The sequence below is a fragment of the Maribacter sedimenticola genome, assembly GCF_900188415.1.
Taxonomy (GTDB): Bacteria; Bacteroidota; Bacteroidia; order Flavobacteriales; family Flavobacteriaceae; genus Maribacter; species Maribacter sedimenticola.
This window is the reverse complement of record NZ_FZNV01000002.1, coordinates 1-42933: the sequence shown is the minus strand read 5'-3', so window position 1 is coordinate 42933 and position 42933 is coordinate 1. Positions and strand designations below refer to the sequence as shown.

At 37.9% G+C, this 42933-nt stretch carries 39 protein-coding genes and 1 other RNA gene; 8 read left to right on the top strand and 32 right to left on the bottom strand.

Annotation, left to right across the window (positions count from 1 at the left end; genetic code table 11):
• The 9 genes from CHB68_RS05225 to CHB68_RS05185 all read right to left on the bottom strand — a co-directional run.
• A partial coding sequence (locus CHB68_RS05225; protein WP_179213143.1) for an HYR domain-containing protein occupies positions 1-4997 on the bottom strand: 4997 nt, incomplete at its 3' end.
• 38 nt (positions 4998-5035) lie between these two features.
• Entirely contained in the window at positions 5036-5548 is a 513-nt protein-coding gene (locus CHB68_RS05220) for a phage tail protein (protein ID WP_179213142.1), read from the bottom strand.
• 12 nt (positions 5549-5560) lie between these two features.
• Positions 5561-6121 carry a peptidase associated/transthyretin-like domain-containing protein gene (locus tag CHB68_RS05215; protein WP_089259828.1) on the bottom strand — a complete coding sequence of 187 codons (561 nt, stop codon included), beginning with the start codon at positions 6119-6121 and terminating at the stop codon, positions 5561-5563.
• Positions 6122-6741: 620 nt separating this feature from the next.
• Entirely contained in the window at positions 6742-7275 is a 534-nt protein-coding gene (locus tag CHB68_RS05210) for a 1-acyl-sn-glycerol-3-phosphate acyltransferase (RefSeq protein WP_089259827.1), read from the bottom strand.
• A 63-nt stretch (positions 7276-7338) separates the two neighbouring features.
• Positions 7339-8466, bottom strand: a complete 1128-nt coding sequence (locus tag CHB68_RS05205; protein ID WP_245838831.1) for an iron-containing alcohol dehydrogenase family protein — start codon at positions 8464-8466, stop codon at positions 7339-7341.
• A gap of 2 nt (positions 8467-8468) precedes the next feature.
• Positions 8469-9167, bottom strand: coding sequence for an HAD family hydrolase (locus CHB68_RS05200; protein ID WP_089259826.1), 699 nt, complete (start codon positions 9165-9167; stop codon positions 8469-8471).
• Positions 9158-9871, bottom strand: a complete 714-nt coding sequence (kdsB, locus tag CHB68_RS05195) for a 3-deoxy-manno-octulosonate cytidylyltransferase (protein WP_179213172.1) — start codon at positions 9869-9871, stop codon at positions 9158-9160. Before kdsB ends, CHB68_RS05200 begins: the two co-directional genes overlap by 10 nt.
• 26 nt (positions 9872-9897) lie before the next feature.
• Positions 9898-10467, bottom strand: a complete 570-nt coding sequence (locus CHB68_RS05190; RefSeq protein ID WP_089259824.1) for a DUF4126 domain-containing protein — start codon at positions 10465-10467, stop codon at positions 9898-9900.
• A gap of 59 nt (positions 10468-10526) precedes the next feature.
• Positions 10527-11960 (bottom strand): ATP-dependent DNA helicase, encoded by a 1434-nt coding sequence (locus CHB68_RS05185; protein WP_089259823.1) that lies wholly within the window; start codon positions 11958-11960, stop codon positions 10527-10529.
• 101 nt (positions 11961-12061) lie between these two features.
• Here CHB68_RS05185 and CHB68_RS05180 point away from each other — a divergent pair, with 101 nt between their 5' ends.
• The 3 genes from CHB68_RS05180 to CHB68_RS05170 are packed head-to-tail and all read left to right on the top strand — an operon-like array spanning position 12062 to position 14065.
• Positions 12062-12712, top strand: a complete 651-nt coding sequence (locus CHB68_RS05180; protein ID WP_089259822.1) for a hypothetical protein — start codon at positions 12062-12064, stop codon at positions 12710-12712.
• Entirely contained in the window at positions 12690-13526 is an 837-nt protein-coding gene (locus tag CHB68_RS05175; protein WP_089259821.1) for a DUF3822 family protein, read from the top strand. Before CHB68_RS05180 ends, CHB68_RS05175 begins: the two co-directional genes overlap by 23 nt.
• Positions 13526-14065 (top strand): RsmD family RNA methyltransferase, encoded by a 540-nt coding sequence (locus CHB68_RS05170; protein ID WP_089259820.1) that lies wholly within the window; start codon positions 13526-13528, stop codon positions 14063-14065. The genes CHB68_RS05175 and CHB68_RS05170 overlap by 1 nt, the downstream gene beginning before the upstream one ends.
• An 85-nt stretch (positions 14066-14150) precedes the next feature.
• Here the strand turns inward: CHB68_RS05170 and rnpB are convergent.
• Positions 14151-14478: RNase P RNA component class A (rnpB, locus tag CHB68_RS05165), an RNA gene on the bottom strand.
• A gap of 109 nt (positions 14479-14587) precedes the next feature.
• Between rnpB and CHB68_RS05160 the strand changes: the two genes are divergently transcribed.
• Positions 14588-16507, top strand: coding sequence for a DNA polymerase III subunit gamma/tau (locus CHB68_RS05160; RefSeq protein WP_089259819.1), 1920 nt, complete (start codon positions 14588-14590; stop codon positions 16505-16507).
• On the opposite strand, the gene CHB68_RS05155 is transcribed toward CHB68_RS05160, so the two are convergent.
• From CHB68_RS05155 to CHB68_RS05125, 7 genes are read right to left on the bottom strand one after another with little or no spacing between them, the layout of a single operon-like run.
• Positions 16502-16849 (bottom strand): transmembrane 220 family protein, encoded by a 348-nt coding sequence (locus CHB68_RS05155; protein ID WP_089259818.1) that lies wholly within the window; start codon positions 16847-16849, stop codon positions 16502-16504. The genes CHB68_RS05160 and CHB68_RS05155 overlap by 6 nt on opposite strands.
• Before the next feature lie 6 nt (positions 16850-16855).
• On the bottom strand, positions 16856-18229 hold the full coding sequence (locus CHB68_RS05150; RefSeq protein WP_089259817.1) for an alkaline phosphatase family protein: 1374 nt from the start codon (positions 18227-18229) through the stop codon (positions 16856-16858).
• A gap of 1 nt (position 18230) precedes the next feature.
• Positions 18231-19424 (bottom strand): metabolite traffic protein EboE, encoded by a 1194-nt coding sequence (eboE, locus tag CHB68_RS05145; RefSeq protein ID WP_089259816.1) that lies wholly within the window; start codon positions 19422-19424, stop codon positions 18231-18233.
• A gap of 4 nt (positions 19425-19428) precedes the next feature.
• Positions 19429-20589 (bottom strand): 3-dehydroquinate synthase, encoded by a 1161-nt coding sequence (locus tag CHB68_RS05140; protein ID WP_089259815.1) that lies wholly within the window; start codon positions 20587-20589, stop codon positions 19429-19431.
• Between the two features lie 7 nt (positions 20590-20596).
• Entirely contained in the window at positions 20597-21496 is a 900-nt protein-coding gene (eboC, locus tag CHB68_RS05135) for a UbiA-like protein EboC (protein ID WP_089259814.1), read from the bottom strand.
• Positions 21496-22407: a TatD family hydrolase gene (locus CHB68_RS05130; protein WP_089259813.1), complete on the bottom strand. Its 912-nt coding sequence runs from the start codon at positions 22405-22407 to the stop codon at positions 21496-21498. Before CHB68_RS05130 ends, eboC begins: the two co-directional genes overlap by 1 nt.
• A 6-nt stretch (positions 22408-22413) precedes the next feature.
• Positions 22414-23262: an EboA domain-containing protein gene (locus CHB68_RS05125; protein WP_089259812.1), complete on the bottom strand. Its 849-nt coding sequence runs from the start codon at positions 23260-23262 to the stop codon at positions 22414-22416.
• A 120-nt stretch (positions 23263-23382) separates the two neighbouring features.
• Between CHB68_RS05125 and miaE the strand changes: the two genes are divergently transcribed.
• Positions 23383-23964, top strand: a complete 582-nt coding sequence (miaE, locus tag CHB68_RS05120; protein WP_089259811.1) for a tRNA-(ms[2]io[6]A)-hydroxylase — start codon at positions 23383-23385, stop codon at positions 23962-23964.
• Between the two features lie 2 nt (positions 23965-23966).
• Here the strand turns inward: miaE and ppk1 are convergent, their stop codons facing one another.
• From ppk1 to CHB68_RS05065, 11 genes are all read right to left on the bottom strand, one after another.
• On the bottom strand, positions 23967-26042 hold the full coding sequence (ppk1, locus tag CHB68_RS05115; protein ID WP_089259810.1) for a polyphosphate kinase 1: 2076 nt from the start codon (positions 26040-26042) through the stop codon (positions 23967-23969).
• A complete protein-coding gene (locus CHB68_RS05110) occupies positions 26036-26527 on the bottom strand; it encodes a SixA phosphatase family protein (protein WP_089259809.1) in 492 nt (163 codons plus the stop codon). The genes ppk1 and CHB68_RS05110 overlap by 7 nt, the downstream gene beginning before the upstream one ends.
• Positions 26528-26543: 16 nt before the next feature.
• Entirely contained in the window at positions 26544-27191 is a 648-nt protein-coding gene (gene pdxH / locus CHB68_RS05105) for a pyridoxamine 5'-phosphate oxidase (RefSeq protein ID WP_089259808.1), read from the bottom strand.
• A 77-nt stretch (positions 27192-27268) separates the two neighbouring features.
• Positions 27269-28174, bottom strand: a complete 906-nt coding sequence (locus tag CHB68_RS05100) for a ribonuclease Z (RefSeq protein ID WP_089259807.1) — start codon at positions 28172-28174, stop codon at positions 27269-27271.
• A 95-nt stretch (positions 28175-28269) separates the two neighbouring features.
• Entirely contained in the window at positions 28270-28602 is a 333-nt protein-coding gene (locus CHB68_RS05095; protein WP_089259806.1) for a ribonuclease Z, read from the bottom strand.
• Between the two features lies 1 nt (position 28603).
• Positions 28604-29530, bottom strand: a complete 927-nt coding sequence (locus CHB68_RS05090; RefSeq protein WP_089259805.1) for an aspartate carbamoyltransferase catalytic subunit — start codon at positions 29528-29530, stop codon at positions 28604-28606.
• A 4-nt stretch (positions 29531-29534) separates the two neighbouring features.
• Complete coding sequence (gene pyrR, locus CHB68_RS05085; protein ID WP_089259804.1) at positions 29535-30074, bottom strand: bifunctional pyr operon transcriptional regulator/uracil phosphoribosyltransferase PyrR; 540 nt, start codon at positions 30072-30074, stop codon at positions 29535-29537.
• A gap of 116 nt (positions 30075-30190) precedes the next feature.
• Positions 30191-30919 carry a LytR/AlgR family response regulator transcription factor gene (locus CHB68_RS05080; RefSeq protein ID WP_089259803.1) on the bottom strand — a complete coding sequence of 243 codons (729 nt, stop codon included), beginning with the start codon at positions 30917-30919 and terminating at the stop codon, positions 30191-30193.
• On the bottom strand, positions 30916-31941 hold the full coding sequence (locus CHB68_RS05075; protein ID WP_245838829.1) for a sensor histidine kinase: 1026 nt from the start codon (positions 31939-31941) through the stop codon (positions 30916-30918). Before CHB68_RS05075 ends, CHB68_RS05080 begins: the two co-directional genes overlap by 4 nt.
• Before the next feature lie 25 nt (positions 31942-31966).
• On the bottom strand, positions 31967-32296 hold the full coding sequence (locus tag CHB68_RS05070) for a DUF4907 domain-containing protein (RefSeq protein ID WP_089259801.1): 330 nt from the start codon (positions 32294-32296) through the stop codon (positions 31967-31969).
• 75 nt (positions 32297-32371) lie between these two features.
• Complete coding sequence (locus CHB68_RS05065) at positions 32372-33364, bottom strand: Kelch repeat-containing protein (protein WP_089260559.1); 993 nt, start codon at positions 33362-33364, stop codon at positions 32372-32374.
• A 237-nt stretch (positions 33365-33601) separates the two neighbouring features.
• Here CHB68_RS05065 and CHB68_RS05060 point away from each other — a divergent pair, with 237 nt between their 5' ends.
• Positions 33602-34954 carry a DUF4270 family protein gene (locus tag CHB68_RS05060; protein ID WP_089259800.1) on the top strand — a complete coding sequence of 451 codons (1353 nt, stop codon included), beginning with the start codon at positions 33602-33604 and terminating at the stop codon, positions 34952-34954.
• Entirely contained in the window at positions 34938-36194 is a 1257-nt protein-coding gene (locus tag CHB68_RS05055) for an OmpP1/FadL family transporter (RefSeq protein WP_245838827.1), read from the top strand. The genes CHB68_RS05060 and CHB68_RS05055 overlap by 17 nt, the downstream gene beginning before the upstream one ends.
• 151 nt (positions 36195-36345) lie before the next feature.
• On the opposite strand, the gene rpsA is transcribed toward CHB68_RS05055, so the two are convergent.
• Complete coding sequence (gene rpsA, locus CHB68_RS05050) at positions 36346-38184, bottom strand: 30S ribosomal protein S1 (RefSeq protein WP_089259798.1); 1839 nt, start codon at positions 38182-38184, stop codon at positions 36346-36348.
• A 264-nt stretch (positions 38185-38448) separates the two neighbouring features.
• Here rpsA and CHB68_RS05045 point away from each other — a divergent pair, with 264 nt between their 5' ends.
• Positions 38449-38829, top strand: coding sequence for a LysM peptidoglycan-binding domain-containing protein (locus tag CHB68_RS05045; RefSeq protein WP_089259797.1), 381 nt, complete (start codon positions 38449-38451; stop codon positions 38827-38829).
• A gap of 60 nt (positions 38830-38889) precedes the next feature.
• Here the strand turns inward: CHB68_RS05045 and cmk are convergent, their stop codons facing one another.
• The 3 genes from cmk to CHB68_RS05030 form a co-directional block, all read right to left on the bottom strand.
• Positions 38890-39579, bottom strand: coding sequence for a (d)CMP kinase (cmk, locus tag CHB68_RS05040; RefSeq protein WP_089259796.1), 690 nt, complete (start codon positions 39577-39579; stop codon positions 38890-38892).
• Between the two features lie 27 nt (positions 39580-39606).
• A complete protein-coding gene (gene lon, locus CHB68_RS05035; RefSeq protein ID WP_089259795.1) occupies positions 39607-42057 on the bottom strand; it encodes an endopeptidase La in 2451 nt (816 codons plus the stop codon).
• A 202-nt stretch (positions 42058-42259) separates the two neighbouring features.
• Positions 42260-42933, bottom strand: a 674-nt coding sequence (locus CHB68_RS05030; RefSeq protein ID WP_143815173.1) for a T9SS type A sorting domain-containing protein, incomplete at its 5' end; no start/stop codon positions are given.

The following is a 42933-nucleotide window of genomic DNA, read 5'->3' as shown; positions in this document are numbered from 1 at the left end:
AAAATGTCCCATGTACAAGTGGCATTGTTCCATACTGCAGTTTGATAACATTCTGTCATTGGCATCTCCGGTTGTTCACCAGTAATATCCCAACTACATGTTTGTATGTTCCATACCGCAGTCTGGTAACATTCTGTCTTTGGTTTTTCTCCTTTAACACAGATATTATCATCACAAGCATCTGGAATTCCATCATAATCCATGTCCACATGATCATCGCCTTGACTACAGATATCAAAACAGTCAGCAATTCCATCACCATCTTGGTCAAATCCTTCATCTATTTTACCATCGCCATCGTTATCTATACCATCACAGATTTCTTGATTAGGCCCTTCAATAATTACACTACATCTCGACGTTGCTCCAGTAGCATCGGTTATTGTTACATAATGTGTTCCTGCACCGAGACTACTATTTAATTCTTCGCTAGAACCATCGTCCCATTTAAAAGTATAAGGCCTGTAACCACCATTTCCACGCACTTGTGCAGCACCATCATTTGATCCATAGCTACTTTCATTCTTAATTAAATTGGTCCAACAATACAATTCTTTTGCGATATCTATTTGACTACTTGCTTCACATCCATTAGCATCTGTTACCGTTACACTATGCACACCATATGTTAACTTAGAAGCGGTTTGAGTTCTTTCTCCATTATCCCATAAATAAGTGTATTGAGCCGCGCCTCCTTTTGGATGTACGGTAGCTACCCCATCGGCAGTTAAATGATCCGTTGAAAGTTTGTCTTGTTCAACGTTTAGTATAAACGTATCGCAATCTCCACCTGTTGGTTCTGTAATAATTACGCTGCATTGTGAAGTAGCTCCTGATGCATCTGTAATTGTTACATAATGTGTGCCGGGTGTCAGTGTTGAATTTACCTCATTAGTAGAGCCATCTTCCCATTTATATGTATAAGGTCTATACCCTCCGTTACCTTTTACTCGGGCAGCACCATCATTGCCTCCGCGAATACTTACATTTTGTACCAGATTTGTCCAACAGTACAGTTCTTTAGCGATATCTATTTGGCAGGTGGTCTCGCATCCATTAGAATCGGTGACCGTTACACTGTGCATGCCATAGGTTAATGTGGTTGCTGTCTGTGTTGTTTCTCCATTATCCCATAGATACATATAATGGCCCGTGCCCCCTGTTATATTTACAGTTGCAACCCCATCATTAGTCAAATGGTCGGTGGCCAGCACATCTTGAAGAATGTTACAGTCCAACGGTTGGTTATTGGTTACCATGAAGGCTTCCGAGGTTTTGATACAGCCAAATTCGTAGGTTACTTCTACGGTATAACTGCCTTCTAAAGCGGTAATAGTCTGGGTGGTCTCGCCGCCCGGTGACCATAGGTAACTGGAATGTCCCGCCCCGGCATCAAGAACGACACCGTTGCCGTTATTACAATAACTGTCCTTACCGGTAATCTCGACCACAGGTAAAGGGTTTACGGTCAATGTAGCCGTTTCACTGGTTGTTGTACAATCGTCCGTAGCATCGTTCGGCGTACCGTTGTCCGAGGTCACTCTGACACGAAATAGCCAACCATCGGCATGAATGACCGCCCCTTGTGCAGGGATATCAAGAACATTTTCGGTAGCATTAGGATAAGTATCCCATGATGCGTCAACAGCAAATAAATATTCCCATTGATAGGAGAGCATACCATTACCGGTGGCCTCTACCCTAAAACTATAAGGTTCTTTTTCACAAACTACAACATCCATTGGTTGTGCTTCGATTACAACCTCGCATGCAGATTTTACAGTGACCGTTGAAGTACAGATGGCCGTATTGCCTGCAGCATCCACAACAATCAATTCTACTAGATTAGTTCCAATATCTGCATTGGTAAAGTCGATGCTCTGTGGCAACAATCCAGGTGCGCCTCCATTACCTACAATTACGGTAATCTTGGTTTCGCCAACCTTGGCACCGCTGCCATCGAATGCTTTTAAATATACCTCATAGGTACCATCAACCGTTGGGTCGAAGGTCTTACCCGCCAATTCATTGAAGAAATCAAGGTTCCATGAGTTTTGCGCTACATTGTTCGCTGCCAATAATCCTGCATAGGATGCTGGATCCGTAGCCTCCACACCGCCACCATTGGCCGTCATATTAGTACCGATGGCATGGTCCGCAAAGGGCTGATTAATAGGGTCGAATACATAATAATCGGTGCCTGTACTGGCATCGAAATCAATACCCATTTCATAGGTAAGACCGCTAAGTTTATCGCCTGCCGTGCCCGAAGGGTCGGTGTTTACGCTCCACTCAAAATTCCAACCTGCCCTGCTCGCAGGTGATCCCGCGATGGCTAAATGTTGGTACGTTCCGTCACCATTGCTGTTAAAGGTGTTCATTGGAGTCGGGTAGCGAACCTTTGCCCGAAGGCCTAGCTCTACACTACCTGTTTGGTTATTGGTGAAACTTCCGTTTGCGTTCCCAGATCCAAAAATGGCATCGGGTGTTGCGTTCTGGTCGAACATTCTTGCAACACTCCGCCGCACACCGTACGAAACGATAGCTCCATTGTCGGTTGAACCGTTATCGATATCTGTGACGCTGACCGTAGTGTTGCCGTTAGGGTCCAATTGAACCATAACGTCTTGGCAAACGGCTACTGGGGGGTCGTTATCAATGGGAGTTACCGTTTCGGCATCGCCATCGTCTTCATCTTCTGGATCATCTATTACGTTACCATCTCCATCAGTATCCACGCCGTTACCTGGGGTAGAATCTATATCAGTTTCATTTTGGGCAATTACTTCCGCGAGTGTCATATAATCACCGTTTCCGTTTACATTTCCAGATATAACCAAAGTCCTAGTGATTCCTGCAGCCAAAGATGGTATTGACCAAATTTTTGTTGTAAAATTAAAAAAAGTGCCACCTGGAAAACCACTACTGATAAAATTTATTCCAGTCGGAAATATTACTTCAACCTCTATTCCTGTAGCTGTAGAGGATCCTTTATTAGTTAAGGTATAAAGATAATTCACTATCGCGCCTGACACTACCGGTGTAGGATTTAAAGTTGTAACGTCTAGTTCTAGATCTACAATTAAAGGCGCTGGACACATAAACTGACTTTTGTCCACTAGAATATAAGTTTCACAAAAGTCGCTGTTTCCATTTTTATCTTCTGCCCATACCCTAATCAAAGTAGTTTCTTCATCATCACAGTTTAGGATCAGACTAGATGATCTAACATCAGAATTCGGATCCACAGTTGCACGAGATATGGTGTATGTTACTGGACCACATGCATCAGTAATAGGTGAAGCAATAAAATCCGTTGCAGCAATTGTTTGAAGACCGGTTGTAGCATCCAAAGTTACTGTAAGACCGTTAATACATATCGGCGTAGGAGCCTTCGCATCATTTACTGTTACCATGAATTTACATTCCGCTTGGTTACCTGCAGCGTCCGTTGCCGTATAAACAACCTCTGTTGTACCAATAGGAAACAGATCACCTGAATTAAAATTCGAAGTAACTGTTACCCCAGGAAAATTATCCGTAACAATGGGCGCGTCCCAATTTACAATATCACCACATTCTACACTAGAAAAGGAATCGAATACAATATCTCCTGGGCACGTTATAACTGGTGGGGTATTGTCAACTGGCACAGCCGTCGTGAATACCCAGCCGGTAGTGGGATCAATACCTCGAAAATCATTACCGGCCAAATCTTTTAACCCACCATCAGGGATACCAACCGAAATACTGGCATTGGATGGCAAATCTGCTATTGGAATTATGGTCAAAGTGCTTCCACCGATGGTCACCTGAGAATCATCAATAGGGATAGTGACCACAGGTACTAGATTCGCTAAAATTATAATATTATTCCCCGAGACCGCCTGTACTTCCTCATTGAATTCTACCACCAAATTGGCATCAACGGCAACATCGGTTGCTCCGCTAAAAGGTGTAAGGGATGAAATCGTTGGTGAGGTATCATCAACATTCGTTACAGTAATGCTGATATCTTGCATTGAGGCTAATCCCCCGCTATCGGTTACGGTTACCTGAAATTCATATATATTATTACCACCTTCATCTTCTGGGTTTTCAAAATCTGGTGCGTTCATAAACGATACTTCACCTGTTACCTCATTGATATTGAAAAGTAGTTGGTCTACACCATCTCCGGTAAGACTGTACGTTAAACCTGGTCCTTCAATATCTATATCATCAGAAGCCTCTACATGTATAGCTATTGTTTGATTTTCTTCTACATTTGCTGTACTTGAACTTGTAATTGTTGGTGGTGTATTTACAGGACCTACAGTTATAGTACCGAGGTTTACATTTACAGTACCCGGAAAAACATTGGTATTATCATTTATCCAATTCGCCGGATTATGAAGTATGGCACGAATTTCTTCTGCAGTACCTGATAACGGACATAAGCCTGTTGAGCAACTAAACTGCCAATTATCTTGCTCTATTGGAAAGCGTATTGCGGTATCGCCGGTAGTAAGCGCATCTGGTAATGCTGAAGTTGTATTGCTGGTTGCAGCGCCGTCCCAATTGGCATCATCGCTTCCTACACCTATATTTAGTTGCATACCGGCTATAAAAATTGGGCTCGAAATGGTACCTTGAATGGCAAACAATTGATCACCTAAAACCGTGAAAACCGCAGCTCCAGGACTTAAATTTGCAAAGTTAAGTATTACTACTTCACCTACACTTAGTGCCGTTGTAGATGTCCATATCAACTCACCGTCACCAATTGCCAAAGGCTCGACAAAACCAGTACCATCATTCCAACCTCTATCTGTAAAGGTTATAGTTGTGTTTGCTTCAACATCCTTTAATAATACAAATGCGAAAGAATCGTCTGCATCTGTGACACCATCGGTATTGACACCTAGAAATGCGATATCACCCGCAGTTAAAGAGGTCTGTGCAAATGCAAGAAATGTAGTAAGGAAAAATACCAATAATAAAGTAAAGTTTTTCATATTGTCCGGTTTTGGTTGGTGAGTTTTTATACTATTAATTAACTTCTAGATGGGAATATTCCAACAAGAGCTATGACGTGATAAATTCCTAATGAAGGCTGCATGTTAGTAACCGGTACATTACCCCCAGTATTACTTACAGGCAGTGTTGCCATAGTTGTATCACTGGTTGTACCAAAACCATCAAAACCTGCACCCGCTATAAAATTTCCAGTAGGAACTTCAGCATTAGCTTCTTCCTTTGCCGGTAAATTAACTGTATGTGTATGAGAAGGTAAATTAGCTTCAGTTAAAGAATTATTTTCAACTCCGAATCTCTGACCCCATGCTCTATTTTGCAAACCTGGGCCTTGACCTACATGTACTGCCAATCTACCGCGTAAATCGGGTAGACCAAAGGTGGTTCTTCCATCGCCACCGTATGTGGTTCCGAGTAATGAAAATAATGCAGAATTTGATGCAATAGATAAAAGTTGACCATTACATAATGCCCATCCTCGCGGTGCAAAATTAAAGCCTACCATCATTATTTGTCCTATAAATGGTTCCATAATTATTTACGTTTAGTTGTTAATTGAAATATTGAAATCGATTGTTGATTTATTTAGAAAAGTAGAGAAAGAAGGAAAAAGTATATTTTCAGCTAATTGCTGATTTTGTTCCCAATGTTTATCTGTAATATGTGCTCCTAAATCACTGAACAATAGTTCTGTAAAAATGGTTTTACCTTCATTTGAAACTTTAAAATAAATACGGTGTTGTTTACCAGGCTCACGGTTTGGCCAGTCTGTTATAAACTGATATGCACCATCATCATTGGTGAACATTTTACCGCGATGCTTGTAAACATTTTTTTCTGGAGATAAATGCCATACCTCAACTAAGGCATTTGGTATTGTAGTTTTACCTGTAGCATTATATATTTTACCGGATACTGACACTTCTTTACCTAAAAAAGAAGTTCGTAAATCGGTTTTAACATCTGTGTAAGAAGTATATCCTTTAAATGGTGAATTGTTAGCACCTATATCTTTTGCAATTGCTCCGGTAGGAACACAAATAAGACCTGCTGCTCCCAACAAGGACTTACCAAGAAAAAGGCGTCTTGGGTAATTTTTTTCCATTCTAGTTATTTTAGGTTAATAGATAACTAGACCAATTTCAAGGTTGATATGGGTTGAAATAAACTATTTTCAAACAAGTCCATCGAATTATGGAAGGGGGGGGAAAACCAGTTGGGTATAATCCAATTCAATTGTAATCTAAGATTTTATGAATATAGTTTACATCATGTAGGTTACTTTTTTCGATAAACTGTACAATAAGCACGACATAAAACTATTTTCCTCCACAATAAAAAACTAAACAGCTTATTATCAATGGGTTTAAAAGTAGACCTTATTACTTTTAAAATTATTTATTTTTAAAGATTGCTTTATTACAATTTCGAATAATGTAAAAAATCAATATCTATTCTTAATCACTAGCGTCATAATTATAAAACATAAAAAGGCCCGCCTCCCAAAAGCGGACCTTCTCCCAATTAAAATAACCTAAAACCTATTTTAAAATCTTGATGTTCTAATATTACGGCGCTCTTCCCAGTCATTAGCTGAACGCTTTATACCTTACCTACGAGAAGATTTTCTATAGGTTTTATTACAATTGTTAAAAAAATATTCCTTTTGTCGAACTTAATACACTGTGAAGTTTTAAAAGGAGTGCTTATTTAATGAGCCTAAAATTAGTTTTTGTGCTTACCCTCTACCCCATCAAAAAAAGCATGGTATTTTTTAAAATCCAAAACCTGATCATCTGTTGGGTATTCCGGTTTTGATAACCTGATTTCTTTCTTGCCATAATCAAACGCCACCAAAACTATAGGCACATTTGCTGTTTTGGCTATAAAATAGAACCCTGTCTTCCATTTCTCCACTTTTTTTCTAGTACCCTCTGGAGATAACGATAATCTAAACTTTTCGCGTTCGTTAAAAATTTGAGCCGTGGCCTTTACCGTGTCATTCGTTTTAGAACGATCTATGGGGGCGCCTCCTGTCCACCTAAAAAACCACCCAAAAGGTGAATCAAAAAGACTTTTCTTACCTATATAATTTATTTCCTCATCCCAGACTTTGCGTACCAATAGCCCCAAAAGAAAATCCCACCAACTGGTATGTGGCACTACGATAAGAACAAATTTCTTCAGTTCAGATGGAAATCTTCCCTTTATTTTCCATCCTAAAAGTCTAAAGTATATGAATTTGGCGAATTGCTGCATCGAGCTGGTTTATAAACAAAGTAAGTTTTCTCGACTTAGCTTGAACGGAGTACGTTTTTAAGATTATATTTTTTTATAAATAGATGCCAATTTTTTGGGCGTAACGATAGTTTTCCAGTTTTCCCCCAAGGCATTTTCCCATAGTGGCGCCATGCCCATAGCCACGGTAATCATGGTGTTCATTTCTGCATCCGATAAATTTGCACAAATTCCCACAGGAAGTTCAATGGCATGTTTTTGCAACATTTTCTTGAACATTGATACACCCTCTGGATAAAACTCCTCCAAATATTGAAACACCAGACAATTGCCAATTCCGTGCTTTACACCCAAAACATAGCCAAGACCGTAACTCATGGCGTGGGCTACACCTACTTGGGAGTATGCAATGCTCATACCTCCATGCCAAGAGGCCATCATTAATTTTTCCCTACTATCCGTAGCTGAATTTGTACCCAAAAAAACTTCCTTACAGAGGTCCAAGGATTTTTCCCCATAGCTTTTGCTAAAAGCATTTAAAAACGTACCATTGAGCGACTCAATACAGTGAATAAAACAATCCATACCGGTATAAAACCATTGATCTTTGGGTACACCTTCTGTTAAATCGGGATCCAGTACTACTTGATCAAATGTTGTATAATCAGAATTAATGCCCAGCTTTTTATCCGGACCCATTAAAACCGTTGTTCTGGAAACCTCTGCACCTGTTCCGCTAATGGTAGGAACACCTACATGATAAACCGCAGGGGTATTTACAAGGTCCCACCCTTGATAATCCGATGCGGAACCTTTATTAGTCAACAACAATGCCACGGCCTTGGCCAAATCTAACAATGTACCACCGCCTATTCCTATTATGCCTGAAGGTAAATCACCAAAATCAGCCAAAATCTTTTTCACGAGCGCATCTACCTGCTCTGTTTTTGGTTCCTCATTGGAGGATATCAAAATAATTTGATCACAAAAAATTGTTGGTATCCTTTCTAAGAGTGGCTTATTCTCAAAAACATCATCGACCAAAAAAATCATAGGTGCTTCCGAATGCCTTCGCTTAGGCATTAAAATGTCTCCTAACTGATCAAAACTTCCCTTACCATATACCACCCGAGGTACCATTGGGAAATTCCTATATTGTTCTGAAGCTCTTGTAGGTATGTTCTTCAATGCAATTTCTTTTTTCTCCTCCATTATTATACGTATTCCAGAATATCGGTCAAGGTAGAAATGGTTATATATCCATTATTCTCCACTGGTTCCAAAACTTCTTCATGCTGCCAAGTAGTATGAAAGGGTACATGCACGGCTCTGGCACCAATACCTACCAAGGGCAATACATCTGACTTTAAGGAATTTCCTATCATTAAAAATTCACTTGGCGATATTTGTAGATGATCCAAAAGATCTCTATAATTCTTTTCCTTTTTATCGCTCAAAACCTCTACATGATGAAAATATTGCGATAATCCAGACCGTTCAATTTTTCGCTCTTGATCCAACAAATCGCCTTTGGTCAAAACTATTAACCTATACTTGTCCTTTAATTGCTCTAAAACCTCAGTTACGCCATTTAGTAATTCTACCGGCCTGGATATCATCTCCTTACCTAGGTTCAAGCATTCCAAAATTGTTTTTTGGGATACTTGATTGTTTGAAAGTTCCAAGGCGCATTCTATCATGGACAGCACAAACCCTTTTATACCATAGCCGTATAAATCTAGGTTTCGTATTTCCGTGCTAAATAGTTCTTGGTCTATCTTATTTTTGGTCTCATACTTTTCCAATAGTGATGTGAATTTTTCTTCCGCATCCCTAAAATAGGTTTCGTTGACCCATAAGGTATCATCGGCATCAAAACCAATAACGCGTACTCCTTCAAAATTTATTTCCATGCTGCTTGCGCTTTCTTTAAATCGTCTGGCGTATCTATCTCTATACCTTGTACATTGGTCTCCACCATTTTAATTTTCTTGCCGTATTCCAAATACCTGATTGCCTCTATTTTTTCCGTGGCTTCTAAAGGTAACATGGGTAATCGCTGAAAATCCATCAATGCACTTTTTCTAAATGCATAGATGCCTTTGTGTTTATAATATACCGTATGATCATTTTTAGCCCTTGGATAAGGAATGGGCGACCTGGAAAAGTAGAGTGCAAAATTTCTGTTGTCCACAATGACCTTAACCGTATTTGGATTATTGATTTCCTCTTCATCGGTTATCCTTACCATTAACGAAGCCAAATCTATTTCCTTATGGATATCCGCTTGAAAAACTTTCATTACCCCTTCTAAGCTTTCCCTATCGGTAAAGGGTTCATCTCCTTGCACGTTGACAATAATATCCACGTCCATCTGCATTACCGCTTCGGCAATGCGGTCACTACCACAATCATGTTCTTTCTTGCTCATTATGGCCAGCCCACCTTCCTTGATAATGGTATCATAAATAAGATCATTATCTGTAACTACATACACATCATCAAACAACTTGGTCTTTACTGCCGCTTCATATGTTCTTACGATAACGGGCTTACCGGCCAAATCCTGCATTAATTTTGCCGGAAACCTAGATGCCGCATACCGGGCAGGAATCATTGCTATTATCTTCAATTCTTATGATTTTATGATTTTGTCCTTGGTCTAATACTTCTATAGATCCTAAATATGATGACCAAGATTATAATGACCAAAACTGCGGCCAAAATAGGTGCAAATATAGATGCTGCGGAAACTACTACGGCCGTACCGGTCTCAACCGTTGCCAATACCGGGTTTGCAACACCACCCGTGGTGACCGAAGATGCCAACCGGCCCGTTGCCCCGGCAGATTTAATTGCCGTTGCTGTACCGCCGCCTGCTATTATTGCCAAGGACCACGTAATGACAGGGTCCAAGTCCGCCACTGTTGAAACCATGACCGCAGTACCTGCTATGGCGGCCAAGGGTACCGCTATACTGTCCAATAAATTATCGAACCACGGTATGAAATATGCGAAAATCTCCAATAAAGTAGCACTCCCTAACGTCATAACGGCTACTAAACTTCCAATCCATTCCCAATTATCGTTCAATTCCCAAACACCAAAAAAAGAAGCCAAACTTAAAGCGAACAAAGGTAAAAAGACCCTAAAACCAACCGATGCCGCCAGGCCAACCCCTAAAAATATACTTAAAATAGTTTCCGATGTCATTTTCCTTTTTTAATTGTGGGCAACAGTAAACTTACCATAATCACTAAAATAAACTTTTATTAATCAACAAAAAAATCATCTTTAAAACCTATAAGATATAATTTATGCTTTGCCCTTGTTACCGCGGTATACAACCACCTTAAATATTCTTTGTCCATACCATTTGGCAAATAGGGCTGTTCTACAAAAACAGTGTTCCATTGGCCGCCTTGAGATTTATGACAAGTTATTGCATAGGAAAACTTTACCTGTAGTCCATTAAAATATTTATTGTTCTTTACCCCTAAAAATTTTTTATACTTGGAGGATTCGTGCGCATAGTCCTTCATTACCTCTTGGTATAGCCTATTTCCGTCCTCATAACTTAAAGAGGGAGATTCTGCCGTAATGGTATCTAAAAGCAGTACCGTTTCAAAAGGTGCCATGTTGGGATAATCCACCATTTTTACCTTGACCTCGGCAAATTTAAAAGTATAAATCTCCTTTATAGTATAAATTTCCAATACTTCAATTATATCGCCATTGGCAATAAAACCGGCCTCTGAATTTGGCTTTAACCAATAGTAATTATTTTTGACCACCATCATAAAATCTCCCACTGCCAAATCATTTTCCAAGAACAGAATACGTTCACGTATGTTCTGGTTGTATAAATTGGCGCGCTTATTGGAACGCACAATGAACGCAGTCTCTTCCTTACCGTTTTCAGAATAAGAACTATCTATAGCTTCTTGGATTTCATTGCCATCTATTAACCTTACAATATCCGTAAAGGGGTGTACATCAAATTTAAAGTCATCAAAAAAATCTCCCTGCAATTGTTCCCTTAATAAAGTTGCGTTGGCCAAAATACCGGAATCCCCAGCCTGTCTTACCACTTCATTCAACTCCAATCTAACGACCTCTTTGTTATAGGCCATGGAAATCTTATCGGCATCCAAAGCGGGACTCAGCACCAAATGCACCGGTGGTAATTGTGCCGTATCTCCTATAAGCAACAGCTTGCACTTATGACCGGAATAAACGTACATCATAAGATCATCTAAAAGGGAACCGTTCTCAAAAAGCTTGGAATCTGCCGCAACATCAGGTATCATTGATGCCTCATCAACGATAAACAATGTGTCCCTATGTTTATTTGGGGCCAATACAAATTGCACTCCGCCCCCACCTTGCTTTTTAGGAAAATAAATTTTTCTATGAATTGTATAGGACTGTGTCTGTGAATAATTGGACATCACTTTTGCGGCCCTACCCGTGGGTGCCATTAGCACCGCTTTCTTCTGTACTTTCCATAAACTATTTACTAAAGTACCGATCAAAGTGGTTTTACCAGTACCTGCATACCCCTTTAACAAAAAAACTTCATTCTTTTCGTCGGAGAGCGTAAATGCTGCCAATTTTTGCAAAGCCACTGATTGTGTGGCAGTTGGTGTATGCGGAAATTTAGATTCCAGGATACTATAGAAAGATGCGGGAGTTATTGGTTTCATGAGCCATCAAAGATAAAGATGATTTTTAGGCCAAAAACTTTTACCATTAAAAAAAAATTGTAGATTTGTGAAGACCACTAAATTAAATTAACATATACGAAATGAAGACCATTATACAGATTGTACTTTGGGTTGGGTGTATCGCTTTAGGATACCTAATTTATAACTCCATTACTGGACCAATTAAGTTTAAGGAGGTAAAACAAGAACGTTATGCCCAGGTAGTAGCTAAATTAAAAGATATTAGAAATTCTCAAGAAGCGTACAAAACCGTTAATGGTAAATATGCGAATGACTTTAATAGTCTTATCCGTTTTATCGATACCGGTAAATATATAATTACACAGCAGAGAGATTCTTCCTTTATGGAATTTGATAAAACTTATCAAATTGACTTACTTAAAGAAGTAAAAATAATCGACACCTTAGGTTTTGTATCCGTTAAAGATTCTCTTTTTAAGACCGATAATAGATATAAGAGCTTAATGGATGTACCAACGGCACCAAACGGTGAAAAGTTTGAAATGAAAGCTGGCTACGTTGAAAAGAGTGGATACAAAGCTCCTGTATTTGAAGCTAAGGTTGACAAAGACGTAATTCTTTATGATCAACCAAAAGATCTTTTGACTCGTGAAAAAGCCGCAATTAGTGTTGAAGAGGTAAACGGACCATCTATTAAAGTTGGATCAATGGAAGAAGTAAGTACGAGCGGAAACTGGCCTCCTGTTTATGACAAGAAAAACGATCAATAACCGTACAGACATCGCGGATAAACATTTTAAGAAATTGTCCATTCAGGTTAGCTTGAATGGACTTTCTTTTTGTGTGGCAGACACTGTTACGCAGCATTTAATAATTTCCGATGCCGTCGTGTTTTCTGAAGAGATGAACCCTATGACCCTACAGGCAGAATTGGTGAAGCTTTTTAAAAAACACAATTTAGAGCAAATGGCGTTCGATGAAGTGATAACAGTACATAGAAATACGCTGTTTGGCTTGGTACCCAAATCACTGTTCAACGAAGATAACCTATTGGAATATTTAAAATTTAACACCAAGGTATTGGCCAATGACGTTCTTGCATATGATGAAGTTGAAAACCAAGACCTTATCATTGTTTACGTTCCTTACATGAATGTCAATAACTACATTTATGATCTATTTGGCGAATTTACCTATATGCACAACAGTACCGTTCTTTTACAATCCTTAATGAACAATCTTAACCAAGACCAAGAGCCCGTTTGCTATATTCATGTCAAAGAAGTACAGATGGATGTTACCATACTGAACCAACGTAAGCTGATTCTTTATAACAGCTTTACCTATTCCACAAAAGAAGATTTTATTTATTATGTGCTTTTTGTACTGGAACAATTAAATCTAGACCCCAAAACTACCAATGTCAAGGTTTTTGGAACAATTGACCAAGATGACCCAATTTTTCAACTTTGCCATACCTATATTAAACATTTAAGCATCTTTACGCCAACTATACCATCATCTATAAATATGGAGAGCCCATTTACATCTACAATGGACTTCACTCTTATCAATACCTTATAATGCGCATCATCTCAGGAAAACATAAAGGGCGAAATTTGATCGCCCCAAAAAAGTTACCGGTAAGACCTACAAAGGATATGGCCAAAGAAAGCCTGTTCAACATTTTACATAATTCCTATTATTTTCCAGACCTTAAGGTGTTGGACCTATTTGCAGGGACAGGTAATATAAGCTATGAGTTTTCATCAAGGGGCGTTGAAGATATCCTCGCTATAGATGCACATGCAGGTTGCATAGACTTTATAGAAAAAACCGTTGACATGTTGGAGATGAACATTAGGACATTTAAAAGCGATGTTTTTGCTTTTCTTCAACGTAATACCGAGCAGTTCGATATAATTTTCTGTGACCCCTTTTACGATATGGATTTGGCCGATTTTGAAAAAATTCCGCAATTGGTATTTGAAAATAACCTTTTATTGGAGGGTGGCGTTTTAATCATTGAACATTCCAAACGTACCAGTTTGGACCATTTGCCCCATTATAGTAATTCTCGAAAATATGGTGGTAGTGTTTTTAGCTTTTTTAAAGAACAATAGATACGCTCATTGCGACAACCCTATTCACAAGTTATTTCCTTTTTCAATAGGGCCAGCTGAAAAACTGAAACTTTGTTGATTCCATAAAAAAAGCAGGCCATAAGCCGGATTCTGTTCGTTCTGAAACCAAATTCAGAATTGCCTTATCATTTATCTAGACCTTGGGTTGCCCCAAGGTTCTAACCGCCTACCCTTCGACTTGGGCGTGCAGCCCTCAAGCATCGATTTACATGACGTTTCACCGTATAGAGTTTACCTGGTTTCACTACAGCCTAACTGTACTTGCTTTCTGTTGCACTTGTCCTCACTTTTCAGTGGGCGGGCGTTACCCGCTATACTGCACTATGGTGTCCGGACTTTCCTCGTTTTATCCCAAATTAATGGGGATAATCCGCGATAAGGTGGCCTGCGTTGCGCAAATGTACTGCAATTGTTGATAACTAAGGATGATCTCCAGCCTTAATTCACTTTAGAATTAAGCACTATATTTATATTTGTAATAGCATAAATCATCGTATACTTTTGGAACCATTTATTGTATCGGCACGCAAATACAGACCTCAAACCTTTAAGGACGTTGTAGGGCAACAGGCCATTACCAATACATTGCAAAACGCCATTGATAAGAATCATTTGGCACAAGCTTTATTGTTCTGTGGGCCCAGAGGTGTTGGTAAGACCACTTGCGCACGAATATTGGCCAAACAAATTAACAGTGATGGTACCGAAGGTGAAGACGAAGATTTTGCCTTTAATATTTTTGAGTTGGATGCGGCCTCCAATAACTCGGTAGATGATATTAGAAACCTTATAGACCAAGTACGTATACCCCCACAGGTAGGTAAGTATAAAGTATATATTATAGATGAGGTACATATGTTGTCTCAATCTGCTTTCAACGCCTTCTTGAAAACCCTGGAAGAACCGCCAAAGCACGCCATATTTATTTTGGCCACCACTGAAAAACACAAGATTATACCAACGATACTTTCCAGATGTCAAATATTTGATTTCAAGAGAATTACCGTTAAAGATGCCGCTGAATATTTAAAATATATTGCGGAAAGCCAAGGCATTAATGCTGAGGAAGATGCCTTACATATCATTGCCCAAAAAGCAGATGGCGCCATGCGCGACGCGCTTTCAATTTTTGATAGGGTTGTCAGTTTTTCCGGTAGCGAACTAACACGTAAAGCGGTTACGGAGAATCTAAATGTTTTGGATTACGACACGTACTTTGAAGCTACCGATTTAATTTTAGAACATGACATCCCAAATCTATTGCTGCTGTTTAATAAAACTTTGTCCCTAGGATTTGACGGACATCACTTTATTGCCGGTTTAGCATCACATTTTAGAGATTTGATGGTTTGCCAGCATCCAGATACCATTACCCTTTTAGAGGTTGGCGAAGCTGCACAACAATTGTACAGGGAACAAAGTAAAAAAACCGCTCCCGCTTTTTTATTGCATGCCTTGACCATTGCAAATGATTGCGATTTAAAATACAAGACCAGTAAAAATCAGCGCCTTTTGGTGGAACTTACCCTAATGAAACTTGCCTCTATCGATTTTGATGGAGAAAAAAAAAATCCTGAATCGGTAGCTCTTGATAATACTACCATAGATTTTATTGCTCCATCCTCTTTTTACCAGCAATTTCCAAGGCCAAAAAAACATAAAGCAATAAAAGTCACGTCAAGTAGCGATAAGGAGGTCAACTATGAAACGCAACAGCAATCTCCTAACAACCCAAAACAGGAGCCGCAACAACTAGCTGGCGCAGAACATAAGACTGAACCCAATTTGCCAAAAGTACAGGAAGGTAAGGAAGAGGTTGTCTTACAACCCGAAACAAGCGTAAAGGAACCTGTACTTTTTAAAAGTACGCAAAGTGCTCAGGAGGAGACAAAAATTGACAAAAGCACTACGGAGTCCAATGAATTGGTTCCCAAGAAAATCAATATCAATATTCCTAAAAAACGGGTATCCGGTTTATCTATTTCTAGCTTAAATGCCAAGAAATTACATGAACAGAACAAGGTTGAAGTGGTAATTGATGAAAACAACTTACCAAAAAATGCCTTTACCGAGGAAGAATTACGCAAACATTGGGCAGATTTTGTAGAGATTATTGATCGTAAAGGACAGAAAATTTTAGCTTCTAACCTCCATACCGATGTTCCTAAGCTTAAGGAGAATTTCATTATTCATATAGAACTTCCTAACGGAACCATGAAGAAGGAAATAGAGCGAGAACAATTTGAGTTAATGGAATATTTACGCACCAAGCTAAACAATCATTTTATAACTTTAGAAATCGGGGTCAATGAGGCATCCGCTAAAAAATTCGCCTTTACCCCAGAGGAAAAATATCAAAAATTACGTGAAAAAAATCCTGTCATTGATTTGCTAAGACAAGAATTTGACCTTGATCTATAATTTACTCTTTACGCGAAATCCAAAAATTAAAAAGACTACACCAATAATTAAAAGACCAAAGGCTTCCCTACCCAACTCAACGGTTTTTATATCACCATCATTCAAATCAAATCCTTGAAAATTAGATGGATACAAATACAAAAACCCTACACAACAAAAAATTCCCATAAGAATAAGTGGCTTAAACCCAATTTTTTGTACGGCAAATGCCAAGGAAATTGCGGCGGCAATTACATAGATCGCTACCCAAAGCATAGCATCTGGGTCGTTATATTGCAAAATGGCACCAACAGCGAACAAAATAGCGAATACATAACCCAAAATCTTAAATAATACCTTCATACCATGTTAGTTTAAGAGGTGATCTTCAATAAGATCACGCACTTCTATTGCTGTAATACTTTCTTTCTTTACAGCCGTTTTATAATTGCTTATAAAAATTGGAAAATCCTCTTGATCTTCGGTTATTCTACCATGAGACCCTTTTATAAGTGTAGCATCTATAGGTATAATATCCATTACCGTTCTAAAGCCCAATTTCTTCTTTAACAGCTTACCTACAACTTTTGCCATAACCAATTTATCCTTGGGATCCGTTAACATTTCCACAGGATCATAACCAGGTTTTTTATGGATATCTACCATTCTGGCATAATCCGGAGCTTTAGCATCATCTAGCCAAAAATAATACGTGAACCAAGAATCATTATCGGCTACCACTACAATATCTCCGCATCTATCGTGTGCAATATGATATTCATCTAACGCTGCTCCATATAGCACTTTCTCCACACCTTCTAAAGGTGTAATCAAATCTACTATTTTTTGAATACTCTCTAAATGCTTGCAATAAATATGCGCAATTTGATGGTCTGCAACTGCAAATGCATTACTTGCACCAGCATCCAAAAGTTCCAATCCACGCTCCTCTCTTATGGCCAAATATCCGGCTTTGCGAAGTACCCTGTTAAGATGTATTGGCCTGTTTACATTTGTAATTCCATATTCCGACAATATGATTACATTGGCACCAAGTGCTTCATAATGCAGCACCACATCTTTAACGACGGTATCTATTTCCAACAAATCCTTTGCAATTATGGAAAAATCGAGCCCGTAACGTTGTAAATTATAATCTAAATGTGGTAAATAAATAAAGGTTAGGTCCGGATTATGCTCTTTATCCGTCAATAAGGCCGCATTGGCAATCCATTTAGAAGAATTGATCGTAGTTTTAGGTCCCCAAAACTCAAACAATGGAAATGTGCCAAGTGCAGCCTGCATTTTGTCCCTTAATGCAGCAGGATGCGAATAAATATCTGGAATCTTTCTGCCATCTGCCAAATAATTAGGTCTTGGGGTTATACTAAAGTCAACATTAGAATACATATTGTACCACCAAAAATGATTGGCACACGTAAAATCTGGGTGTTTTGCCTTTAAATCGTCCCAAATTTTATTTTGCTGTACCAATTTATTGGATTGCCGCCAAAACTTTACTTCACACTCATCTTTAAAATACCACCCATTTCCCACAACTCCATGTTCTGAAGGCCATTTCCCGGTTACATACGTAGATTGCACCGAGCAAGTAACCGCTGGTAAAATTGGCTGTATATACGATGCGCTCCCTCTTTCTAGAAACGACTTAATAAATGGTGTGTGTTCCCCTATTAATCTTTTTGTTAACCCAACTACATTTATAACTACCGTTTTGTTCATTTTATAGGCGTGATTTTAACCATTCTATTTCTCTAATAATGGATACCGATAAATCTTGTTTTAAATCCTGAGGAAGTACGTCCCAAGTATATGTTTCTATTTCTAAATGTTCTGTAACAGGATTATCACTTATATAATCTAACGCTTTTAGTATATGGTCTTGAGTGGAATATAACGCCCCGTACGTTTCTAAAAATAAAGGTACATGGTAATGCGCTCGTAATTCTTGATGTTCCTCTCTTTTGTCCAAAACTTCAGGGAGATCACTATAGGTTTTTACCCTATCATCTATTTTTTCCGTTACTTGATGCAGGTATGTAGGCTCGTTAAACTTTGAAAGTTCGCTCCAAATTGCTTCATTATTTTGACCATCAAATAGTATTTTCAATGCGGCACTTACTTGTATTTTACCAATTCTAATCTGCTGGTTCCTAAACTTGGAAAAAGTATCTTTTGGTTCCTCATATGCCAATGAAAAATGGCAAATATCGTAACAAACAGTTATATATCTTTTGATAAGCAAAGCGGCCTCAGCATCACTCAAGCCTAATTTTGCCTTAAAGAAGGGAATTCCTATTGGAAGCAAATACGTGGAAAAGAAATGTAAAACTTCATCGCTATTTTCCAAAAGTCCGTCCGGTTCCGGTTCAATATCCAGATGCATATATTTACCTGTGGTCTTTTCCAGTTCCAGCAAATAATCTGCCACTTGAATCATATGCTTGGCACCAATTTCAAATGCCTTTACAGTTTCTTTTGTTGTTTTGTGCCAGTATTTATAGGTAATTGGCGATGTTGATATACCCCCATTTAATCCGTTAGGCAACAACACCGACAATTGTTTGAACATGCGTTTGGTATATATCACCCGTTCATTGGTAGTCCAGTCAGGAGCATGGACTAAGTCCTTTACCCGTTCATCATGAAAATTGCCATACGGAAAACCGTTCATGGTAAATACATACACTTCATTTTGGGCCAACCATTCTTGAAAAGTGGCCATATTTGAACCAATTTCAAGCTCCTCACTTGCTTTATTGGATAACCTGAGCCCTAATCCAAATGGAGCAGTAGCTGAAACCCTATTTTTAATTTTCGGTACATGTTCCTGAATACTGTCAAAAGTGCTTTTCCAATCTTGACCCGGGTGTATATTAGTACAATATGTTACGTGAAGATCCTTATTTACCAGCATGTCCTTAGTTTAATGCAAATTGATGGTTTAGTCTTTCAACGGCTTGCTTCATAAGTGGTAAATCTATAGTATGTACATCATGCTTTACTCCCAACCCTGCAATTAGTGTTATGGTCAGTTCACCCCCCAAATGTTCCCGAAATTCCTCTAAACCATTGAGCAGCGTATCAATTTCACCTGATGACTTAACGGGAAGCGAAAGGTCAAAACCTATATGTATCATTACATCCAAAACATGTTGTAGGTCGGCATCTGATATTAAACCGATCAAATGTGCATAGGTAACATCTAAAGCAATTCCCTTTGCAACTGCCTCTCCATGGCGTAGTTCATAGTTGGTCATGAACTCCATCTTATGTGCAGCCCAGTGTCCAAAATCCAAAGGTCTTGAAGAGCCCGACTCAAATGGGTCGCCCCCTTGCGCAATATGGTGCATGTGCATTTCCGCACATTTGTAAATTACATATTGCATGGGTTCCATTTCCCTGTTTTTTAAGGCAATTGCGTTTTCCGCAATGTATTTAAAAAAATTGTTATCCTTTATCAATGCTACTTTGATTGCCTCGGCAATTCCAGAAATCCAATCTCGTTGTTCCAGGGTTCGTAAAAAACCACTATCATTGATAATTGCATATGGAGGTGCAAAAGTCCCTAAAAAATTTTTTTTCTTGAATGCATTTACACTATTCTTTACTCCTACGGCAGAATCGTTCTGGGAAAGCACCGTTGTAGGTATACGTATTAATTTTACTCCCCTATGGGCAATTGCCGCAGCATAACCGACCATGTCTATAACGGCTCCCCCACCAATAGCAATTACAAAAGAATGACGACAGATCTTATGGGTATTTATTCCCTTTAAAACGGAATCTATGGAATCGTTACCATTCTTGACCTGTTCCCCCCCAGGAACCACAATACTACCCGTAAACTTCATTACCGCTTCATTGGCCTTGCAATATGCACTTATTTGGGAAACTAGGTCTGGGTGATGGTTTTGAACACCATCATCCACAATAAACAATAATTTAACCGGCTCAAAAGTCTTGTAATCCGCTATTAACGTTGTGAACAATGAATTTTGAATATTGAAAAGTCCTGTTGTGAAATAGAGTTGATATTCATACTCCACTTTAAAAGACTGTTTTATAGATGGTAACTGCATATAAATTTTAGGTTACTGCAAACAATTTAGATAATAATATGGATAAAGGTAAAAGTAACAAAACGGCTAACGCTAGCTGCCAATTGGCAAAACCGGCAACCCAACAAGCATTCATTATAATTAACGACAAAACCCCTGCTATTACCGCCTTTTTAATGTTTTTTGGCGAATTGTCCTTGTAGGCTTTAATCAGTGGTTTAATGGTAAAAAATGCAAAAGCCAATAAAAACGGTACCAACACCAACATATTATCCGTTTTCACTACTGTTATTAACGCTATGGATAGGATGACTATTGTATACAAAATACCTGCCCAAACTATATGCTTTTTATTATCACCATGAACCTCACCTCTACTGATTAAGGTAATGGCAAAAATATATACGACCGGGACCAAGGAAATATACCAATGCGTAAGACTTCCTAAAATAGACAATCCCATTAATAGGTTTAAACCGCGGCAAATACCCATATTTAATGGACCAGCAAAACCAAACTGCTTAAAATAACCATCATACGTTAAAATAGCCGTCGTTAAGACCACAGATATAATTCCTGATAATACGGTACATTTAAATGCCAAGGCAATTCCTATCAACATTAAAATGGCACCAAAATAAATGGCATTTTGTTTAGGTACGCGTCCGCTTGGTATGGCTCTTTCAGGTCTTTCCAGAGCATCTAATTCAGCATCAAAAACATCGTTAAATACAACTCCGCCCGCATATAATGCAATTGATGAAAATACCAATAAAAATACATCACCCCCATTCTCGCTTAAAAATGAAAGAACTTCAATATTCCGTAGGTATAAAATAATAGCAATACCCGCAAATATATCAGCTGCCGCAGTTGGTAGGTTTGCAGGCCTCATTAGCTCTAAATAGCCCTTTAAAGCCCTCCTCATTAGTGAATTTTATCGGTTTTTTCAATTTTAGGATTTTGCCCCCTTAAAACGCTATTATTGTTATATAATTCAGTTTGATCGATTCCTTTGGCATTCATCCAATCAGATTCCTTCATTTTTCCATTTTTACCAAAGGCGTCTAAAGCATTTTGATAACAAGTTTTTTTAACATGTTCCTCTGCAATACCGTTTTTTAACATTAAGGATGCGGTTTTTGGTACTGCAAGCGGATCACTAACGCCCCAATCCGCAGAACTATCAACTATAATATCTGTACTACCATATTTCTTTACCACTTCAACCATTCTCTCATTTCCCATTTTGGTATTTGGATAAATGGTAAATGCAGCAATAAATCCTCTGTTCAATACTTCTTCTACCGTTTCCTCATTATTATGGTCTATTATAACCCTTTTAGGGTCTAAACCATGCTCTAAACACACCTCCATACTTCTGATCGTGCCCGCTTTTTTATCCCTATGCGGAGTATGTACTTGCACCACCATATCCAATTCCTTTGCCAATTCTAATTGTATTCTAAAGTATTTGTCTTCAGCGGCAGTTTGGTCGTCATATCCAATTTCCCCAATAGCAACAACATTCTCCTTATGAACATATAATGGCAAAAGTTCAATTACCTGTTCCGCTAAGGCCTCATTATTGGCCTCCTTAGAATTCAATCCTATTGTACAGTAATGTTGTATTCCAAATTGGCTGGCCCTAAATGGCTCCCATCCCACTAAACTACTGTAGTAATCTTGAAAAGACCCTACTTTAGTCCGTGGTTGGCCTAACCAAAACGAAGGTTCAATAAGCGCTACAATACCTGCTTTGGCCATTGCCTCATAATCATCTGTAGTTCTTGACGTCATATGAACATGAGGGTCAATAAACATCATTTTATCTTTCATCCTATTTTATTGTTTTAGGGTATTCCAACTAATATTATTTGTTTCCACTTCTTCTTTGGCCTCTGGATAATTGTTCAATAATTCCAAAGCCTTATGATTCCCAGAATGTATGCAACATAAAACCGCTGCCCTATTTTCCCAAACATCATCACTTTCAAAGAGGCGTTGTATATCATTTAATAAAGTTTCATTTAAAAATGTGGCAACCGGTCTCCAAAATAACGGGTCAACTTTTCGTTTAGCTGCCCAGCGTTCATGGGCATAATCCGATATAATTCTTGCCAAATCCTCATTTGCGCGTTGATCGATCGATTCTATTTTTCCCAGGTCACGCTCCATAAAGGCAGCCTTTAAATACATTTGATTCCACTGTTGCTCATCAAAATAGGTCGCAGGATATGGATTATTCAATGCAATGGCATCAAACACAGTTGCAATATTAGTACGTAAAGCCTCTACTGCAGTATTTTTATAGGCCTCTGGATTAGGCAATAATACCAGGTATTTTAAAAAGGTCTCTAATTCACCAGTATCCGCCACTTCTATAATAGTGGCCACCTTGGGGGTATAAAAATCCAGGTCCTGCTCTAGGACCGCAGAGAGCAAATATATACGGGCAATCTGCAATAAACTTGCGTAATGTGTCCTAAAATAATTGACAGTATCATTTTTTTCCCCTTCAAAATTTACAGGTTCAGAACCATCAAATTTTACGTTTGAAATGCTATAAGCCATAAACAAATCTTTAGAAGATCTGTCAGCTAATATCTTTAAGATTTTATCGTTTAGCCACGTAATACTTTCCGGCTCCCCATATTTCAACAAAATATCCTGGATCTCTTTTTGATCATGCATTTTCTTACTGAATTCTCTTTACCTCAAAAATAATTATTATTAACTAGTAAGTTGTTAAAGCTATTTGAATATAATTGGTGAAGTCGATAAAATCTTTCTAATTTTGAATAAAATGAAGGTATGTTAGGCTTAAAATTACCCACGGACCCAAGATGGGTGAATATTGTAGAAAAAAATATTGACGAAATCCTTACCGATCACGCCTATTGTGAACAGAAAGCTGCCAGTACGGCTATATCACTAATCGTCAGTTTTCCTGAATATACAGAACTTGTTGAGGAAATGATAGCGTTATCCAGGGAAGAAATGGGTCATTTTAAAATGGTACACGACCTTATCTTGCAACGAGGCAAAACCTTGGGCAGGGACCGTAAGGATGAATATGTCATTGAATTGCTAAAATTTTTTCCCAAAGGAGGAAGCAGGACCACACAATTGGTGCATAGACTATTATACGCCGCCCTTATCGAAGCACGCAGCTGTGAACGTTTTAGGTTACTTTCTGAAGAACTGGAGGATAAAAAACTAGCCGACTTTTACTATAAATTAATGGTTAGCGAAGCCGGTCATTATACCATGTTCCTAAAATTTGCCCGTAAATACGGCCAATTGGAAGAGGTCAATACCAAATGGAACAATCTTTTGGAATATGAGGCCCAAATCATGAAAGACCTAGGCACCAAAGAATCTATCCACGGATAATATTATCCTTTATCTTTTTTCAGGTTTTTTGCATAATATTCATAAGTAGCAAACTGTGACCTAACTTTAGGCGGTTTGGTCTTACGATAGGCATTATCCTGCTTTTCAGAAAAAATACGTGCCTTCATATTATCTTTCCAACAGATTTCAAAGGTATCCATCAACTCTTTTTTAATATCCTCATCATATATAGGACAACCAACCTCAACCCTATAATCCAGGTTTCTTGTCATCCAATCTGCAGAAGAGATGTAAACTTTTGGATTTCCTCCATTGGCAAATGCAAATAGTCTGGTATGCTCCAAAAATTTATCGACTACACTAATGGCTTCTATGTTTTCGCTCATACCCTTAATTCCTGGTACTAAGCAACATATACCTCTTATGATCAACTGGATCTTTACCCCTGCCCTACTTGCTTCATAAAGTTTGTCGACCATTTTATAAGAAGTAAAACTGTTCATTTTTATCTTTATATAGGCCTCTTTGCCCAAGATAGCATTGGCAATTTCCACATCTATAAGTTTCATAAACGCATTTTTTGTATAGTGGGGCGAAACTATTAAATGCTTGTACTTATTGATTTTATAGGTAGTTTCAAAAAAGTCGAACACTTTGTTCAATTCCTTTAATATGGGATCATGGGCGGTAAACAAGGTATAATCCGTGTAGATTCTGGCTGTGGACTCATTAAAGTTTCCGGTGCTTATAAAACCGTACCTTTTAATGATATCACCTTCCTCACGCTCTATAAGACAAATTTTACTATGAACCTTTAAACCTGGCACACCAAAAATAAGCTTAACACCTTCTGCTTGAAGCTGTTCTGCATATTCTATATTTGCTTGTTCATCAAATCTGGCCTGTAACTCTATCTGTACGGTTACCTGCTTTCCATTTTTAACGGCATTGATCAAAGAGGCTGCAACTTGTGAATTGCTTGCCAATCTATACACCGTTATTTTTATGGATCTAACCTTAGGGTCCAAGGCAGCTTCACGCAAAAATTTCAATATATAGGTAAACGTATGGTAGGGAGTATACTGTAGGTAATCCTTTTTAGCAATACTTTCCAAAATACTACCTTCTACACTTAAGCCTTTTACCGGCAACGGAGTAATCTTATCATACAACAGATCCTTTCTGCCTAAACTAGGAAAGCCCATATAATCCCTTCGGTTATGATATCTACCACCGGGTATTACACTGTCGGTATCCTCAATATTCATTTTCTCCTTTAAGAATGTCAACGTATCCTTTTCTATACTTTTATCATATACAAAACGAACAGGATCACCTATTTTCCTATGCTCTACACTGGAAGATATTTTTTCGATAAAACTTTTACTCAGGTCATTGTCCATATCCAACTCGGCATCCCTGGTTATTTTGATCATATGTGCGGTGATGGAATCATACTCAAACATGGTAAAGATATTATCCAAACAATATCTGATCATATCATCCAGAATAATGATATAGCTTTTGCCGTTTTCTTCCGGAAGAGCCACAAAACGGTCTATACCTTTTGGTATTTCTATTAAAGCATAGCGCTTTTCCTTTTTTCGCTGATCACCTTTTATCACCATTTTTACGGCCAAATATGCCGCAGTATCCTTTAATGTAGGAAACTGGGTAAGATCATTTAAAATAATGGTCATGAGCTGCGGACTTACTTCCTTTAAGAAATAGGCCTTAACGAATTCCTTTTGGCGTTCGTTCAACTCAGTTTCCTTTAAAATAAATATATTTTTTGCCTCTAGTTCATGCTCTATCTGTTTAAGAATCTCCAAACTTTTGGTCTGCTGATCAATTACAATTTTGGTGATTTCTTCCAAAAGATCTTTAGCCTTCTCTCCCCCCAAAACACTTTTACCATTTCTGCCCGCCTCTACTATACGTTTAACGGTAGCATACCTTACCTTAAAAAATTCATCCAAATTATTGGAGAAGATTCCTAAAAATCGGAGTCGTTCAATCAACGGTACATTTTTATCGGCACTTTCCTGTAAAACCCTTTCGTTAAACCACAGCCAGCTAATCTCTCTATTTACATATTGGTTATTGTTTCTTACCATGCCTTTAATTGCTTTGGAAAAATAGTTTGTATTGTAACGCCTTGGGTAATTGCCGCCCAAGAACTTTCTTTAAATTGTATATGTACAAATCCACTAGTGGGCACATTTTCAAGATGTTTGTCCCCAAATAGATTTGCCAAGTAAGTAAATGCGTGGTTATGGCCAAAAATTAAAACCGTCTCCAAAGCGTTATCCAAATGCCTGATTACATTGATAACCCTTTCTCCGGAAAAATCATAAAGATCATTAACTATGCTAAAATCCTTTAGGGAATGGCCCATTTCACCAATACATATCATGCACGTATGTAAGGCCCTATTGGCGGGGCTAGAGTAAACATGATCTATGCTATAATTATGTTTTGCCAATTCTTTACCTACCAGATGTGCATCTGTTATTCCCCTTTGGCCAAGTGGCCTGTCCTGATCGCCAACGTTCAGTTCCCATGATGACTTCCCATGACGCATTAATAATAAATTTTTCATGATCGCTACTTCCGTTTTATGGTGCCAACCGTTCCATTTTCCAATCTACACCATTGATAAGCGAATATCTAATACGATCGTGCAACCTATTGGGCCTACCTTGCCAAAATTCAATGGATACCGGTCTTACCAAATAACCACCCCAATGCTCTGGCCTAGAAATTTCCTTACCGGCATATTCCTTTTCCAGTTCCTGTAATTTACTTTCCAATACTTCTCTTGAAGTTATCACCGAACTTTGATCCGAAACCAAAGCCCCCAACTTACTACCATCCGGTCTAGATTCAAAATAGCCATCAGATAAGTTTTTGGCCAATTTTTCAGCATTTCCCTTAATGATAACCTGGCGTTCTAAATTTGGCCAAAAAAAGGAAATACACACCTTGGAATTTTCTTGTATGGCCTTCCCCTTTTCACTATTGTAATTAGTATAAAAAACAAACCCTTCATGTGTATATTTTTTGAGAAGCACTACCCTACTTTTTGGAAAACCGTCCAAACCAACCGTAGATACGGTCATGGCATTTGGTTCATCTATTCCGTTAGATTCTTCAACCTCATAAAACCAAGTTTGAAACAATTGCATTGGATTATCGGAAATATAATCTTCCAATAGGGCACTTTTTTCATATGTTTTTCTATATCCGCTTAAGTCTTTCTGCATTATTTTCTTCTTAAAAACAAGATAAACAAAGTTCTAAAAAGAAAAGGAATATTAGCGGTATAAAATGCGCATAAAATTTAAAAATTGAATACGCGCCCGTCATCTGCCAAGTGCACGTTCGCAAATATGGTCTCTGCTTCTTGCTTAAACAATTCTATACTTTTATAACGAGTAGAATAATGCCCCAATATCAAATCCTTAACATTGGCCTGCTTTGCAATCTTTGCAGCCTGCATGGCGGTCGCATGTTTAGTTTTAGTGGCCAATTGCGCCTCTGATTCCAAAAAAGTAGATTCATGGTACAGGACATCCACACCCTCAACATATTTGGCGGTTTCTTTAGTATAAACCGTATCACTACAGAATGCAAACGATTTTGGAGGCGCAGGGTCATAGGTCAACACGTTATTGGATATTAAGGTTCCGTCATCCAATATTACATCCTTACCGTTTTGAATATTACGATAATAGGCTATATCTATACCATACGCTTCTACCGCCTCTATATTCAATTTACGTTTGGCCAATTTCTCCTTAATCAAAAATCCGTTGGTATATATTCTATGGGACAATGGTATGGTCGTTACCGAAATTTTGGCATCCTCAAAAATAAGCTCAGGCCCAATACCGGTAAGTTCATGAAATATTAGCGGGTAGTTGGTCCAAGAATCTCCCAATTTCATTAGTAAGGTAATTGCTTCCTTAATACCTTTTGGTCCATAGATATGTAATTCTTTTTCTCTACCCAAAAGCCTCATTGTAGAAATAAAACCTGGCAGGCCAAAAAAATGATCTCCGTGTAAATGGGAAATAAAAATATGATTGATTCTAGAAAACTTGACCTTATGCTTACGTAATTGTACTTGCGTACCCTCGCCACAATCCAACAACAAAATATGCCCATTGATTTCCAAAACTTGTGCCGTAGGATTTGTTAATGTTCGAGGAGTTGCAGCATAACAACCCAAAATGGTAAGACGCATAGACAATTACAATAAAAATTTGCACTACCAACAAAATTGTTGCAGCTTCATTAAAGACCTTATACAAACAGACTTAAAACAACTGAAATTTGGACTTAGATACCCAAATCCCTCTCTATCTCCTCCATTTCCACAATATCACGTGCTTCTTGTAGGGTAGGTACCAAATTGATTTCTTCGGGTACATCATCATAGGAAACCTTGCCGGAAACCAACACAAACGATTTACCGTTTTTCTTATGCTTCTTGGAAATTTCCAAAAAAGACAAGACGTTGTACGGGGTTAACTTTGAAAAACCCAAAAGGTCCACCACTAAATTATCGTTCTTTAGCTTGGAATATTCCTTCTCTAAATTTTGTAAAAAGATGTCTATGGAAATGTTTTCCTGGGATATGATTATCAGTGATTCCTCATTATTAAAAACCATATTACTTTATTTTAGATGCCAATAAATAAATTACGGCCATACGTATGGCCACCCCGTTTTCTACCTGATTTAAAATGATGGATTGTTTAGAGTCCGCAACATCGCTTGTAATTTCCACGCCCCTGTTAATTGGACCCGGGTGCATGATGACGATTTCTTTGTCCAAACTGTCCAATAACTTTTTATTTACACCAAATTGTTGGGTGTACTCCCTAGTAGTGGGGAAGTAACTGATGTCCAAACGTTCATTTTGTATTCGTAACATATTGGCAACATCGCACCAATCCAAAGCTTTTCTTAAATTGGTTTCCACACCCACACCAAGCGATTCAATATATTTTGGCAATAAGGTCTTTGGTCCGCAAACCTTAACGTTTGCCCCTTGCAATTTTAAGGCGAATATATTTGACAATGCCACCCTAGAATGCAGAATATCACCCACTATGACTACATTTTTACCGGCTACGTCCCCTAATTTTTCCCTAATGGAATAGGAATCCAATAAGGCCTGTGTAGGATGTTCATGTGCACCGTCACCAGCATTGACTATTGACGCCTTTACGTGCTTGGAAAGAAATATGCCCGCACCAGGGTTAGGATGCCGCATTACAACCATATCCACTTTCATGGACAAAATGTTGTTTACGGTATCTATAAGTGTTTCACCTTTTTTTACGGATGATTGGCTAGCTGAAAAATTAAGCACATCTGCAGATAGCCTTTTTTCTGCCAATTCAAAAGACAATTTAGTACGGGTACTATTTTCAAAAAAGATATTGGCAATGGTAATATCACGTAGAGAAGGAACCTTTTTAATAGATCTATTGATTACCTCCTTAAAATGATCGGCAGTTTCAAAAATAAGCTGAATATCAGATTCATTAAGATATTTGATTCCCAATAAGTGTTTTACACTCAGTTCGCTCATTTCGTTATCTATTTACTAAATATATGATATCCTCACCGTCATTCTCCTTCCACATTACCTTTACCTTTTCGTCATTAATAGCATCTACTTGTCTGCCCCTATAATTGGGCTGAATAGGTAAATGTCTACTAAACCTACGGTCTATTAAACATAACAATTCCACATCCTTTGGTCTTCCAAATGACTGCAATGCCGTCAATGCCGCATTAATACTTCTACCTGTATACAGTACGTCATCAATAAGGACTACATTTTTATCCTCAACCAAAAAATCTATATTGGTTTTAGTAGCTTCTAAAGTTTTGTCCCCTCGTCTAAAATCATCCCTATAAAACGTAATATCCAGAAAGCCCAAATCTATGTGCTTTACTTTATATTCATCTTTTAAAATTCTGGTCAACCGTTGTGCCACGAACTTACCACGCGGCTGTATACCAATAAGTACCGTATTTTCAAATGTTAGATGATTTTCTAACAACTGGCAAGCCAAACGATGAAGGATAATGTTGATTTCTTTGGAAGAGAGTAAGACTTTTTGACCCATAATAAACCAGCCGTGCGTTTAGCTCAACAAAAATAGATAATTCTAGCTAAACTTTAATACTTAAAATTGGGAAGTAAAATCTAAAATTTCAACACCGTATTTTTAAGGCTTAAAAATCATAATCCCAAAATAGAAAAGAAAGCTTCTTTATGACTTTCCCCAATTGGTATTCTTACATCATTGATTACAATTCTATTTCTTTGTACGGTCTTGATAAAATTGACATTTACAATGAACGATTTATGCACCCTTAAGAATTGATTTGGAGGTAATTTACCCATAATCTCCTTAAAGCTCATTAAGGTAAGTATGGTCTTGTTCGTATTACATATATGGATTTTTAGATAATCCTTTAGACCTTGTATATATTCTATTTGGTCCAAGTCTATCTTAATACTTTCATATTCCGCCTTTACGAATATGAATTTCTTTTCTGCCATTGTATCCCCTATAGATGGGAAAACATTGGCCACGAATGCGGGATTCTCCTTTTTGGAAATTAAATCCTGTACCCTTGACACCGATTTTATAAAGCGATGATATGGAATAGGTTTTACTAGGTAATCTACCGCATTCAACTCAAACCCATCTACTGCATATTGTGAGTAGGCCGTTGTAAAGATGAACAAAGGCCTGTTGTCCAAAGTTCCCATAAAATCAATGCCGTTAATCTGAGGCATTTCTATATCACAAAAAATTAAATCTATTTTCTTGTCCTTTATATCTGTAATAGCGTCTAAAGGGTTGGTATAGGTGTTTATCAATTCAAGAAAATCCAACTTTTCACAGTAACCTGACAAAATCTCTATGGCCAATGGCTCATCATCTATTATAATACATTTCATAAGCCCTGTTTTAATTGATAAATGGTTAATGATACCTCGTAATTATTACCGTCATTATCTACCTTTAATTCATGTAGTGCCGGATAAATTAATTCCAGCTGATTTCTAATATTTTCAAGCCCTATCCCAGAATTTTTAGAAGGCTCCCTAAATATTCCTATTTTGTTCTTTACATTAAGGTATATAGATTCATCGGTTATGGTCAAGGTGATTTTAACATAGGTCTTTCCTTTATAATCCGTTCCGTATTTAAAGGCGTTTTCAATAAACGATATGAACAACAATGGAGGCACGGCCCTTCCCCTATCTTCACCGGTAATCTTTAATGAAACATTTTCACTATCAGACAACCGTAAACGCTGTAATTGAATATAGCTTTTGATATAGTCCAGCTCTTTGTTGAGCGGCACCAAATCCTTATCTGCCTCATACAACATATACCGCATTAATTCAGAAAGATCCACAATTGCTTGGGAAGTATCTGGCGATTTTTTAACCGATAAAGCATATATTGTATTCAGTGTATTGAACAAAAAATGAGGATTTAACTGTGCTTTCAATAATTGCAGTTCAGATTTTATGCTTTCCTTTTCTACGGACAATCTTAAATTCTCATTACGTTTCCACTCCACATATAAACGCAAAATTGCACTTATGACATAAGGTATTCCAAAACTTATAAAGGATCTATAAATTGGTGTATATCCAAAATTTCTTCTTGGCCCTGGACCAAAAAATGCATTGTCCGGAATAATTGGTTCATACATATGGTGCAATACCATAACGGAACACAGCAATAACACTAGTGATACCATGATATAAAAAAGAACATTCTTCTTAAGTAAAAGTGCCGGAACCAAATAAAAATAATTGATATAGAACAAGGCAATAATTGCCACCAACTTTGGCAATAGGTCTGATGGTATTCTTTGGGCATTGTTCAACACCGGATAGAATGCAAACCCGTAGAGCAACATCCAAATGCTAATATGCACCAGAATCTGAACCCGATTTTTAATCAACAATTTTACCATTTGCACAATAGGCTCAATGAATCAATATTTTAAACTTCTCGAGCTCAGAAGGTAAAACTATAGGGCTCTTTCCTGTATTTAATTTGGATACTACAAGATGTGCCACTGCTATTGCCTGTTCCTTGGTGGCAAAAGGCTGTTTTCCTGCTATACCCGGTATGTACTCTTGAACTATCAATACTCTTTTGCCCCTCATAATTTTATAGCCAAACCCCCCATTCAACTCTACCACCTCTCCATACATGGCGTGTTTATCTACAATTTGCCGGTATTGATATATTCCAAAAAATGCAATCATCAAAAATAAGAGGATACCTATGTTAAATTTTGCCTTAGAACTCATAAATAAATGTTTAAAAATGGGCCAACCCTTATCGATTGACCCAAAAAATTAACAACTCAAATCCTTAAATACCCTTTAATCTTCTTCCTCGTACTCATCCAAAGGAAAAAACTCATCTAGATTGTCCAAATAAAGACTACCTGTTCTGCCCATTCCAATAAAAGCTCGGTTTCCATTGGAAAACGCAATTGCATCTTGCCTGGTAGCACCTTCAAATGAAGTTTTTTGCTCCCATTCATCAGTTACCGGGTCATATTCCCAAACGGTATTTGTGGCACCGTTCAATTCTCCACAGGCAATATACCCATAACCATTAAGGGTAAAACCTACTGCATTGCTACGCGCAATGGCATAGTCATCCTCTTCGTCCAAATCCAATTTTTTGGTCCAATTTTCCGTTGCCGGGTCAAACACCCAAAAATCGTCCAAATAAACCCCATTGGAAACGCCCGTACCCAAGTATACCAGCCCATTTATGGTAAAACTAGTGGCAGAACGACGTTTATTACCGCCATAACCTACCAACTCTACCCAATTATCAGCAACGGGATCGTACTTATAAAAATCCTTTTTATCATTCTCACCATCATATCCGGTACCTACATAACCATAACCATTTACGCCGAACGCTACAGCATTTCTTCTTGCGGCAGGTAACGGTGCAATAACTGTCCACGTATTTGTCGTAGGGTCATAGGAATAAAAATCACTTAGTTCGTCCACACCATCATAACCGGTACCTATGTACCCCTTGCCATCAATCTCAAAACCAACGGCCGCATTTCTGGCAACGCCGGGAAAATCGGCTTTTTGAGACCAATAATCCCCTTCCATGTCATAAGCCCAAAAAGAGGCCAAATAATCATCACCGTCATAACCTACCCCCATATATCCTATGTCATTGATCGTAAACCCAGAAACACTGCTACGCGCACTTCCGTCAAAAACGGATTTCTCGATCCAGTTACCTAGATCTTCATCATCGTCATCACTATTACAACTTATAAATAGTAAGGCTACGGCCGCCATACTTGTTATCCTTAAAAAATACGTATTGCTTCTATTCATCGTTTTTATTTTAATTGCCATTTTGTTTGCTCCAAATCTAGTAGAGCAGTCATCCTCCCTAAAAATGCAATAGATAAATTATGGTTTTTAACATACCAAACCCGCAATTTAATCTACCAATACTTACTTGCCTTTAGTAGTACTATTCACTATGTTCATCTTATAACTTTCCCAGTTGGTCTATTGCGGTTTTACGAACCATAGTTGGTTTCTAGTTTTGAGAAAAACATAAGTTCAATGCACATTGTAAAACACCCAAAACCCAAGATATTTGGGATTATAACCTTTCTAGCCCTTTACATTATGGTAATGTCCTGTTCACAGGAAAATTATAATGACTCTGATTTTGTAGCAGGCGAAACATTCACCAATAGTAACATTCAACTTTATCATATAGATACTTTGAGCGTTGAGACCTCCACCATGAAATTTGACAGTATTATAACTTCTGAGTCTACTAGAATTTTAGTGGGCAGGTACCATGATTCGATTTTTGGTACGGTAAACGCGTCAGGCTTTATGCAATTTCTACCCTCAACTTACAGTATTGACACGGAAGCCCAGTTTGATAGTATTGTTTTTATTGCCGGATATGACAATTATTATTACAACGATACACTACAAAAAAATACAATTGAAATTAAACGGATCAGCGAACAATTGAAACCTGCAGATGGGGATAATTTTTACAACACAAGTACAATTACCCATGACGAAGACAACCTAGGTTCAATAGAATATTACCCAAGACCTATTTCCGGTGATTCCATACGAATTAAACTTATGGACCATTACGGTACGGATATATTCAATCAACTTCAAGAAAAGAATATTGTAAATACCGATGAATATATAGATAGATATAAAGGTATTGCCATGGTTCCAAGGGGTAGTGACAACGGATCGATAATTGGATTTTCAAAAAGCGCCGACCGCACCTTCGTTAGGTTATATTATAGCATTCCTACTTCTGAAGAGTCGGTTCAAGGATATTTGGATATACGATTAAATACTACAAGTACGCCTATACCTTTTTTTAACCAGATTACCGCTGATGCCCCAATTCCTCCACTACAAACATTGATCAACAGTGAAATAAACTTGGCTAGTGCGGCCTCTAATAATCAAAGCTACATACAATCCGGTATTGGTATAGCCATGCGTCTGCAGTTTCCAAATATGTCCACATTATTTGATATTCCCGGTAACGGAACTATTCTTGACGGTGTACTCAAGATTAAACCTGCGCCCCTATCCTATAGTGACGAATTAATACTGAGCGATTCCCTTGCCGTTTATGTCGTTGACCACAATAATGTACTAACGGAACAATTAAGCATTTCCGGTAGCGCTGTTTATGCCATCCTAAACAAGGAAAATCAAGAGTTTAACGATATATATTACCAATTACCCTTAGCTTTTTATCTAGAGGAACTACAATTAAAAAGTAGGGATAAGGATGACGCCCTGATCTTACTTCCCATAAATTATAATTCTACCGTTGATCGCTTTGTGCTAAATGCAAACGGTAATGGAACCAACGAAACCATATTAGAACTAACCTATGCAATATATGATGAGGAAGAATAAGCAGCAGTGCCTAATTTTGATTATTTTTTTAATTACGTTATACCATGGAAGGGCTCAATCCGAAGCACTTACAAGCTCCCCATATTCCCTCTACGGTCTAGGAGTAATCAACCAAACCAGCATTGGCAAGTTCAATGGCCTGGGATATAGCGGTATAGGTACTAAATCAATGTATGAGTTAAATAACTTAAACCCTTCTACCTATGCGCTCATTCCCCAAAATTCTTTTCTATATGATATTGGGATTACAGGAGAATTTAACAACTACAGCAATAAAAGTACTTCCGAAAACAAAACTATCATAAACTTCTCCAATTTAGCTTTTGGGTTTAGAATTGCGGAAAATCTTGGCGCAGGTATTTCCCTAATACCCTATAGCGATGTTGGCTATTCAATTTTGGGCGTAAGCACCAATATAGAAGGTTCCACACAAACCTTTGAAAGTAATATTACCGGCGTTGGGGGATTAAGCGATTTACGCCTAAATATTGGTTACGCCCTAACGGACCGCTTTAGGATAGGGTTAAGTACTTCTTTCTTATTTGGCAACATTGAAGAAAATGAAGCCTTTATCTATAATTCTACCACATTTGAATCTACTGAAAAAACCAATTATAATGGTGCTAGGATTGGATTTGGAATGCAGTGGGATATAATGGACCAAATAACCATAGGTGCTACCGCGCAACTACCTACCAGTTTAAACGGACAATTAAAGCGGTCGGTAACAAAGAATCTATATGGTACGGAAATTAGTGTAGAAGACGAGAAAACCGATAACGTGGCCGACTTTAATTTACCCTTGGAACTTGGTGTAGGACTTAGCTTAAAGCCCATTGATCAAATTACACTTAATGCAGATTACAAGAAAAACTTCTGGAGCAACACCAACCAGTCGGAAAATATTGGCACATATACTGATCAAGATATCTTTGCCCTTGGCCTGGAATATGTTAAGAACCCCAAAGGTTATAAGTATAGCCAAAGAATTAGATATCGATTAGGCTATAATTACGATAACGGATATTTAAATATTGCGAATAAAAAAGTTGAAGGTTATAACATTACCGCAGGTATAGGCATACCTACAAGTAGAGGTACACATTCCATGATCAACCTATCTTATAGCTATGGTTCAAAAGGCATTTTACAAAACGTATTGGTCAAGGAAAATTACCATCTATTAAGTTTAAACTTAAGCTTAGAAGACCTATGGTTCGTTAAAAGAAAAGTCAACTAAAACTCACAAAAACGTAATCCTTAAGAATCTCCACTAGTAATTCATTTTATAGGAACCCTAATAGGAACCGGTAAGGTGATAACTAAAAAAGCCCGGACAACAAATCCGGGCTTTTACTTATAATCCTTTTAAAGGATCTATATCAATGAAATTACTTCTTCTTAGAATCAGCTTCCATTTTGTCTTTCAACGCTTGTAACGCATCGTTAGCATCACCTAAAGTTGGCTTAGCTTCATCTGCACTAGCTGCTTGTCTTTTGACAGCCGCTTTTACGTTACGTTGCTCTTCTTCACGGAAAATAGCAGTATGACTAGCTACTACACGTTTGAAGTCTTTGTTGAACTCAATAATCTTGAATTCAGCTTCATCGCCTTTACCTAGTTTTTTACCATCTTCTTTTTCCAAGTGACGTTGTGGAATAAATGCAGTAATATCCTCGTTAAATTCAATTGTTGCACCCTTATCGACTACATCAGAAATGGTTGCTGTATGAACTGTACCCAATGCGAATTCAGTTTCATATTTATCCCATGGGTTTTCAGTAGTCTGCTTATGACCTAAGCTCAACTTACGACCTTCAACATCAAGTTCCAATACTTCAACTTCTAAAGTATCACCTACGTTAGTAAACTCAGATGGATGCTTGATTTTCTTAGTCCAAGAAAGATCGGAGATGTAAATTAAACCGTCTATACCTTCTTCTAGCTCAACAAAAACACCAAAGTTTGTAAAGTTTCTTACAATACCTTTATGTTTAGAACCTACAGGGTATTTAGTAGTAATATCAGTCCAAGGGTCTGGAGTCAATTGCTTGATACCAAGAGACATTTTACGATCTTCACGATCCAATGTTAATACGACCGCTTCTACCTCATCACCAACATTTACGAAATCCTGTGCAGAACGCAAGTGCGTAGACCAAGACATTTCAGAAACGTGGATAAGACCTTCAACACCTTCAACAACTTCGATGAATGCGCCGTAATCAGCGATAACAACTACTTTACCTTTTACTTTATCACCAATCTTAATTTCATCGGATAAAGCTTCCCAAGGATGCTTCTCCAATTGCTTAAGACCTAATTGAATTCTAGATTTGTTTTCATCAAAATCAAGAATTACAACATTTAATTTCTGATCTAATTCAACAACCTCGTTCGGGTGGTTGATTCTGCTCCAAGAAAGGTCAGTAATGTGAACTAAACCATCAACACCACCAAGATCAATAAAGACACCATAAGAAGTAATGTTTTTAACAACACCTTCCAATACCTGTCCTTTTTCAAGTTGGCTAATGATTTCTTTCTTCTGTTCTTCAATATCAGCTTCAATAAGAGCTTTATGAGAAACAACAACGTTCTTAAATTCGTGGTTGATCTTTACAACCTTGAATTCCATTGTCTTGTTAACATACTGGTCGTAGTCACGAATTGGCTCAACATCAATTTGAGAACCTGGTAAGAAAGCTTCAATACCAAATACGTCAACGATCATACCACCTTTAGTTCTGCACTTCACAAAACCACTAACGATTTCTTCTTTGTCATGAGCCGCATTTACACGGTCCCAAGCCATAATAGTTCTCGCCTTTCTGTGAGATAGTACCAATTGACCACTCTTATCCTCACGAATATCGATCAATACCTCTACCTTGTCACCTACTTTTAAACCTGGGTTGTAACGAAATTCGTTTAACGAAATTACACCTTCAGATTTTGCATTGATATCAATGATAGCTTCCCTATCAGTAATATACACCACTTTTCCTTCAACAACTTCAGCATCTGCAGTGTCAACGAAATTTTCGGCTACCAATTTTTCAAATTCCTGCAATTTAGAATCATCAACACGCTCAATTCCTTGTTCGTATTTCTCCCAATTAAAGTTTTCTAAAAATTCTTGAGGATCTTGCTGTGGAGTCTCTACAGCCGTTTGTTGTGTTGCTTCGGTAGTTTCAGCTACCTCTGCGTTTGTTTTTTCTTCAGCCATTTGCTGATCAATAATTTGTATTCCATAACCTTATCAAGACTTAGGCAACGACTATGAAAGTTGTTACGTTTATTTTTTTAACTATCCTTTTTCTCTTGATATACTTGCAAAAAAGGTGTGCAAAACTAATCATTTTATTTCAAATAGGCAACCTACTTTATTAAGTATCAAGGCAATTAAATTTTATACGGCCGTTTTTAAGAAAAATAATATTAATATGCCTATCTTACAAGCATTATATTAACCATTAAATAAAAGATTATTATGAGTGTTAAAGCAAAATACCAAGGTGTTCTAGACCTAGGTGAGCAATTGGGAATAAAAGATGGAAACGTTACCGTTGAAGGCGATATTCTTAAAGTAAAGGGACAAGCAAAAACTCCTTATGAAAAAGATTTGATTTGGGACAAAATCAAAGCCATTGGCGGAGAGAGCCCATCTGATATAAAAGCAAATATTACTGTAGAAGATGATTCTGTATATCACAGACATGTTGTCAAAAGTGGCGAATCATTGAGCAAAATAGCAAAACATTATTATGGTGATGCTATGAAGTATAAGTCCATTTTTGAGGCCAATACCGGTATTTTGAAAAATCCTGATGTAATTCATCCTGATCAAGTATTGGTTATTCCTAACAAATAAGTTGCAAAGCAATTATTATAAATAAAAAGAGGTTAGCGCTGCTAACCTCTTTTTTTATGTCTATTTATTGATGATCCTTAGCGCATGCTCATAAATTCTTTGGAACTGATCTTCCAAACCTACGTCGCTATTGTCAAAATCTATGGCGTCCTTGGCTTTTACCAGTGGTGAAATTTCCCTATTGGAATCTATATAATCTCGCTTCTGAACATTCTCCAAGATATCCTCATATTGAACGTCCTCTCCCCTATCCAGCAATTCCTTATACCTTCTTACCGCTCTTTTTTCTGGTGATGCAGTCATAAAAATCTTAAGTTCGGCATCTGGAAAAACTACGGAGCCTATATCCCTTCCATCCATAACAATACCTTTATCAACACCCATTGCCTTTTGCAAAGCAACCAGTTTTGAACGTACCTCTGCCAGTTCTGAAACCTGACTAACGTTCTTGGAAACGGGCATTGTCCTAATCTCCTTTTCTACATTTAAATTGTTCAAGTACATTTCCGCAAATCCAAGATCCTCGTTGAACACGAAATTTAATTCTATCCGATCTAACGCATTTACCAAAGCATGCCTATCAATTTTACCATCCTCTATAAATCCGTTTTGCATTGCAAACAGGGTTACGGCACGGTACATTGCACCAGTATCCACATAAATGTATTGGAGCTTTTTTGCCAACTGTTTGGCCAAAGTACTTTTACCTGTAGAGGAAAAACCATCTATTGCTATGGTAATTTTTTTCATATTCTAAAAATAGGAATAAAAGGACGTTTATAGGTCCTTTGCATTTTTTACATTTTGGTCCGTTAAGGCAATATCGATCACTTCAGACATTTCCTTAACATAGTGAAAAGTTAGCCCTTTTAAATAAGATTCCTTAATTTCCTTAATATCACGTTCATTATCCGCACATAATATAATCTCCTTAATACGTGCTCTTTTGGCTGCAAGGATCTTTTCCTTGATACCCCCAACCGGAAGTACCTTTCCCCTTAACGTGATTTCTCCCGTCATCGCCAAACTCTTTTTTATACGCTTTTGAGTAAACAAGGACACCAAAGACGTCAACATGGTGATACCTGCACTTGGACCATCTTTTGGTGTTGCACCTTCCGGTACATGAATATGAACATTATATTTTTCAAAAATTTCCGAATCTATACCAAAACGTTCTGCATTGGACTTGATATACTCCATTGCAATTGTAGCAGATTCCTTCATTACCTTACCAAGGTTACCCGTTATGCTCAGCGCTCCTTTACCCTTGGAAAGTATGGATTCTATGAACAGAATATCTCCACCTACACTGGTCCATGCAAGTCCGGTAACTACACCCGCTACCTCATTATTCTCATATTTATCCCTTTCCATTTTAGGGGCACCCAAAACCTCAATGATCACATCATTGCTTACCTTAACATCATATTCCTCTTCTGTGGCAATGGATTTTGCCGCGTAACGTACCATTTTCGCTATTTGCTTCTCCAATGAACGTACACCCGACTCTCGCGTATATCCTTCAACGATTTTTTCCAATTGGGGTTTTCCAATCTTTAAATGACTTGGATTTAGGCCGTGTTCCGTAAGTTGTTTGGGCAATAAATGTTTTTTGGCAATCTCTACCTTTTCCTCTATGGTATACCCACTAACATGGATAATCTCCATACGGTCCCTTAACGCCGGTTGAATATTGCTCAAATTATTGGCCGTGGCCACGAACATGACTTTAGAAAGGTCATAGCCCAACTCCAAGAAATTATCATGGAAATCACTATTTTGTTCAGGATCCAAAACCTCTAACATTGCAGAGGACGGATCACCTTGGTTACTATTTGACAACTTATCTATCTCGTCCAAAATAAAGACAGGATTGGACGTACCGGCCTTTTTTAAACTTTGGATTATTCTACCGGGCATTGCGCCTATATATGTTTTACGGTGACCTCGTATTTCTGCTTCATCACGCAATCCACCAAGAGACATTCTAACATATTCCCTACCTAAAGCTTCCGCTATGGATTTACCCAAAGATGTCTTACCTACACCTGGAGGTCCATATAAGCACAGAATTGGCGACTTCATATCATTCCTTAATTTAAGGACTGCCAAATACTCAACTATCCTGCGCTTTACATCCTCCAGACCATAGTGATCACGGTCCAATATACGCTGTGCACGTTTGAGGTCAAATTTATCCTTGCTATATTCTTTCCATGGCAACTCAAGTAATAAATCCAAATAATTTCTTTGGATGGAATATTCCGCCACCTGAGGGTTCATACGTTGCATTTTGGACAATTCCTTTGCAAAATGCTCCTTAACCTTTTTACCCCATTTTTTCTTCTTGGCCTTTTCCTTCATTTCCTCCAATTCCTCATCATAGGAAACACCACCCAATTCTTCTTGAATGGTCTTCATTTGTTGGTGGAGGAAATATTCTCGTTGCTGCTGATCCAAATCATTTCTAACTTTGGATTGAATGTCGTTCTTAAGTTCTAACTTTTGCAGTTCAACATTCATATATTTCAACGTAGCCAATGCCCGCTCCTGTAAACTACCTATCTCCAATAGTTCCTGCTTGGCCTTAACATCCAAATTAAGATTAGAAGAAACAAAGTTGATGAGAAACGAATCGCTTTGAATATTTTTAATTGCAAAAGAAGCTTCGCTAGGAATATTAGGATTATCCCTAATAATCTTTAGTGCCAATTCCTTTATGGATTCTATAATGGCAAAAAATTCCTTGTCGTTCTTCTCCGGCCTTATTTCACTTGTTTCCCTTACGGTAGCCGTGATGTAAGGTTTCTTGGTCAAGACCTCGGCAATTTCAAAGCGTTTTTTTCCTTGAATGATAACCGTAGTATTTCCATCAGGCATCTGTAGCACCCTCAAAATTCTGGCCACGGTCCCCAATGTGTTAATATCCTTTACTTCCGGATTTTCCGTTTCCTCATCTTTCTGGGATACTACACCAATGACCTTTGACCCATTATTGGCATCCTTGATCAGACGAATACTCTTGTCCCTGCCCGCAGTAATAGGAATGACCACCCCAGGAAAAAGTACCGTATTCCTAAGTGGTAATATAGGCAAGGTCTCTGGCAGGGTCTCACTGTTCATCTGTTCTTCATCTTCAGGGGTCAATAATGGTATTAACTCAGAATCCTGATCGATTCCCTGTAAGGACATATTGTCAAAATTTGAAAATTTAGAATCTTTCATACTCATATATCGGTCATTCTGTCATTATAAAAACAGAATTTTATTTTAAGAAATTATACATTACAACTATATTATCGCCCCTAAGAGCGCAAATACAGTGCCTAACGCTTTTTTTACATCAACACTATTTCAATTCCTGTGCCATAATAAAAAATCCCTTTCCCGTAGGAAAAGGACTTTAACATATCACTTCTTAATAAAATTATTCCTTTATTAACACAACCGTACTTTCCAAACGATTGCCCTCATTCACAATATTTATATAATAGATACCAATAACGAAATTTTTCATATTAATAGATTCAACATTTTCATGATTAGATTCTATCTCTTTTTCATACACTAATTGTCCAATTGAATTAAACACATTTAACTTTAATTTGCGATTTATAAGAGAAGATAAATCAAGATTTAACTCGCCATCAGTGGGGTTTGGAAATACAATTAAGTCCTTAACATTATCTAAACTGTCGTTAGTTATATTATTTAAAAGTGCTTTACTAGTCATACTACTATCTCTTATGACAATATTCCTGTAATAACTTTCTTGGGATGACCCGTTCGAATCCTTGTCCCCGGCAAATAACATATAGGTAAAACTACCCGTAAAATATTCTCCGACCGGTATACTGTAGGAAACCCAGTCATTCCCGCTATATGTGCGGTACGCCTGTAGACCGAAATCGGTCTGGGTTCCCGCAACCTGAACAAAATTTTCCCCGTAAGGCGCCGTAAGAGAATTATCGTTATCGAAACCTATGCCCTGTATCTCCCCAAGACCAGATATACGCACATCGAATTCCAACACCGTTCCAGCTGTTATGATACGGTCTACCTGGACTTTTTTCCAAGCATTGCCCGTTAGCCGAAGCGTTG

Bases quoted from the DNA above. Each gene is read 5' to 3' on its own strand.
- CHB68_RS05045 (WP_089259797.1), top strand. From the start codon at position 38,449: ATGAGTGTTAAAGCAAAATACCAAGGTGTTCTAGACCTAGGTGAGCAA.
- CHB68_RS05175 (WP_089259821.1), top strand. From the start codon at position 12,690: ATGACAAGAAAAACGATCAATAACCGTACAGACATCGCGGATAAACAT.
- eboE (WP_089259816.1), bottom strand. From the start codon at position 19,424: ATGCTGGTAAATAAGGATCTTCACGTAACATATTGTACTAATATACAC.
- CHB68_RS05190 (WP_089259824.1), bottom strand. From the start codon at position 10,467: ATGACATCGGAAACTATTTTAAGTATATTTTTAGGGGTTGGCCTGGCG.
- CHB68_RS05125 (WP_089259812.1), bottom strand. From the start codon at position 23,262: ATGCATGATCAAAAAGAGATCCAGGATATTTTGTTGAAATATGGGGAG.
- CHB68_RS05185 (WP_089259823.1), bottom strand. From the start codon at position 11,960: ATGAAACCAATAACTCCCGCATCTTTCTATAGTATCCTGGAATCTAAA.
- CHB68_RS05090 (WP_089259805.1), bottom strand. From the start codon at position 29,530: ATGAGCGAACTGAGTGTAAAACACTTATTGGGAATCAAATATCTTAAT.
- CHB68_RS05065 (WP_089260559.1), bottom strand. From the start codon at position 33,364: ATGAATAGAAGCAATACGTATTTTTTAAGGATAACAAGTATGGCGGCC.
- CHB68_RS05130 (WP_089259813.1), bottom strand. From the start codon at position 22,407: ATGAAAGATAAAATGATGTTTATTGACCCTCATGTTCATATGACGTCA.
- CHB68_RS05055 (WP_245838827.1), top strand. From the start codon at position 34,938: ATGATGAGGAAGAATAAGCAGCAGTGCCTAATTTTGATTATTTTTTTA.
- CHB68_RS05080 (WP_089259803.1), bottom strand. From the start codon at position 30,919: ATGAAATGTATTATAATAGATGATGAGCCATTGGCCATAGAGATTTTG.
- CHB68_RS05205 (WP_245838831.1), bottom strand. From the start codon at position 8,466: ATGGAGGAGAAAAAAGAAATTGCATTGAAGAACATACCTACAAGAGCT.
- rpsA (WP_089259798.1), bottom strand. From the start codon at position 38,184: ATGGCTGAAGAAAAAACAAACGCAGAGGTAGCTGAAACTACCGAAGCA.
- pdxH (WP_089259808.1), bottom strand. From the start codon at position 27,191: ATGCAGAAAGACTTAAGCGGATATAGAAAAACATATGAAAAAAGTGCC.
- CHB68_RS05060 (WP_089259800.1), top strand. From the start codon at position 33,602: ATGCACATTGTAAAACACCCAAAACCCAAGATATTTGGGATTATAACC.
- lon (WP_089259795.1), bottom strand. From the start codon at position 42,057: ATGAAAGATTCTAAATTTTCAAATTTTGACAATATGTCCTTACAGGGA.
- kdsB (WP_179213172.1), bottom strand. From the start codon at position 9,871: ATGATTCCTGCCCGGTATGCGGCATCTAGGTTTCCGGCAAAATTAATG.
- CHB68_RS05215 (WP_089259828.1), bottom strand. From the start codon at position 6,121: ATGGAAAAAAATTACCCAAGACGCCTTTTTCTTGGTAAGTCCTTGTTG.
- CHB68_RS05220 (WP_179213142.1), bottom strand. From the start codon at position 5,548: ATGGAACCATTTATAGGACAAATAATGATGGTAGGCTTTAATTTTGCA.
- pyrR (WP_089259804.1), bottom strand. From the start codon at position 30,074: ATGGGTCAAAAAGTCTTACTCTCTTCCAAAGAAATCAACATTATCCTT.
- CHB68_RS05095 (WP_089259806.1), bottom strand. From the start codon at position 28,602: ATGGTTTTTAATAATGAGGAATCACTGATAATCATATCCCAGGAAAAC.
- cmk (WP_089259796.1), bottom strand. From the start codon at position 39,579: ATGAAAAAAATTACCATAGCAATAGATGGTTTTTCCTCTACAGGTAAA.
- CHB68_RS05110 (WP_089259809.1), bottom strand. From the start codon at position 26,527: ATGAAAAATTTATTATTAATGCGTCATGGGAAGTCATCATGGGAACTG.
- ppk1 (WP_089259810.1), bottom strand. From the start codon at position 26,042: ATGGTAAGAAACAATAACCAATATGTAAATAGAGAGATTAGCTGGCTG.
- CHB68_RS05155 (WP_089259818.1), bottom strand. From the start codon at position 16,849: ATGAAGGTATTATTTAAGATTTTGGGTTATGTATTCGCTATTTTGTTC.
- CHB68_RS05170 (WP_089259820.1), top strand. From the start codon at position 13,526: ATGCGCATCATCTCAGGAAAACATAAAGGGCGAAATTTGATCGCCCCA.
- CHB68_RS05140 (WP_089259815.1), bottom strand. From the start codon at position 20,589: ATGCAGTTACCATCTATAAAACAGTCTTTTAAAGTGGAGTATGAATAT.
- eboC (WP_089259814.1), bottom strand. From the start codon at position 21,496: ATGAGGAGGGCTTTAAAGGGCTATTTAGAGCTAATGAGGCCTGCAAAC.
- CHB68_RS05070 (WP_089259801.1), bottom strand. From the start codon at position 32,296: ATGAGTTCTAAGGCAAAATTTAACATAGGTATCCTCTTATTTTTGATG.
- CHB68_RS05210 (WP_089259827.1), bottom strand. From the start codon at position 7,275: ATGCAGCAATTCGCCAAATTCATATACTTTAGACTTTTAGGATGGAAA.
- miaE (WP_089259811.1), top strand. From the start codon at position 23,383: ATGTTAGGCTTAAAATTACCCACGGACCCAAGATGGGTGAATATTGTA.
- CHB68_RS05150 (WP_089259817.1), bottom strand. From the start codon at position 18,229: ATGAACAAAACGGTAGTTATAAATGTAGTTGGGTTAACAAAAAGATTA.
- CHB68_RS05180 (WP_089259822.1), top strand. From the start codon at position 12,062: ATGAAGACCATTATACAGATTGTACTTTGGGTTGGGTGTATCGCTTTA.
- CHB68_RS05100 (WP_089259807.1), bottom strand. From the start codon at position 28,174: ATGCGTCTTACCATTTTGGGTTGTTATGCTGCAACTCCTCGAACATTA.
- CHB68_RS05200 (WP_089259826.1), bottom strand. From the start codon at position 9,167: ATGGAAATAAATTTTGAAGGAGTACGCGTTATTGGTTTTGATGCCGAT.